The 57,396-nt window shown below is 64.0% G+C and carries 52 protein-coding genes; 27 read left to right on the plus strand and 25 right to left on the minus strand.

Annotation, left to right across the window (positions count from 1 at the left end; all coding sequences use genetic code 11):
- Positions 1-361 precede the first annotated feature (361 nt).
- A complete protein-coding gene (locus AC0L27_RS21660) occupies positions 362-787 on the plus strand; it encodes a GFA family protein (protein ID WP_354210319.1) in 426 nt (141 codons plus the stop codon).
- A 17-nt stretch (positions 788-804) separates the two neighbouring features.
- On the opposite strand, the gene AC0L27_RS21665 is transcribed toward AC0L27_RS21660, so the two are convergent.
- The gene (locus AC0L27_RS21665; protein WP_354210318.1) at positions 805-1,413 is read right to left on the minus strand and encodes a CinA family protein; all 609 of its coding nucleotides are present in this window, start codon (positions 1,411-1,413) and stop codon (positions 805-807) included.
- A gap of 3 nt (positions 1,414-1,416) precedes the next feature.
- Positions 1,417-2,598, minus strand: a complete 1,182-nt coding sequence (locus tag AC0L27_RS21670) for a bifunctional 2-C-methyl-D-erythritol 4-phosphate cytidylyltransferase/2-C-methyl-D-erythritol 2,4-cyclodiphosphate synthase (RefSeq protein ID WP_354210317.1) — start codon at positions 2,596-2,598, stop codon at positions 1,417-1,419.
- Positions 2,599-2,880: 282 nt separating this feature from the next.
- Here AC0L27_RS21670 and dusB point away from each other — a divergent pair, with 282 nt between their 5' ends.
- From dusB to ntrC, 3 genes are read left to right on the plus strand one after another with little or no spacing between them, the layout of a single operon-like run.
- Complete coding sequence (gene dusB / locus AC0L27_RS21675; RefSeq protein WP_473320287.1) at positions 2,881-3,882, plus strand: tRNA dihydrouridine synthase DusB; 1,002 nt, start codon at positions 2,881-2,883, stop codon at positions 3,880-3,882.
- Entirely contained in the window at positions 3,879-5,054 is a 1,176-nt protein-coding gene (locus AC0L27_RS21680) for a two-component system sensor histidine kinase NtrB (protein WP_354059548.1), read from the plus strand. The genes dusB and AC0L27_RS21680 overlap by 4 nt, the downstream gene beginning before the upstream one ends.
- Before the next feature lie 9 nt (positions 5,055-5,063).
- On the plus strand, positions 5,064-6,506 hold the full coding sequence (gene ntrC / locus AC0L27_RS21685) for a nitrogen regulation protein NR(I) (protein ID WP_007610301.1): 1,443 nt from the start codon (positions 5,064-5,066) through the stop codon (positions 6,504-6,506).
- Between the two features lie 169 nt (positions 6,507-6,675).
- On the opposite strand, the gene AC0L27_RS21690 is transcribed toward ntrC, so the two are convergent.
- Positions 6,676-6,831 (minus strand): hypothetical protein, encoded by a 156-nt coding sequence (locus AC0L27_RS21690; RefSeq protein ID WP_275172662.1) that lies wholly within the window; start codon positions 6,829-6,831, stop codon positions 6,676-6,678.
- A gap of 164 nt (positions 6,832-6,995) precedes the next feature.
- Between AC0L27_RS21690 and AC0L27_RS21695 the strand changes: the two genes are divergently transcribed.
- The 4 genes from AC0L27_RS21695 (at position 6,996) to hflX (ending at position 12,658) form a co-directional block, all read left to right on the plus strand.
- Positions 6,996-9,389: a sensor histidine kinase gene (locus AC0L27_RS21695; RefSeq protein WP_354210316.1), complete on the plus strand. Its 2,394-nt coding sequence runs from the start codon at positions 6,996-6,998 to the stop codon at positions 9,387-9,389.
- 17 nt (positions 9,390-9,406) lie between these two features.
- Positions 9,407-10,777 (plus strand): nitrogen assimilation response regulator NtrX, encoded by a 1,371-nt coding sequence (gene ntrX, locus AC0L27_RS21700; RefSeq protein ID WP_007591127.1) that lies wholly within the window; start codon positions 9,407-9,409, stop codon positions 10,775-10,777.
- 238 nt (positions 10,778-11,015) lie between these two features.
- On the plus strand, positions 11,016-11,264 hold the full coding sequence (gene hfq, locus AC0L27_RS21705; RefSeq protein WP_007591126.1) for an RNA chaperone Hfq: 249 nt from the start codon (positions 11,016-11,018) through the stop codon (positions 11,262-11,264).
- A gap of 11 nt (positions 11,265-11,275) precedes the next feature.
- The gene (gene hflX / locus AC0L27_RS21710; protein WP_354210315.1) at positions 11,276-12,658 is read left to right on the plus strand and encodes a GTPase HflX; all 1,383 of its coding nucleotides are present in this window, start codon (positions 11,276-11,278) and stop codon (positions 12,656-12,658) included.
- Positions 12,659-12,849: 191 nt separating this feature from the next.
- Here the strand turns inward: hflX and mazG are convergent, their stop codons facing one another.
- Complete coding sequence (gene mazG / locus AC0L27_RS21715) at positions 12,850-13,710, minus strand: nucleoside triphosphate pyrophosphohydrolase (protein WP_354210314.1); 861 nt, start codon at positions 13,708-13,710, stop codon at positions 12,850-12,852.
- A 139-nt stretch (positions 13,711-13,849) separates the two neighbouring features.
- Between mazG and queC the strand changes: the two genes are divergently transcribed.
- Positions 13,850-14,563, plus strand: coding sequence for a 7-cyano-7-deazaguanine synthase QueC (queC, locus tag AC0L27_RS21720; protein ID WP_354210313.1), 714 nt, complete (start codon positions 13,850-13,852; stop codon positions 14,561-14,563).
- A 119-nt stretch (positions 14,564-14,682) separates the two neighbouring features.
- Here the strand turns inward: queC and AC0L27_RS21725 are convergent, their stop codons facing one another.
- The 3 genes from AC0L27_RS21725 to nthA are packed head-to-tail and all read right to left on the minus strand — an operon-like array spanning position 14,683 to position 16,339.
- Positions 14,683-15,057, minus strand: coding sequence for a nitrile hydratase accessory protein (locus tag AC0L27_RS21725; protein ID WP_354210312.1), 375 nt, complete (start codon positions 15,055-15,057; stop codon positions 14,683-14,685).
- Complete coding sequence (gene nthB / locus AC0L27_RS21730) at positions 15,057-15,716, minus strand: nitrile hydratase subunit beta (protein WP_354210311.1); 660 nt, start codon at positions 15,714-15,716, stop codon at positions 15,057-15,059. Before nthB ends, AC0L27_RS21725 begins: the two co-directional genes overlap by 1 nt.
- Complete coding sequence (gene nthA / locus AC0L27_RS21735; protein ID WP_354210310.1) at positions 15,713-16,339, minus strand: nitrile hydratase subunit alpha; 627 nt, start codon at positions 16,337-16,339, stop codon at positions 15,713-15,715. Before nthA ends, nthB begins: the two co-directional genes overlap by 4 nt.
- Positions 16,340-16,401: 62 nt before the next feature.
- On the opposite strand from nthA, the gene AC0L27_RS21740 reads away from it, so the two are divergent.
- From AC0L27_RS21740 to mdoH, 10 genes are all read left to right on the plus strand, one after another.
- A complete protein-coding gene (locus tag AC0L27_RS21740) occupies positions 16,402-17,160 on the plus strand; it encodes a hypothetical protein (RefSeq protein ID WP_354210309.1) in 759 nt (252 codons plus the stop codon).
- Positions 17,161-17,192: 32 nt separating this feature from the next.
- Complete coding sequence (locus AC0L27_RS21745) at positions 17,193-17,999, plus strand: enoyl-CoA hydratase/isomerase family protein (protein ID WP_354210365.1); 807 nt, start codon at positions 17,193-17,195, stop codon at positions 17,997-17,999.
- Positions 18,000-18,112: 113 nt separating this feature from the next.
- Positions 18,113-19,585: a DASS family sodium-coupled anion symporter gene (locus tag AC0L27_RS21750; RefSeq protein WP_354210308.1), complete on the plus strand. Its 1,473-nt coding sequence runs from the start codon at positions 18,113-18,115 to the stop codon at positions 19,583-19,585.
- 232 nt (positions 19,586-19,817) lie between these two features.
- Positions 19,818-20,966 (plus strand): methionine ABC transporter ATP-binding protein, encoded by a 1,149-nt coding sequence (locus AC0L27_RS21755; RefSeq protein WP_354210307.1) that lies wholly within the window; start codon positions 19,818-19,820, stop codon positions 20,964-20,966.
- Entirely contained in the window at positions 20,956-21,621 is a 666-nt protein-coding gene (locus tag AC0L27_RS21760; RefSeq protein ID WP_354210306.1) for a methionine ABC transporter permease, read from the plus strand. Before AC0L27_RS21755 ends, AC0L27_RS21760 begins: the two co-directional genes overlap by 11 nt.
- A gap of 518 nt (positions 21,622-22,139) precedes the next feature.
- A complete protein-coding gene (locus tag AC0L27_RS21765) occupies positions 22,140-24,128 on the plus strand; it encodes a TonB-dependent siderophore receptor (RefSeq protein WP_354210364.1) in 1,989 nt (662 codons plus the stop codon).
- 110 nt (positions 24,129-24,238) lie between these two features.
- Positions 24,239-25,531 (plus strand): siderophore utilization protein FsrB, encoded by a 1,293-nt coding sequence (gene fsrB, locus AC0L27_RS21770; RefSeq protein WP_354210305.1) that lies wholly within the window; start codon positions 24,239-24,241, stop codon positions 25,529-25,531.
- Between the two features lie 83 nt (positions 25,532-25,614).
- Positions 25,615-26,442 (plus strand): hypothetical protein, encoded by an 828-nt coding sequence (locus AC0L27_RS21775; RefSeq protein WP_473320304.1) that lies wholly within the window; start codon positions 25,615-25,617, stop codon positions 26,440-26,442.
- Between the two features lie 238 nt (positions 26,443-26,680).
- Positions 26,681-28,186 (plus strand): glucan biosynthesis protein G, encoded by a 1,506-nt coding sequence (locus AC0L27_RS21780; RefSeq protein ID WP_354210363.1) that lies wholly within the window; start codon positions 26,681-26,683, stop codon positions 28,184-28,186.
- Entirely contained in the window at positions 28,174-30,318 is a 2,145-nt protein-coding gene (mdoH, locus tag AC0L27_RS21785; protein WP_354210303.1) for a glucans biosynthesis glucosyltransferase MdoH, read from the plus strand. The genes AC0L27_RS21780 and mdoH overlap by 13 nt, the downstream gene beginning before the upstream one ends.
- A gap of 91 nt (positions 30,319-30,409) precedes the next feature.
- Here mdoH and AC0L27_RS21790 read toward each other — a convergent pair whose 3' ends face one another.
- Complete coding sequence (locus AC0L27_RS21790) at positions 30,410-31,606, minus strand: M24 family metallopeptidase (protein ID WP_275172560.1); 1,197 nt, start codon at positions 31,604-31,606, stop codon at positions 30,410-30,412.
- Positions 31,607-32,062: 456 nt separating this feature from the next.
- Here AC0L27_RS21790 and AC0L27_RS21795 point away from each other — a divergent pair, with 456 nt between their 5' ends.
- From AC0L27_RS21795 to AC0L27_RS21805, 3 genes are read left to right on the plus strand one after another with little or no spacing between them, the layout of a single operon-like run.
- Positions 32,063-33,082: a TRAP transporter substrate-binding protein gene (locus AC0L27_RS21795; protein ID WP_275172559.1), complete on the plus strand. Its 1,020-nt coding sequence runs from the start codon at positions 32,063-32,065 to the stop codon at positions 33,080-33,082.
- Between the two features lie 15 nt (positions 33,083-33,097).
- Entirely contained in the window at positions 33,098-34,987 is a 1,890-nt protein-coding gene (locus AC0L27_RS21800) for a TRAP transporter large permease (RefSeq protein ID WP_354210302.1), read from the plus strand.
- Between the two features lie 23 nt (positions 34,988-35,010).
- Positions 35,011-36,660, plus strand: a complete 1,650-nt coding sequence (locus AC0L27_RS21805) for an acyl-CoA synthetase (RefSeq protein ID WP_354059515.1) — start codon at positions 35,011-35,013, stop codon at positions 36,658-36,660.
- 87 nt (positions 36,661-36,747) lie between these two features.
- Here the strand turns inward: AC0L27_RS21805 and AC0L27_RS21810 are convergent, their stop codons facing one another.
- The 9 genes from AC0L27_RS21810 to AC0L27_RS21850 form a co-directional block, all read right to left on the minus strand.
- Complete coding sequence (locus AC0L27_RS21810) at positions 36,748-37,725, minus strand: TRAP transporter substrate-binding protein (RefSeq protein WP_354210301.1); 978 nt, start codon at positions 37,723-37,725, stop codon at positions 36,748-36,750.
- Positions 37,726-37,762: 37 nt separating this feature from the next.
- Positions 37,763-39,076, minus strand: a complete 1,314-nt coding sequence (locus tag AC0L27_RS21815) for a TRAP transporter large permease (RefSeq protein WP_275172555.1) — start codon at positions 39,074-39,076, stop codon at positions 37,763-37,765.
- Positions 39,077-39,078: 2 nt separating this feature from the next.
- Entirely contained in the window at positions 39,079-39,672 is a 594-nt protein-coding gene (locus tag AC0L27_RS21820) for a TRAP transporter small permease (protein ID WP_275172554.1), read from the minus strand.
- Positions 39,673-39,837: 165 nt separating this feature from the next.
- Complete coding sequence (locus tag AC0L27_RS21825) at positions 39,838-40,635, minus strand: MBL fold metallo-hydrolase (protein WP_354210300.1); 798 nt, start codon at positions 40,633-40,635, stop codon at positions 39,838-39,840.
- A gap of 13 nt (positions 40,636-40,648) precedes the next feature.
- Positions 40,649-41,425 carry a TatD family hydrolase gene (locus AC0L27_RS21830; protein ID WP_354210299.1) on the minus strand — a complete coding sequence of 259 codons (777 nt, stop codon included), beginning with the start codon at positions 41,423-41,425 and terminating at the stop codon, positions 40,649-40,651.
- 13 nt (positions 41,426-41,438) lie between these two features.
- Positions 41,439-43,436 (minus strand): methionine--tRNA ligase, encoded by a 1,998-nt coding sequence (metG, locus tag AC0L27_RS21835; protein ID WP_354210298.1) that lies wholly within the window; start codon positions 43,434-43,436, stop codon positions 41,439-41,441.
- A 109-nt stretch (positions 43,437-43,545) separates the two neighbouring features.
- The gene (locus tag AC0L27_RS21840; RefSeq protein ID WP_473320312.1) at positions 43,546-44,592 is read right to left on the minus strand and encodes a DNA polymerase III subunit delta'; all 1,047 of its coding nucleotides are present in this window, start codon (positions 44,590-44,592) and stop codon (positions 43,546-43,548) included.
- A complete protein-coding gene (gene tmk / locus AC0L27_RS21845) occupies positions 44,589-45,275 on the minus strand; it encodes a dTMP kinase (RefSeq protein ID WP_275172549.1) in 687 nt (228 codons plus the stop codon). The genes AC0L27_RS21840 and tmk overlap by 4 nt, the downstream gene beginning before the upstream one ends.
- 2 nt (positions 45,276-45,277) lie before the next feature.
- A complete protein-coding gene (locus AC0L27_RS21850) occupies positions 45,278-46,540 on the minus strand; it encodes a D-alanyl-D-alanine carboxypeptidase family protein (protein WP_354210295.1) in 1,263 nt (420 codons plus the stop codon).
- 151 nt (positions 46,541-46,691) lie between these two features.
- On the opposite strand from AC0L27_RS21850, the gene AC0L27_RS21855 reads away from it, so the two are divergent.
- Positions 46,692-47,648, plus strand: a complete 957-nt coding sequence (locus AC0L27_RS21855; protein WP_473320315.1) for an alpha/beta fold hydrolase — start codon at positions 46,692-46,694, stop codon at positions 47,646-47,648.
- Here AC0L27_RS21855 and AC0L27_RS21860 read toward each other — a convergent pair.
- The gene (locus tag AC0L27_RS21860) at positions 47,642-48,577 is read right to left on the minus strand and encodes a septal ring lytic transglycosylase RlpA family protein (RefSeq protein WP_354210293.1); all 936 of its coding nucleotides are present in this window, start codon (positions 48,575-48,577) and stop codon (positions 47,642-47,644) included. The two genes, AC0L27_RS21855 and AC0L27_RS21860, sit on opposite strands and share 7 nt — an antisense overlap.
- A 674-nt stretch (positions 48,578-49,251) precedes the next feature.
- Positions 49,252-49,554 carry a hypothetical protein gene (locus AC0L27_RS21865; RefSeq protein WP_354210362.1) on the minus strand — a complete coding sequence of 101 codons (303 nt, stop codon included), beginning with the start codon at positions 49,552-49,554 and terminating at the stop codon, positions 49,252-49,254.
- Positions 49,555-49,704: 150 nt separating this feature from the next.
- On the opposite strand from AC0L27_RS21865, the gene AC0L27_RS21870 reads away from it, so the two are divergent.
- Positions 49,705-50,295 carry a TIGR00645 family protein gene (locus tag AC0L27_RS21870; RefSeq protein ID WP_354210291.1) on the plus strand — a complete coding sequence of 197 codons (591 nt, stop codon included), beginning with the start codon at positions 49,705-49,707 and terminating at the stop codon, positions 50,293-50,295.
- A gap of 18 nt (positions 50,296-50,313) precedes the next feature.
- Here AC0L27_RS21870 and AC0L27_RS21875 read toward each other — a convergent pair whose 3' ends face one another.
- Complete coding sequence (locus tag AC0L27_RS21875; protein ID WP_354210289.1) at positions 50,314-50,631, minus strand: DUF1476 domain-containing protein; 318 nt, start codon at positions 50,629-50,631, stop codon at positions 50,314-50,316.
- 236 nt (positions 50,632-50,867) lie between these two features.
- Between AC0L27_RS21875 and AC0L27_RS21880 the strand changes: the two genes are divergently transcribed.
- On the plus strand, positions 50,868-51,092 hold the full coding sequence (locus tag AC0L27_RS21880; protein ID WP_354210288.1) for a hypothetical protein: 225 nt from the start codon (positions 50,868-50,870) through the stop codon (positions 51,090-51,092).
- Between the two features lie 54 nt (positions 51,093-51,146).
- Here AC0L27_RS21880 and AC0L27_RS21885 read toward each other — a convergent pair whose 3' ends face one another.
- The 4 genes from AC0L27_RS21885 to AC0L27_RS21900 form a co-directional block, all read right to left on the minus strand.
- Entirely contained in the window at positions 51,147-51,338 is a 192-nt protein-coding gene (locus AC0L27_RS21885; RefSeq protein WP_354210287.1) for a hypothetical protein, read from the minus strand.
- Positions 51,339-51,469: 131 nt separating this feature from the next.
- The gene (locus tag AC0L27_RS21890; RefSeq protein ID WP_354210286.1) at positions 51,470-52,162 is read right to left on the minus strand and encodes an endonuclease/exonuclease/phosphatase family protein; all 693 of its coding nucleotides are present in this window, start codon (positions 52,160-52,162) and stop codon (positions 51,470-51,472) included.
- Positions 52,162-54,195, minus strand: coding sequence for a VTT domain-containing protein (locus AC0L27_RS21895; protein ID WP_354210284.1), 2,034 nt, complete (start codon positions 54,193-54,195; stop codon positions 52,162-52,164). The genes AC0L27_RS21890 and AC0L27_RS21895 overlap by 1 nt, the downstream gene beginning before the upstream one ends.
- A gap of 181 nt (positions 54,196-54,376) precedes the next feature.
- Complete coding sequence (locus AC0L27_RS21900; RefSeq protein ID WP_354210282.1) at positions 54,377-54,673, minus strand: hypothetical protein; 297 nt, start codon at positions 54,671-54,673, stop codon at positions 54,377-54,379.
- A gap of 319 nt (positions 54,674-54,992) precedes the next feature.
- Between AC0L27_RS21900 and AC0L27_RS21905 the strand changes: the two genes are divergently transcribed.
- Positions 54,993-55,199 (plus strand): hypothetical protein, encoded by a 207-nt coding sequence (locus tag AC0L27_RS21905; RefSeq protein ID WP_007591053.1) that lies wholly within the window; start codon positions 54,993-54,995, stop codon positions 55,197-55,199.
- A gap of 24 nt (positions 55,200-55,223) precedes the next feature.
- Here AC0L27_RS21905 and AC0L27_RS21910 read toward each other — a convergent pair whose 3' ends face one another.
- The gene (locus AC0L27_RS21910) at positions 55,224-55,979 is read right to left on the minus strand and encodes a DUF7168 domain-containing protein (RefSeq protein WP_354210281.1); all 756 of its coding nucleotides are present in this window, start codon (positions 55,977-55,979) and stop codon (positions 55,224-55,226) included.
- Between the two features lie 522 nt (positions 55,980-56,501).
- Here AC0L27_RS21910 and AC0L27_RS21915 point away from each other — a divergent pair.
- Positions 56,502-56,681, plus strand: coding sequence for a hypothetical protein (locus tag AC0L27_RS21915; RefSeq protein ID WP_354210280.1), 180 nt, complete (start codon positions 56,502-56,504; stop codon positions 56,679-56,681).
- The last annotated feature ends 715 nt before the right edge of the window (positions 56,682-57,396 follow it).

Here is a 57,396-nt window from a genome sequence, read left to right on the forward strand (position 1 = left end):
GATGCTGCCCGCGTCCACCGCAGCTCACCCCACGTTTCGTGACGATCGCGATACGCCCCTCTGACCGGGGTGAGGTGGCGACAAGATGCGAGAAATCAGAATTTCTGTAAAGGCGAATATTTTCGCGCGAGCGGATTGACCCGTCGTTTGGGTGTTTTGCTCGACAGGCGACGCAAGGTCTTGTAGCCCGGATGGAGCGAAGCGTAATCCCGGCCCCTGTCTCCGCGGAAGAATCCCGGATTGCGCTTCGCTCCATCCGGGCTACGGGACTCGCGGCGGCGTGATGAGGGCTTGGTGATCCTGCGCGGGATATCGTAGAAGCGATCCGAACAGGAGAGTCTAAACAGGAGACTTGGGCGTGATGTTGGGCGACACGAACGTTCGGGCTGGCCAGTGCCATTGCGGCACCGTGCGTTTCGAGGCCACGCTCAGCGACGGCTTCAATTCGATCCGCCGCTGCACCTGCTCCTACTGCCGCATGCGCGGCGCCGTCGTCGTCATGGCGGAGATGGGCGGCATCAAGTTCCTCCAGGGCGAGGATGTGCTCACAAGCTACCGCTTCCATACCGCATCAGCGCAGCACTTCTTCTGCTCCCGCTGCGGAATCTACACGCACCATCAGCGACGATCCGACCAATCTCTCTATGCCGTCAACGTCGCCTGCCTGGACGGGGTGAGCCCATTCGATTTCACCGAGGTGCCGGTCATGGATGGCATCAATCACACCAACGACACTGGTCAGCCGACGCGGCGGGCCGGCACGCTCCGCTTCATTCCGGCTGACTGAAGGCGGGGTTGCCTAGCTCAGCCGCGCGGCGACCGCGGAGTCCTGCGCTTGACGGCATGCCGGCGCGGCGAGCGTGTCACGCGGGGGCGCAGGCGGGTTACGGCGGCTTCACGGCGCGGCTTGGCCTGGACTGGGCCGCGGGCGAGATCCATCAGCATGCGCAGCGCCTCGACCACAGAGCGCTGACGCACGGCGGTGCGGCCGATGGCGCCAAAGCGATGCTCGCGGTGAACGATACGTCCGTCGCGCGCGGCGGCAGCGAAGTGGACGAGGCCCACCGGCTTGCCCGGCGTGGCGCCGCCGGGTCCGGCAATGCCGGTGATGGCGACCGCAAGATCAACGCCGGCACGCTCCAGCGCGCCGACCGCCATCGCGGTCGCGGTCTCCTTGCTGACGGCGCCGAAGTTGGTGAGCGTGTTTGCCTCGACCCCTAACATCGCGCGCTTGGCGTCGTTGGAATAGGTGACGAAGCCGCGATCGATGACGTCGGACGAACCGGGGATGTCGGTCAGCGCGCCGGCAACCAGGCCGCCGGTGCAGGATTCGGCGGTCGCGATCGTCAGCTTGCGCATCCGGCACAAATCGAGCAGCGAGCGGGAGAGTGCGCGTGCGTCGCTGCCGGCCATGGCCTAGACACTCCAGGGCAGGCGGATGGTGGCGCTCGCGGTGGCCGCGACGCCTTCCTCGCGGCCGGTGAACCCGAGCCGCTCGCTGGTGGTCGCCTTGACCGCTACGCGGGAGATGTCGACGCCGGAAATCTCGGCGATGCGCGCGCGCATGGTGTCGCGCAAGGGACCGATCTTTGGCCGCTCGCAGATCATGGTGACCTCGAGATTGGCGATGCGGCCGCCGCGCTGGGTGACGCGCTCGATGGCGTATTGCAAAAACTGGTCGGAGGAAGCGCCCTTCCACTTCGCGTCACTCGGCGGAAAGTGCGATCCGATGTCGCCGTCGGCGAGCGCGCCGAGGATGGCGTCGACCAGCGCATGCAGGCCGACATCGCCGTCGGAATGGGCCAGGAAGCCCTTGGTGTGCGGCACGCGCACGCCGCAGATCATGAGATGGTCGCCTTCGCCGAAGGCGTGCACGTCGTATCCCGTGCCGGTCCTGATGTCGCCGAGCAGGCTCGCCAGCCGCGCTTCCTCGCGCACAAAATCATCGGGAGTGGTGAGCTTCATATTGGCAACATCGCCTTCAAAGGTTGCAACCGTCAATCCCGCCCATTCGGCAATCGCGGCATCGTCGGTGAAATCGCTGCGCCCGTCCTTGGCGGCGCGACGATGCGCTTCGAGGATGACGTCGAAACGAAAGGATTGCGGCGTCTGTGCGATTCGCAGCCGCGCCCGATCCGGCGTGTCCTCGACATTGCCGTTCTCGCCGGTGACCTTGATGGTGTCGGTGACGGGAACAACGGGAATCGCGGCGCCGGTGCGGCTGGCCGCATCGATCGCGCGGGTGATCACGCCTTCGGAAACGAACGGGCGCGCGGCGTCGTGGATCAGGACGATGTCGGGCTTGTGCCTGGCGAGCGCTTCGAGACCCGCTAGCACCGAGGCCTGTCGGGTCGCGCCGCCACTGACCGGCGCCTCGTGGCTGAGCCCTGCGACCGCTGCCGTGAACATGGCGCTGTCGTCGGGGTTCACGACCGGCTGAACCGCGAACACGTCCGCATGACGGCTGAAGGCCTCCATGGCGCGATAGATCACCGGCACGCCGCCGATCTCGCGATATTGCTTGGGGCCACCGGCGCCTGCGCGCAGGCCGCGTCCGGCCGCAACGAGGACGACTGCGGTGCGCTGTGATTTCGCCATAGGACTCAAATACTCATTTGGTGATGAAGAGAGTCGGGGTGTGGGGTGATTGCCGCATGCCTCTAGCACGGCAGGCCCGCAAAAAAAGGGGGTTTCCCCGGATTGTGGGAAACAGCATTTTGCTGCACTGCACTTGAAAGATTGGCAGAACTGTCTAAACTGTAGGCATGACGCTTGACTGCACAAGAATTGTGCGCAAGATAGGTCATGGCAGGCGCGATGAGGCGCTGCCAACGTAACGAGACCCCTGTGACCGGCTCGGCAGTATCAGGCTTTAAGCCATTGAAGATAGGCGATATTGACGTCGCCACCCCGGTCTTCCTGGCGCCGATGTCGGGGGTGACTGACTCGCCCGTCCGCCGGCTGGCCGCGGAGTTGGGCGCCGGTCTCGTCGTCTCCGAAATGACGGCCAGCGACGAACTCGCCAGCGGCCATCGGATGTCCCGGTTGCGCTGCGAAGCCACCGGGATCGGTCCGCACGTGGTCCAGCTCGCCGGTTGCGAGGCGCATTGGATGGCGGAGGGCGCCCGGATCGCCGAAGCCGACGGCGCCGACATCATCGACATCAACATGGGCTGTCCGGCCCGTCACGTCACCGGCGGCCAGTCCGGTTCCGCCTTGATGCGCGACCTCGACCACGCCGTCAGCTTGATCGAAGCGACGATCGCGGCGGTGAAGGTGCCGGTGACGCTGAAGATGCGGCTCGGCTGGGACGATCGTACCCGCAACGCGCCGGAACTGGCGCGGCGCGCGCAGGCATCAGGCATCAAGCTCGTCACCGTGCACGGCCGCACCCGCTGCCAGTTCTACAAGGGCGAGGCCGATTGGGATGCGATCCGCGCCGTGCGCGAGGCCATCACCATTCCGCTCGTCGTCAATGGCGATATCACAACTTACGAGAAGGCGCTCGCGGCGTTAGAGGCCTCCGGTGCGGACGCGGTGATGATCGGCCGCGGCGCGCAGGGCCAGCCCTGGCTGCCCGGTGAGATCGGCCGCCGCCTCAAGGGTGGGGCGGCGGAAGCCACGCCGTCGCTCGAGACGCAGCTGCATTATGTTCGCACGCTTTATGAAGGCGTCTGCGCGCTCTACGGCCTGCGCGTCGGACTGCGGCACGCGCGAAAACATCTGGGCTGGGCCCTCGACGTCGCCGCCGATGTGAGCCGTGCGCCGGCCGAGAAGCTGAAATCCTGGCGCCAGAAAATCCTCACCTCGGAGGATCCGCGCCTTGTCCACCGGTCACTGCAAGATGCCTTCGACGACTTCGCATGGAGCGCCGCTGCATGAGCTCAGTTGCTGAACATCGTCGGCCGTTTCCGTCCGACAGCGATGCCATCCTGGACGCACTGCCCAATCCCATGCTCATGATCGGGCCGGACGGCAAGATCGTCGCCGCCAACATCGCAACCGAGGCCTTCTTCGATATCTCGACGCAGTTTTTGAAGCGGCAGTCGCTGAAAGAGCTGGTGCCGTTCGGCAGCCCGTTGCTGGCGCTGATCGACCAGGTGCGTTCGTCGAACGCGCCGGTCAACGAGTACAAGGTCGATCTGGGCACGCCACGCATGGGCGGAGACCGCCAGGTCGATCTGCACGTTGCCCCCGTCACGGAACGGCCCGGCCATATCGTGGTGATGCTGCAAGAGCGCTCCATCGCCGACAAGATGGACCGCCAGCTCACCCATCGCAGCGCCGCGCGCTCCGTGATCGCGCTCGCCGCGATGCTGGCGCATGAGATCAAGAACCCGCTCTCCGGCATCCGCGGCGCGGCGCAGCTCCTGGAGCAGCAGGCCTCCTCGGAAGACCGCATGCTGACGCGGCTGATCTGCGACGAGGCCGACCGCATCGTGACGCTGGTCGACCGCATGGAGGTGTTCGGCGACGAGCGCCCCGTGGTGCGCGGCCCCGTCAACATCCATTCGGTGCTCGATCACGTCAAACGGCTGGCGCAGTCCGGCTTTGCCCGCAACATCCGCTTCGTCGAGGACTACGATCCCTCGCTGCCGCCGGTGCTGGCGAACCAGGACCAGCTCATCCAGGTGTTCCTCAATCTCGTGAAGAACGCCGCCGAAGCGCTGATCGACGTTCCCGACGGCGAAATCCAGCTCACCACCGCGTTCCGCCCCGGCGTGCGCCTGTCAGTCCCCGGTCAAAAATCCCGTGTATCCCTGCCGCTCGAATTCTGCGTGAAGGACAACGGACCAGGCGTGCCGGACGATCTTCTACCCAACCTGTTCGATCCCTTCGTCACCACCAAGCAGACCGGCTCGGGTCTGGGCCTCGCGTTGGTCGCAAAGATCATCGGGGATCACGGGGGCATCATCGAATGCGAATCTCAGCCGCGGAAGACCACCTTCCGCGTGCTGATGCCGATGTATTCCACATCGGTGAAACATGCCGATCAAAGCAGTCGCGACGGCTCTGCCGGGAAGTCGTCGTCTGCGTCACAGGGGGCAAAATGAGGATTAACGATGCCCGCAGGTAGCATTCTCGTTGCTGATGACGACACCGCCATCCGCACGGTTCTGAACCAGGCACTATCCCGCGCCGGCTACGAAGTGCGGCTGACCGGCAATGCCGCGACGCTGTGGCGCTGGGTCAGCCAGGGGGAGGGCGATCTCGTCATCACCGACGTGGTGATGCCCGACGAGAACGCGTTCGACCTGTTGCCGCGGATCAAGAAGATGCGGCCGAATTTGCCCGTCATCGTCATGAGCGCGCAAAACACCTTCATGACGGCGATCCGCGCCTCCGAGCGCGGCGCCTATGAATATCTGCCGAAGCCCTTCGACCTGAAGGAGCTGATCGCCATCGTCGGCCGCGCGTTGGCCGAGCCGAAGGAGCGGGTCTCGACGCCGAACGAGGACGCCGAGATGGAGGCGATCCCGCTGGTCGGCCGCTCGCCGGCGATGCAGGAAATCTATCGCGTGCTGGCGCGGTTGATGCAGACCGACCTCACCGTGATGATCACGGGCGAGTCCGGTACAGGCAAGGAGCTGGTGGCGCGCGCGTTGCACGACTACGGCAAGCGCCGCAACGGCCCGTTCGTCGCGGTCAACATGGCGGCGATCCCGCGCGACCTGATCGAGTCGGAACTGTTCGGCCATGAGCGCGGCGCCTTTACCGGCGCCAACACCCGCGCCTCCGGCCGGTTCGAGCAGGCCGAGGGCGGCACGCTGTTCCTGGACGAGATCGGCGACATGCCGATGGAGGCCCAGACCCGCCTGCTGCGCGTGCTTCAGCAGGGCGAATACACCACGGTCGGCGGCCGCACCCCGATCAAGACCGACGTGCGCATCGTCGCGGCCTCCAACAAGGATCTGCGCGTCCTGATCCAGCAGGGCCTGTTCCGCGAAGATCTGTTCTTCCGCCTCAACGTGGTGCCGCTGCGGCTGCCGCCCTTGCGCGAGCGCATCGAGGATCTGCCCGATCTGATCCGTCATTTCTTCGCGCTCGCCGAGAAGGACGGACTGCCGCCGAAAAAGCTCGACACGCTGGCGCTGGAGCGGATGAAGCAGCACCGCTGGCCGGGCAACGTGCGCGAGCTCGAGAACCTCGCCCGCCGCCTCGCGGCGCTCTATCCGCAGGACGTGATCACCGGCTCCGTCATCGACGGCGAGCTGGCGCCACCCACGGTCAGCCCGGGTGCCGCAGTCCAGCATGGCGTCGACAATCTCGGCGGCGCCGTGGAAGCGTATCTCTCCTCGCACTTCCAGGGCTTCCCGAACGGCGTGCCGCCGCCGGGCCTCTATCACCGCATCCTGAAGGAGATCGAGGTGCCGCTGCTCACGGCCGCGCTTGCCGCCACCCGCGGCAACCAGATCCGCGCGGCCGATCTGCTCGGCCTCAACCGCAACACGCTGCGGAAGAAGATCCGGGATCTCGATATCCAGGTGTATCGGAGCGGGGGCTAGCCTTCGCCGCAACGGACGGTGGCTCAGCTCCCCCTACCAAGCGGAGCTGAGCCTGTCCGGATCGCGCTGGCCGTTGTGGCTGACGCGGTGAGCAGAAGTCCCGATCGGACCGAAATGTTCCGCCGGAACATTCAAATGGTGATTTCAGCCGCGGGACGCGGCCTCACACCTATCTGACAAATCGGCCTGCTACCTGTATCGCGCTGGCGACGTTCGCATTGGGCTCGTGCACCCCGAGACCATTGACCAGCAGATCCGCCGCCACGATCAGCAGCAGCACGGCCGACACCATCATTGCGAGAAAGAATTTGTGCATGGTGGTCAAGCCGCCGGGGCCGAAATCCGTTCCCGTCCTCCGGCATATCGCTGTGGATGCGCGGGTCGGTCGCGGCGGAGGCGCCGCGGAATTGTCGCAATTCGGCAACAATGTGGTACGAATACATCAGTATCCGCCCGCCGCGGACCCCGTTTTCAGCACCCATTGCCGGAATGACCAGCGCAGACACCTCGGCCGCATCCTTTGACACGGCCCCAGCAGAAGAGCCCCGGCGTTGGTCGGCGCGACGCTGGCTGGCGCCGTTCGCCGTGGCCCTGGCCCTGCTGTCGGCCTTGCTCACCTTCCTGGTCCTGACCGGCCTCACCAGCATCGAACTGACGCCGCAAGTTGTCCGTTCGTTCTATCTGAGCAACGCAGCCACCATCCTGCTGCTGGTCGGCATCATCATCCGCGAGCTCTGGCAGTTGATCCTGGCGCGCCGGCGGGGCAGGGCGGCGGCGCGCCTCCATGTCCAGATCGTCAGCCTGTTCTCGATCGTGGCGGTGCTGCCGGCGGTGCTGGTCGCCGTCGTCGCCAACGTCACCATCGAGCGCGGCCTCGACCGCCTGTTCTCCGGCCCGACCAAGGAGGTGATCCAGAATTCGCTGACGATTGCGCGGGCCTACATGCAGGACCACGCGCAGCTGATCCGGGGCGACATTCTCGGCATGGCCAACGACATCGCCCACGCGCGGCCGCTCTACGACCAGGATCGCCGCTCTTTTCGCGAATTGCTGACGTCCAGCGCCGCCTCCCGCAACCTGCCGGGCGCGATGATCATCGACAAGAACACCAACATTCTCGAATCCGCCGACACCGGCATGCGGCTGGCCTATTCGCCGCCGGCGCCGGACTTCCTCAGCAACGTCAACGAAGCCGAGCCCGAGATCGCGGTGCTGCCCGATGCGAGCTTCGTCGCCGCGGTGGTCCGCTTGCGCGCCTTCAGCGACACCTTCCTGTATGTCGCGCGGCCGCTCGATCCCAACGTGGTCCAGCAGCTCAAGCAGACCGAGGTCAGCGTCGCCGAATATGCCCAGATCGAGTCGCGCCGGCTCGGCATCCAGGTCGCGTTCGCGCTAATGTTCGCGGTGATCGCGCTGACCATCCTGATGGCGTCGGTACTGATCGGCCTCAACTTCGCCAACTCGCTGGTCTCGCCGATCCGGCGGCTAATGAATGCGGCCCAGACGGTCTCGACCGGCGATCTCCATGTGAAAGTGCCGGTGCACCAGTCGGAAGGCGACCTCGCCCAGCTGGGTGAAACCTTCAACAAGATGACGGAGGAGTTGCGCAGCCAGCGTGACGAGCTCGTCAACGCCAGCGACCTCATCGACAGCCGCCGCCGCTTCATCGAGGCGGTGCTGTCGTCCGCGAGCGCCGGCATCATCGGCGTGGATAATTCAGGCAGCGTCGGCATTCTCAACCGTTCCGCCGAAAAGCTGATCGGGCACTCCGAAGCCGAGACGCTCGGCCATCCGCTCTCCGATGTGCTGCCCGAGCTCGAAGAGATGATGAAGACAGCGCGGGAAGGGACCCAGCGCCTGGTGCAGGGGCAGATCACGATCACGCGTGATGGGCAGGAACGCAATCTGTCGGTCCGCGTCAGCGCCGAGAAGACCAGCCAGCCGCACGACAGCTACATCATCACGCTCGACGACATCACCGAACTGGTCTCGGCGCAACGCACCTCGGCCTGGGGCGACGTCGCGCGCCGCATCGCGCATGAGATCAAGAACCCGCTGACCCCGATCCAGCTCTCCGCCGAGCGTATTCGCCGCAAATTCGGCAAGGACATTACCGAGGGCAAGGACAAGCAGATCTTCGAACAGTGCACCGACACCATCGTCCGCCAGGTCGACGATATCCGCCGCATGGTCGACGAGTTCTCCCGCTTTGCGCGGATGCCGAAGCCGGTGATGGAAGGTGAGGACGTCGCCGACACAGTGCGGCAGGCGGTGTTCCTGATGAAGGTCGCTCACCCCGAGATCGATATCGAGGCCGAGTTTAGGGAAGACCCGCTGCGCGCCCAGTTCGACCGGCGGCTGATCTCGCAGGCCGTCACCAACATCGTCAAGAACGCCACCGAGGCGATCGAGCAGGTCCCCCTCGAGGAGCTCGGCAAGGGCCGGATCGACGTCGTGGTCTCGCGCGAGGGCGAGGACGTGCTGATCGACGTCGTCGACAACGGCATCGGCCTGCCCAAGGTGGCGCGCTCGCGCCTTCTCGAGCCCTATGTGACGACACGCGCCAAGGGCACCGGCCTTGGGCTCGCGATCGTCGGTCGCGTGCTGGAAGACCATGGCGGGCGCATCGAACTGAAGGATGCCTCGGACTTCCGCGAGGGCCAGCGTGGCGCCTGGATGCGGATGCGTTTTGCGATCTCCGGGGCTCCCGCGAAAAGCGAGGGGGCCGAACCGTCGGCCGCGGCAACGGCCAGGCCGGAAATCGGCGAAACGGCCACACAATCCGTCAAGGATCCGGAAACAAAGCAGGCGGCCGCCGAAACCAAAGAGCCGGCTGAAAAGACCAATGATTCAACGAAGATCGAAGCCTCAACAGGCAGCTGAGAAAACAGGCGCGACCCATGGCAAGTGAAATTCTGATTGTCGATGATGAGGCCGATATTCGGGATCTCGTTGCGGGCATCCTCGAAGACGAGGGCTTCGTGACCCGGACCGCGCGCGACAGCGATACGGCGCTCGCTGAGATCGCCAACCGCAGGCCGCATCTGGTGTTCCTGGACATCTGGCTGCAGGGCTCCAAGCTCGACGGCTTGCAGCTCTTGGAGCAGGTCAAGAAGGACAACCCAGATCTGCCGGTCGTGATGATCTCCGGCCACGGCAACATCGAGACCGCGGTCGCCGCGATCAAGCGTGGCGCCTACGACTTCATTGAGAAGCCGTTCAAGACCGACCGGCTGATCCTGGTCGCGAACCGTGCATTGGAGAACTCGCGGCTCAAGCGCGAGGTCAAGGAGCTGAAGCAGCTCGCGCCGAGCGCAAGCTCGCTGGTCGGCCGCTCGCCCAGCATGAACCAGCTGCGCCAGACCATCGAGCGTGCGGCCAAGGCCAACAGCCGCATCCTGATCGTCGGCCCCGCAGGCGCCGGCAAGGAACTGACCGCCCGCACGTTGCACACAGCCTCGGGCCGCGCCGACGGCCCCTTCGTCGTCATCAACGCCGCTGCGATCACGCCCGAGCGGATGGAGCACGAGCTGTTCGGCATCGAGCAATCCAACGGCGAGCACGCGCGCAAGCCCGGCGCGCTCGAAGAGGCCCATGGCGGCACGTTGTTCATCGACGAGATCGCGGACATGCCGCGCGAGACCCAGAACAAGATCTTGCGCGTGCTGGTCGAGCAGTCGTTCCAGCGCGTCGGCGGCAACGGCAAGGTGCAGGTCGACGTGCGCATCATCTCCTCCACCGCGCGCAACCTGGAAGAGGAGATCGCGGCCGGCCATTTCCGCGAGGACCTCTATCACCGGCTCTCGGTGGTGCCGATCCGTGTACCCGCGCTGTCGGAGCGGCGTGAGGACATTCCGGAATTGATCGACTACTTCATGGAGCAGATCTCGGCGGGCAGCGGCCTGCCCAAGCGGCAGATCGGGCAGGACGCGATGGCGGTGCTGCAGTCGCATGTCTGGCCGGGCAATGTGCGCCAGCTCCGTAACAACGTTGAGAGAGTCATGATTCTGGCCGCGGGCGGGCCGGAGGTCATCATCACTGCCGACATGTTGCCGCAGGACGTTGGCTCCATGGTGCCGGCGATGCCGACCAGCAACAATGGCGAGCACATCATGGGCCTGCCGCTGCGCGAAGCGCGCGAAGTGTTCGAGCGCGACTATTTGATTGCACAGATCAGCCGCTTTTCAGGAAATATTTCTCGCACGGCCGAGTTTGTTGGCATGGAACGGTCGGCGTTGCATCGGAAATTGAAGGCGCTGGGCGTCGGCTAAGGCCGCGACGTCGCGGGGATAGGTGAGGAAAATCATCGATTTCCGTAGTTTTTCGGGGCAATACGGCATGGCCTGCCGCGTGAAGCGGCTTGCCTAATAAGCCCACCTGTCCTCTAATTGAACCGCTGTCCCTCCGAGGGGGATCTCATGAGGGACGGCAACCGGACGAGGACCCCGAATTTTCAAAAGAGGGCCGCAACCGGCGCAATAAAAAGAAACTCAAAGCGAGAAAAAAACAATGGCGGCAGACCGCGCACAAAACCTGCAGGACACCTTCCTAAATCACGTTCGCAAAACCAAAACGCCACTGACGATCTTTCTGGTCAACGGAGTGAAGCTCCAGGGCATCGTGACCTGGTTCGACAATTTCTGTTTGCTGCTTCGGCGCGACGGTCACTCGCAGCTCGTCTACAAGCATGCGATCTCGACCATCATGCCGGGCGCTCCGATCCAGCTGTTCGAAGGCGGCGAGGATCAGCCGGCTTGAGAGTGATCTGATTGGAACCCCGGAATTTCGACGGGGATGCCGACCGTCCGCGGTCGGCAAGGGATAAGCAGACGGGGCGGGTGCTTGTCATCGGTCCCTATTTGCGGGTGCGCGCAGGCGGTGCCGACGCGCAATCGGAAACTCATGTCCTGCGTGACGCGGAGGCCCGGCTCGACGAAGCCGCCGGCCTCGCGCGCGCGATCGATCTCGTCGTTGCCGACGCCATCATCACGCCGATCAGCCAGATCCGTCCCGCGACCTATATCGGCAAGGGTAAGGTCGAAGAGATCGCCGCGCTCGCCAAGAGCCTCGACGTCGAGCTCGTGGTGATGGATTGCGCGCTTGCGCCGATCCAGCAGCGCAATCTCGAGAAGGAGTTGCAGGCCAAGGTGCTCGACCGCACCGGGCTCATCCTGGAAATCTTCGGACGTCGCGCCAAGACCAAGGAAGGCTCGCTCCAGGTCGAGCTCGCGCATCTCAATTATCAACGTTCGCGCCTGGTGCGCTCATGGACCCATCTCGAACGCCAGCGCGGCGGCTTTGGATTCATGGGCGGCCCCGGCGAGACGCAGATCGAAGCCGACCGCCGCCTGATCCAGGAGCGCATCTCCAAGCTCGAGGGCGAACTGAAGAAAGTGCAGGCCACACGCCGCCTGCATCGCGCAGGCCGCCAGCGCGTGCCGTATCGCGTCGTAGCGCTGGTCGGCTACACCAATGCCGGCAAGTCGACGCTGTTCAACCGCCTGACCCGCGCCGACGTGCAGGCCGCCGACATGCTGTTCGCCACGCTGGATCCGACCCTGCGCGCGCTCACTCTGCCGCATGGCGGCAAGGCGATGCTGTCGGACACCGTCGGCTTCATCTCCAACCTGCCGACACAGCTCGTCGCCGCCTTCCGCGCCACGCTGGAGGAGGTGCTGGAAGCCGACGTCATTCTCCATGTGCGCGACATCTCGCACGACGACGCCGAAGCGCAGCAGAGCGACGTCGACGCCGTGCTGCGCCAGCTCGGCATCAATCCCGATGACTCAGGCCGCATCATCGAAGTCTGGAACAAGATCGACCGTTATGGTCCCGAACAGCGCGAAGAACTTTTGAACATCGCCGCGCGCCGCCCCGAAGATCATCCCGCGATGCTTGTCTCGGCCGTGTCGGGCGAGGGGGTCGACGCACTGCTCGCCGCGATCGAGGAGCGCTTGGCCGCCAAGCGCATCACGCTCGACCTCTCCATCGATGCCTCCGACGGCGCCGGCATCAGCTGGCTGCACCGGAATGCCGAAGTGCTGGCGAAAGAGCTGCACGACGGCCGCTTCGCCATGACAGTACGGGTGGATGAGACCAAGCGGGATATCGTGGTGTCCAGGTTCGATGCCGTGCCGCGACTGTCCGCGTAGACGCCGTCGCCCAGCCAGTGAGTTGAGCCAATTGCTGCCTCAAGCAACGCTGTCGTCCCGGACAAGCGTAAGCGCAGATCCGGGACCCATAACCACAAGCGGTTGGAATTGGCACGCTGGTAGCTCCAGCCGGCTCCTGCAATGTCCATTCGGGGTAATGGGTCCTGGCTTTCGCCAGGACGACGCTTGAGCTAGGAGCGGGCTTGGTTGCTTCTCTCCGCCGCTGGAGCCTTTTGCTCCTCACCCTTCGCCTCGTTCCACAACGCGTCCATCTCCGCGAGCGACGCCTGCTCCAGCGTGCGGCCCTGTGCTTCCAGCGCCCGCTCGATGAACCCAAACCGCCGCTCGAACTTTGCGTTGGTCGCACGCAGCGCGGCTTCCGGATCGGCATCGACATGACGGGCGAGGTTGACCAGCGCGAACATCAGGTCGCCGGTCTCTTCCGCCAGGCCCTCGCCGTCGTTGCGATCAAGTGCGGCCTCGATCTCGTCGGCTTCCTCGCGGATTTTTGCCAGCACCGCGCGCGGATCGTTCCAGTCGAAGCCGACGGTGGAGGCCTTGCGCTGCAGCTCCATGGCGCGCGTCAGGGCGGGCTGGCCAGCCTTCACCTCTGACAGCAGCGATTTGTGGGACGGCGCTTCCTGGGGCGGCCGGCGCGCGGCGCGCTCGGCTTTCTCCTCGGCCTTGATGCGATCCCAGACGTCCTTGACGTGGGAGGAGGCGAGCTTGCCGTCCTTGTCGGCGAAAACGTGAGGATGGCGCCGGATCATCTTGCGGGTGATGGCCTCGACGACATCTCCAAACGCGAACGCGTTCTGCTCCGAGGCCATCTGGGCGTGGAAGACGACCTGGAGCAGCAGGTCGCCGAGCTCCTCGCAGAGGTCGTCGAGATCGCCGCGGCTGATGGCCTCGACCACCTCATAGGCTTCCTCGATCGTATAGGGCGCGATGGTCGCAAAATTCTGCTCGAGGTCCCAGGGGCAGCCGGTCACCGGCGTGCGCAGCGCCGCCATGATCTCGATCAGGCGGGAAATGTCGCGGGAAGGGGTCATTGCGGGGCAGTCTCCTGGCTCCCAAGCCTTATGCCAAAAGCGGGCCCCCGTTCCCAGCGCAGCGCGGCGGAACAAGGTGATTTCCACCGGTTGGCGGGCCAGATTGGCGAGCCGTGTGCGCAGTGCTAAAGCGCAAGCCATGAATGACGCATCTTCATCCGAAACCGCGCTGGTGCTGTTTTCCGGCGGCCAGGATTCCACCACCTGCCTCGCCTGGGCGCTGAACCGCTTTGCACGCGTGGAGACGCTGGGATTCGATTACGGCCAGCGCCACGCCATCGAGCTGGCCTGCCGCGACCGGCTGTTCGACGGCATCAAGGGCCTGCGCGTGGATTGGGCTTCCAGGCTTGGCGAGAGCCACACGCTGTCAATCCCGACGCTGGCGGCGGTGTCCGAGACGGCGCTGACGCGCGACGTTGCGATTGCGATGGGCGCTGACGGCCTGCCGAACACGTTCGTGCCCGGCCGCAACCTGGTGTTCTTGACATTCGCCGCGGCGCTGGCCTACCGGCGCGGCATCAGTCACATCGTCGGCGGCATGTGCGAAACCGACTATTCCGGCTACCCCGATTGCCGCGACGAGACCGTCCGCGCCATGCAGGCCGCGTTGTCGCTCGGCATGGCCCGCAAATTCGAGCTGCATACGCCGCTGATGTGGATCGACAAGGCGGCGACGTGGAAGCTCGCCCATGACCTCGGCGGCGACGGGCTGGTCGATCTCATTCGCGAGCAGTCCCACACCTGCTATCTCGGCGAACGCGGCGCGCAGCATGATTGGGGATATGGCTGCGGCGAGTGCCCGGCGTGCAGCCTGCGGGCGAGAGGGTGGCGGGAGTACGTGGCGGGACGGTGACACGCCTCACTCCGCCGTCATTGCGAGGAGCTCTTGCGACGAAGCAATCCAGACTGTCTCTGCGGAGGGATTCTGGATTGCTTCGCTACGCTCGCAATGACGGAATATGTCGAGGCAGCTTAGCGAAAATCCTCCGCCTTCAGCTCGATCGGCTTGCCGTGCGGGGTGCGATCCGCCGCGTGGTCCCAGGCGTCGCGGTAGCGGTGCAACGTCTCCGCAGACGCAACGCCCTTGCCTGCGACGAGGCCCTCCAGCGTGGCGAGCCAATGGAGATAGTAGGTCTCGCCCGTGTCAGGATCGCCGGCCGCCTGCGCGCGCTTGATCTCGGAGGCCAGGGCTGCCGCCCATTCGGGCCAGGTGAACACGCCGCGTTCGTGCAGGGTCAGCGCCATCGCGAAGGCGTGCGCCTCCCAGGGTGCGCGAAACACCGGACCGTCATCGTCGCGCGGAATGCTCGGGATCGCCGCCGTCGCGGCAGCAGCCGTGCTGCTCATCAGGCCGCGTCCAGATAGGGCTCGAACGCATCGATCGAGACTTTCGAGGTCGGATCGCCGTCCGCGCCCCAGAGATCGCGGCCCTCGAACACGACAGTGTAGAGCCATTGCGGATTCTCGCCGAGCTCCATCGCCGCCGAATCCGGAAACACGTGGCAGCCATGGTTCAGTTCGACCACGCCGACATGACCGCGCACGTAGCGCGGCAGGCGGGTGTGGGTCGCGGGATGAATGTTCTTCGCACGCACGCGGTCGCCGATCTTGAATTTGGCCGGCGCCGGGGCAGGACGGGCGAACTTGCCGCGCACCATGATGCGTTCGACCTGGCCGAGATCGAACTTGCCGTGCTTGAGCGCCTTGGCCGGCTGCATCGCGTGGCCGGCGGCGACTTCCTCCCGGGTGAGATACCCTTTCTCGATCAGCATCTCCTCGAGCCCAAGAAACCATTTCTTGTAGTAGGAGCTTGAGAGATAGACGTGCGGCGGGATCGTCTCGCGATAGAAGCGCGAGGTGTCGATGTTGAAAGCGCCGGCCGCGCCCATCGCGCGCACCATGGCGAGAACACGCGACTCCCATTCCTCGTGGAACACCGGCTCGTTCGGTTCGGGCTCGACCTTGCCGAACCCGTCCATGCCGCCCATGTCGTGCACGCCGTTCATGATGGCGCTCCGGGCGTCTTGGGGAAACCGGTGCCAATCATGGAATCGCGCGTGACGAGTTCTGCGAGCTGCTCCTCGCTCCAGCCTTTAGTCCCCGCGGGGCGCATCGGCAGCACCAAAAAGCGTGTCTCGGCGGTCGAATCCCACACCCGGATTTCAACGTCCTTGGGCACCTGCACGTCGAAATCGGCGAGCACGCCGCGCGGGTCCTTCACCGCGCGGGAGCGATAGGGCGCGGCCTTGTACCAGACCGGTGGCAGCCCCAGCATTTCCCAGGGATAGCAGGAGCACAGCGTGCACACGACCATGTTGTGACGCTGCGGCGTGTTCTCGACCACGACGAGGTGGTCGCCGACGCGGCTGACATGGCCGAGCGTGCCGATCGCCTTGGAGCCGTCCTCCAGCAGTGCCTGCTTGAACGCCGGATCGGTCCAGGCCTTGGCGACCACGCGGGCGCCGTTATGTGGGCCGATCTTGGTCTCGTAGGCCTGAATGATGGCGTCGAGCGCGGCGGGCTCGACATAACCTTTTTCCGTCAGAATCGTCTCGAGCGCACGCACGCGCAGCTCGGTCTCCGACAGCTCGGAATGGTCGTGATCGTGGTGATGATGATGGTCGCTCATGGGGCGAAGATAGTCCCAGAATCCGGGCGTTGTCGAGGCGAAGACTCTGCTAACATCCCACCATGGGCTGGGCTGCAAGAACCGGAATAACCGCCGCAATCGCGGCCCTTGGCGCATTCGCGGGGCAGGATGCGCGCGCCGCGAATGGCGCCTATGCGGTCGATGCCGCCGACATTTCCGACGTCGGCTCCTGCAAGGTGGAAAGCTGGCTGTCGACGGCTTCCAACACGGATTTTTCGGCGGTCGCCAATCCCTCCTGTGTCGTCGATCCCTTCAGGCCGATCGAGCTGAGCCTGCAGACCATCCGGGCCCGGAGCGATGGCGACTGGAGCACGACGCTCGCTCCAAAAGCCAAGACGAATTTCGTCCCGACCGGAATAGGCCGATGGGGATTGTCGGCCTATGGCGGCGGATCATTCGACGCGTCGACCGGCGATGCCCTGTCCGCCTTTGTCGTCATCCCCGCGACCTTCCGCCTGTCGGAGACCACACGCATCAACGTCAACGGCGGCTGGCTCTGGGATCGCACGGTGGATCGCCATTACCTGACCTACGGCGTCGGCTTCGATTGGAAATTCACCGACACCCTGCAATGGACGATCGAGGCGTACGGCCAGGCCGGCGCCTCCGCGGTCACAAGCGTCGTGCAGCCGCGTTTCCAGACCGGTGTCCGCTACCGTCCGAACGAGATATTCTCCCTCGATGTGATCTACGGCCGCAACATCACCGGCGAAAATGCCAACTGGATCACCATCGGGACCACGGTCGGGTTTCCGGTCCATGGAAGCGAACCCGAACATCGACGTACCGGGCATCTGTGAGCACCAAGAAGACCAAGACCAGGGAGATTGCGTTGCCTGACTATGTGAAGATCGAGAAGGGCCTCGGGCCGGAGGGGCGGATTGCGGTGGTGCGGTTCGACCGCGGCGACGGCATCAACGCGCTGTCGCCGGAGGCGCTGCGCCAGCTCACCGCGGCCGCGCGCAGTTTCGAGGATGACGCCGCAACCTCTGTCGTGGTGCTGACAGGCAGCGCGGAGGCGTTCAGTGCCGGCTTCGACCTCAAGGATGCCGAAGGCCGCTCGCGCAAGGACATGGACCTCGGCACGCTGCGGCGGCATCTCAAGCTCGGGCCGCGCCTGACCCACGCCTGGCAGGAGATGGAGCAGATCACGATCGCCGCCATCGAGGGCTTTTGCGTCGGCGGCGGCGTGGCGCTGGCTGTCGCCCTCGACTTCCGTGTCATGGGACGCGATGGCCATCTACGCGTGCCCGAGATCGGGCTCGGCATGAACATGAGCTGGCAGAGCATTCCCCGCATGCTGCACCTGATCGGCCCGGCTCGCACCAAGCAGGCGGTGATCCTGGCCGATCAGCGCATCAGCGCGGATGAGGCCTTCGAGTGGGGCCTGGTCGAGCAGGTGGTCGATCCCGGCCATGCGTTCGATGCCGCGATGGACCTCGCGCGCAAGGTGGCAGCGCAGCCGCCGCTCTCCGTCGCCATGACGAAACTCACGGTCAATCGGCTGGCGCATGCGCTGGATAATCTCGCCAGCCATATGGACGTCGACCAGTTCGCCCTGGCAAGCCTTAGCGACGACCACAAGGAGGGCGTCGAGGCGTTCCTGACGCGACGCAAACCGAAGTTCAGAGGGCGGTAGAAGCCGGCGCAGTCCATTGATTGCGCCGCAGACAAAACGTATACGCCGCGCTGGGACAAAAGCGGTTCGGTCACGGGCCGGTAGAACATGACGGCAATCGAGGGGGAGGGCCCATGACCACTAGCTCGCAGGCGCCTGAGGCGAAAGGGTTTCGCTGGAAGCTGATCGCGCCGCTCGCGGTATGGCTGGTGATCTATCTGTGGCCGGTGCCGGCAGGGCTCAACGCCAATCAGTGGCACTATTTTGCCGTCTTCGCGGCCGTCATCACCGGGCTCATCCTGGAATCCATGCCGGTCGGCGCGGTCGGCCTGATCGGGCTGACGGTTGCCGGTGTCGGCGGTTATATCGATCCCGACCCGACCAAGTCGCTGCGCTGGATGCTGGCGGGCTTTGCCGAGAGCACGGTGTGGCTGATCGTCGGCGCCTTCGTGTTCTCGATCGGCTATCGCAAGAGCCAGCTGGGCCGCCGCATCGCGCTCGTGCTGGTGCAAAAGCTCGGCCGCAACACGCTCGGCCTCGGCTATGCGGTGGCGATGTCGGACTTCTTGCTGGCGCCGGCGACACCGTCCAACACCGCGCGCAGCGGCGGCATCGTCTATCCCATCATCAGCAACATCCCGCGCATCTACGGCTCCGAGCCTGGACCGACCGCCGGCAGGATCGGCACCTACGTGATGTGGACCGCATTCGCCTCGACCGCCGTCACCAGCTCATTGTTTTTCACCGCGCTCGCGCCCAATGCGGCGGCGCTGGCCATCGCCAAGAAGACTGCCGGAATCGACGTCAGCTGGGCACAGTGGTTCTTGGGCTTTGCGCCGCTCGGCCTCCTCCTGATGGTGCTGGTCCCACTGCTCAGCTACGCAGTCTGCCGCCCCGAGGTGAAGAGCAGCCCGGAAATTTCCGAATGGGCATCGAAGGAGCTCGCGGAGATGGGCTCGATGTCGCGCAACGAGTGGATCATGCTGGCGCTGATCCTGCTCGCGATGTTCCTGTGGATCGCAGGCTCGAGCCCGGACATCCGCGTGCCGCTTCTGGGCTCGAATTTCGTCAACGCCACCACCGTCGTGTTCATCGTGATCTCGCTGATGCTGGTGACGGGCGTGATCGAGTTTGCCGACATCGTAGCCGAGAAGGGCGCCTGGGAGGTGTTCTTCTATTTCACCTCGCTGCTGACGCTGGCCTCGGGCCTCAACGAGATCGGCTTCATCAAATGGTTCGCCACCGAATATGCAAAGCCGCTCGCCGGGCTGTCGCCGTCGACCGCGATGCTTCTGCTGGTCGCGCTGTTCTTCTGGATCCATTATTTCTTCTCGAGCATCACCTCGCATGCGGCCGCCGTGCTGCCCGTGGTGCTCGCGGTCGGATCCGGTATCCCCGACCTGCCGGTCACGACGCTGGCCATGCTCTGCATGTATTCGCTCGGCCTGATGGGGGTGATCTCGCCTTACGCGACGGGGCCCGCGCCGATGTATTTCGGAAGCGGCTATATCGGCAAGGGTCAGTTCTGGGGTTTTGGGCTGATGTTCGGGGTGCTCTATTTCGCGGGGCTCCTGCTGATCGTATGGCCCTGGTTGCGGGTCACCTGAGCCGGGCGCGAGGCCCATACGGCGGCAGATGAATTTTCTTCAGCGGGGAGAAATTTGGAAAACTTCGTCCAACTCCCCGCAGATATCTGACATTGCCAGAGAGAGCTGAAAGGGCGATGGTGCCTGCTGCGGTGCAGCGCGCTCCAGCCGAGTCCTCATCGCGGTTTCACTCTCCGTCGCTTGATGCGACCGGTTCCCGGATGCCCCAAGGGGGCAAGCGGAACTATTGTGCATGAAGGCCGCCTCCATGAACGTCCACCCGTCGCTTGCGATCGGACCGCCGATCGGAAAGCTTGACGCGATCTCACCCGCGACTGCGCCCGACGCGATGGTCCGCTTCGAAGGCATCGCGAAAACCTATCCGGCCTATCGCGGCAAGCCCGGCGTCAATGCCCTGCAAAACATCGACTTCGCGATCCCGCGGGGTTCGATCACCGGCGTCATCGGCCGTTCCGGCGCCGGCAAATCGAGCCTGGTCCGGCTCATCAACGGGCTGGAGAGGCCGACCACGGGCCGCGTCGTCGTCGATGGCCGTGACATCTCAGCGCTCTCAGGTCGCGAACTGCGGCTCGCGCAGCGCTCGATCGGCATGATCTTCCAGCACTTCAACCTGCTGTCCTCGCGTACCGCAGCCGCCAACATCGCGCTGCCGTTGGAGATCGCCGGCTGGGCCAAGGCCGATATCCGCGCGCGCGTTGCGGAGCTGCTTACGCTTGTCGGGATCGCCGACAAGCACGACCGCTACCCGTCCGAACTCTCCGGCGGCCAGAAGCAGCGCGTCGGCATTGCCCGCGCGCTCGCGACGCGGCCGAGCGTGCTGCTGTCGGACGAGGCGACCTCGGCACTCGATCCGCAGACCACGCGGGCGATCCTCGATCTGCTCGCGAATATCAACCGCGAGCTGGGCGTGACCATCGTGCTGATCACCCACGAAATGTCCGTGGTGCGGCAGCTCGCGGGGGATGTCGTGGTACTCGATGCCGGCCACGTCGTCGAGAGCGGCCATGTCGCCGACATCTTCACCCACCCGAAGCATCCGATCACGCAATCCTTCCTGGCCGAGGCGATCGGAGACAGCCTGCCCGTGTCGCTGGCGAGCCGGATCGTTTCGGAGCCGCCTGCGGGCGGACAGGCCGTGATCCGCGTCCAGGTGCGCGGGGCAGGGGCCGGCGACACGATGGTGGCGCGGCTCGCGCGCGAGCTCGGCCTCGACGTGTCGCTGCTGTCGGCCCGCATCGACGAGATCGGCGGCCAGCATGTGGGGTCGCTGACGCTTGGTATCCCTCTCGGCGTGGCTGGCGGCGAGGACGCGACGACGCGCACGCTGGCCTGGCTTTCACAATATCAATTCCCCGCGGAGCGCCTCGGCTATGTCGCCTGAACTCATCAACCTGATCGTCCAGGCGACCGGCGAGAGCCTGTACATGGTCGGGCTCGCAGCGCTGATCGGCACCGCGTTTGGCCTGCCGCTCGGCGTCTTTCTCGCGACCAGCCGGAAAGGCGAGCTGTTCGCGGCGCCTCTCGTCAATCGCGTGCTCGGCATCGTCGTCAACGCGACGCGGTCTACGCCCTTCATCATCCTGGTCGTCGCCATCATCCCGTTCACGCGGCTGGTGGCCGGCACCTCGATTGGATCGACGGCCGCGATCGTGCCGTTGACGATCGCATCGGCGCCGTTCATCGCGCGCCTGGTTGAGGCCGCGATCCGCGAGGTCGACGGCGGCCTGATCGAGACCGCATCCTCGTTCGGGGCCTCGCCGATGCAGATCGTGCTCAAGGTGCTGATCCCCGAAGCGCTGCCGGGTCTTCTGCTGGCGCTGACGCTCGCGGTGGTCAGCCTGCTCGGCTATTCCGCCATGGTCGGCGCCGTCGGAGGCGGGGGCCTGGGCGATCTCGGCATCCGCTACGGTTATCAGCGCTTCATGCCGGAGATGATGCTCGCCGTCGTCGTCGTGTTGATCGCGCTGGTGCAGCTGGTCCAGAGCGCCGGCGATTACCTCGCGCGCCGGGTCAATCGCCGGCTGCGACATCGCTGACGCCGTTTCAGACATTTCGAACAAGCAGGTTCTTGTCGGTCTGGAAACATTCCAAACTTCCAGACGCGACTGAGCGCATTCGTCGCACGCGTTGCGCACGCGTCTGGAGAAATTCTAACGCAGTTCCTATCGCACTCCGAAATCGCCTGCGTTAGGGCGAGGCATCAAAAACGATACCGGCGAAGCCGGCAGTGCGTGGGGCCTCGACAGACGTGACCGACTTCCAACTTGCTTCGCGTTTTGACACGCGGCGTCGACAGATGCAGGTGCTTTTCCTCGGAGCGGCCAGCACATTTGCTCTCGTCGTTCCCATCGGTGCCGTGGAGGCGCAGACGCAGATTCCCGCCGTCACCGTCGAAGCCCCGGCTCAGCGCGCCCGGCCTGCGGCGGTCGCATCAACGCGACGCTCAGGGGCGACACGCACCGCACGCGCCAATCGTCGCTCTCCGGCGCAGCAAGCCGCGCCAACCCAATCGGCATCCTCGAACGGTGCCACCGGTGAACGCGCCAATGGTCCGGTGCGCGGTTTCGTTGCGACGCGCAGCGGCACCGCGACCAAGACGGATACGCCGCTGATCGAAACCCCGCAGTCCGTCTCCGTCGTCACCACCGACCAGGTCAGGAATCAGGGCGCGGTCTCGATTGGCGAGGCGCTGCGCTACACCGCCGGCGTCAGCGGCGACGTCAATGGTGGTTCGGACACCCGCTTCGGCGCCCTCCAGATCCGCGGCTTCGACACCACCATGTCGGGCCTCTACGTCGACGGCTTGCGGATTCCCTCAAGCAATTACGTGCACTTCAACGGCCTCGATCCCTACGGCGCCGAGCGTATCGAGGTCCTCAAGGGTCCGTCCTCGGCGATGTATGGCGGCAGCGGCACCGGCGGCATCCTCAACTACGTCACCAAGCTGCCGACGGCCCAGCAATTCGGCGAGGTCTCGATCTCCGGCGGCAGCTTCAACCGCTATCAAGGCCAGTTCGACATGGGCGGTCCCGCCAACAAGGACGGCACTGTGCTGTGGCGCCTGACCGGCGTCGTCCGTGACGGCGAGACCCAGGTCGACTTCACCAAGGACAACCGCGTCTTCATCGCGCCGGCCGTCACGTTCAAGCCGAACGAGGACACCACCATCACGATCCTCGCCAACTACCAGCGCGACCGGGCAGGGTGGGGCCTCCAGTTCCTGCCGGCCTCGGGCACCGTGTGGCCGAACAACGGCCGCGCCATCCCCGTCTCGTTCTTCGCGGGCGTGCCGAGCTTCAACGCGTTCAACACCGAAATCGCGACCGCCGGCTACCAGCTCTCGCACAATTTCACCGACAACATCACGTTCCGGCAGAATTTGCGCTACGCCTATCAGCACAACGAGGAGAAGGTGTTTTTCGGCGGAGGCTATAGCGACGAGGCCGCGGGACAGCTCGCGCGTTTCGGCAGCTACAGCAACTCCTACATCAACTCTTTCGCGGTGGACAATCAGCTCCAGGGCAAGTTCACCACCGGCTTCCTCAGCCACACCACGCTGGTGGGGATAGACTATCGCAACACCAGATTCCGCGACACCGCCTTTGGCGTCACGACGTCCGCGCCCGAGATCAACGTCTTCAACCCGGTCTACAGCTACGACTGGACCATGGGCGCCATGAGCGACGACACCGGCGTCAAGCAGTCGCAGGTCGGCCTCTACGCGCAGGACCAGATCAAGCTCGGCCGGCTCTCGTTCCAGCTCAGTGGGCGTCAGGATTTCGTGACGACGCAGGTGGACAGCGGCATCTTCAATACGTCCGTCTCGAAGGATGCGTCGGCCTTCACCGGCCGCGCCGCATTGATGTACAATTTCGACAACGGCATCGCGCCCTATTTCAGCTATTCGGAATCCTTCCTGCCGGTGCTCGCCACCGGCCCGAGCGGACAGCTGCTCAATCCCGAGACCGGCGTGCAGTACGAGGTGGGCGTCAAGTACCAGCCGCTCGGCTGGAACGCGCTGTTCACCTTCGCCGCCTTCGACCTGACGCGCGACAACGTCGTTACCTTTGCGCCTCCGCTCAACATCGCCGAACAGACCGGTCAGGTAAAATCGCGCGGCCTCGAGCTCGAAGGCACGATGTCGCTCGCCGACGGCTGGAACCTGCGCGCGGCCTATGCCTATGTCGATGCAACGGTCTCCCAGGATCCGGTCAATGTCGGCAAGGCGCCGGTCACGGTGCCGCTCAACCGCGCCTCGCTGTGGAACGATTACACGCTTCAGACCGGGCCGCTCGCGGGCCTGCAGTTCGGCGGCGGCGTCCGCTATGTCGGCGCGACCTGGGGCGATGACGCCAACACGTTCAAGGTCGGATCCTCGACCGTGCTGGACGCGCTGCTCGCCTACAGCAGGGACAATTGGCGCCTGTCGCTGAACGTCACCAACCTCGCCGACACCCGCTATGTCGCCGCCTGCTACAGCCTGTCGGGCTGCTTCTATGCAGAAGGACGCAAGGCCATCGGCAAGCTGACTTATCGGTGGTGAGTTGAAATGAGGACGATGAGGCTCCACGAGAGGTCGTCATGGCCGGGCATGACGTTGCGGAAGCTTCGGCACTCACACACTTTGCTTGTGTACTTGGCGAGATCTGAACGATGAGAGCGATATTCGGCAAGTTGCATCGCTGGGCGGGCCTGCTCACGGCCGGATTCCTGTTCTTCTCCGGCATCACCGGGGCGATCATCTCCTGGGATCATGAGATCGACGAGGTCCTGAACAGCCATCTGTTCGACGTCGGCAGCAAGGGCCCGGCCATTCCCTCGATCGATCTCGCGAAGATGATCGAGCAGCGCGATCCCCGTGCGCGCGTCGTCTACCTGTTCATGACGCCGGAGGAGGGCCACTCGCTGTGGTTCTTCGTCATGCCCCGGATTGATCCCGCGACCGGCAAGCGCTACGCGCTAGACTACAATCAGATCTTCCTCGACCCCAACACCGGCGCGGAGCTCGGCCGGCGCTATTGGGGCGCGGTATGGCCGGTGACGCGCGAAAACTTCGTCTCGTTTCTCTACAAGCTGCACTACACCATGCACATCCCGGAATTCTGGGGCAGCGACCGCTGGGGCATGCGCCTGCTCGGAATTATCGCCATCATCTGGACCATCGACTGCTTCGTCGGCCTCTACCTGACGCTGCCCTCGCGGCGGCGTGCCAGCGCGGCCCGGGCGCCCCAGGTCACGCGCCAGCTCGAACGCGGCTTCTGGGCGCGTTGGGCGCCGGCGTGGACCATCAAGACGTCAGGCAGTGCCTACCGGATCAATTTCGACATCCATCGCGCTTTCAGCCTGTGGACCTGGGGCGTGCTGTTCATCATCGCCTTCACGGCATTCTCGCTGAACCTCTATTTCGAGGTGTTCTCGCCGCTGATGAAGATGATGTCGAACTACACGCCGACGCCCTATGAGCAGCGGCCGTATCGCGATCTCGACGATCCCATCGAGCCCAAGGTCAGCTTCGCCGACATCGCCGCGCGCGCGGCGGCCGACGGCAAGGGGCGAGGGTGGACCGTCCCGGTCGGCTCGGTCAATTACGGCCCGGCCCATGGTGTCTATGCCGCGGCCTTCTTCCATCCAGGCGACGATCACGGCGCCGGCGGCGTCGGCCCGGCGCAGCTCTATTACGACAGCGAGGACGGCCGTCCGATCGGCGAACGGCTGCCCTGGGTCGGCACCGCCGCCGACATCTTCGTGCAGGCGCAATTTCCGTTGCATTCGGGCCGCATCGTGGGGCTGTTCGGCCGCATCCTGATCTCGATCATGGGGCTGGTCGTGGCGGCGCTCTCAGTCACCGGAATCGTGATCTGGTGGCGCAAGCGCCGCGCGCGTGTCCGCGTACGGGACATGGCAGCGATGCGCCTGAGCCGGCAGCAACTGACGCCGGCGGAGTAGAGCGGTTGTCCGGCGCGGGTGAACCTCCCCGCCTGGCACCGGCACAAAGACTGGAGATCACACCCCGTTTTGCCGGAAATCGCATGAGATCGCTCGCCTTGCTCTGCCTGCTCGTTCTGGCCGCGCCTGCCCATGCGGCTGGCCCCGAGCAGCGCTATTTCGACCTGCGCGATCGCTACATCGCAAAGTTCTCGAAAGCCAACGAGAACGACGAGACCTATAAGCAGCACGATGCGGCGCTCCAGGAGTTGACGGGCGTCCTGCGCGGCCTGGTGGGCCCCGTCGCGATCAACGGATTGCCGGCCGATGGCAAGACGAACGCGGACACGCTCTTCAAGGGCGACTCCGGCTTCGGCCATCTCGACGGGCTCGGCTTCGCCTCCGAAGGCGACAAGATGCAGGCCGTCGTGACCACTACCGCCCTGCTCAAGCACTGGCTGCGCGAGCACCGCGAGGACGGCATGCCGCAGGAGATCGGCGCGGCATTCAAGTCGGACCGCTTTTACTATCAAGCCATCCAGGACTCCGCCTTCGCCAAATATGCCGAGTTGCCGATCACGAAGCCCGCGGGGACGAGCGCCGCGGTCGCCGTGCTAGGCGTGCGCGGCAATGGCGACCTGAAGGGACCTCCGCAAGAAATCGACGTCGTCGCGATTCAAGGCGACAAGGTCTACTTCCTCGCTGCAAGCGATGCGGTGAAGACAGCCGAGATCCCGACCTGCGAGAAAGTCTGGAAGCAGATGATGGCCAAACCCATCGACAAGAAGGACCCGCGCGGCGACATCACACGCGAAGACAATGCGATGACCGCGTACACGGCGTGCTTCGCCAAGGAAGCGCCAAGCCAGGGCTGGTTCGCCGCAGCCGTCAAGAAGGCGCAGAGCCAGTTGGAGCTGCTGCCGCTGCGCTAGAGCGATCATCCAATTACCTTCGAGCGCTACAGCGTTGCGCGCGGCGCCATCGCTCGAGAATGCGCAATCGGAAATTGCAGCTCGTCCCGCAGATGCAACCGAGGCCCAGCAGCGCGAAACCACCCCGAGCCGCATCGACGAGGTCGTCGGCAACACCGTGGTCGGATTCGACGACGACCCTGGAACTCGTTCGCGACGAGGGGGTTGCACTGCGGTTGGAACCGAACGGGTAGCACACTTGAATCGTCGACAATTCCTGGAAGCCTCGGCATTGCCATTGGCAACGCTGCTACCTGGCGCAGTCTCTGCGGCATCGGCGGCGGAGTTGCCGTTTGGCCCCTCTTATGTCCGCGAGCTTGCCCGCAATTTGGCGAGTAAGCCCTTTGCGCCACCAGAGGAAAAGGTCCCGGACGCGCTTAGGGATCTCACCTACGATCAGTACCGATCAATTCGCTTTCTGCCAGAGCGCGCGGCTTGGCGCAGCGAGAAGCTGCCCTTCGAGGTCCAGTTTTTCCACCGCGGCTTTTTCTATAAGAACAAGGTCGACATTTACGAGGTCTCCGGCGGACGAGCGGTACCGATCAGGTACCGACGCGACGATTTCGCATTCGGTGACAATATCGGTCAGGTACCGGACGCCGATCTCGGATTTGCCGGCTTTCGCATTCACGCCCCGATCAATCGGCCCGACTACTACGACGAGGTTTGCGCGTTTCTCGGCGCCAGCTACTTCCGTGCCGTTGCCAAAGGCGAGACCTATGGCCTGTCCGCGCGCGGTCTGTCGATCGATACCGGCGAGAGCAAGGGAGAGGAATTTCCTCTCTTCAAGGCCTTCTGGCTGGAGAAGCCCGCGCCGGGTGCCACATCCGTCGTGGTACATGCGCTGCTCGACAGCAAGAGCGCTACGGCAAGCTATCGCTTCACGATCAGGCCAGGCGCTCCGACGGTCTTCGACGTAGAGATGTCGCTCTATCCGCGGATCGAGCTGCAACATGCCGGCCTGGCGCCCATGACGAGCATGTTCTTTTTCGGCCCGAACGACCGACACGATGTCGACGATTTCCGTCCTGCCGTACATGACTCCGATGGGCTCGCCGTGTTCAACGGAAAGGGCGAGCAACTCTGGCGTCCGCTCAACAATCCACGCGATCTGCAGGCCAGCACATTCAATGACCTCAATCCGCGCGGCTTCGGTCTGATGCAGCGGGAGAGAAATTTCTTTGCCTACGAGGACATCGAATCGCGCTTTGAGCGTCGCCCGAGCCTCTGGGTCGAACCGATTGGAGATTGGGGAGAGGGCAGTGTGGTCCTCTTTGAGATCCCGACCAAGGAGGAAGTTCACGACAACATCGCCGCCTTCTGGCGCCCGAAGACTGCCCTCCCGGCCAAGAGCGAAAACAACTACACCTACCGCCTGCACTGGGGTCCGGACGCGCCGAAGCCCAATTCGCTGGCCCGGTTCACCCGCACAGGCGTTGGCGCGCGGGGCGACGACAGCAAATTGTTCGTGCTCGAACTCGTTGGTGACGGACTGAAGGCGGTCGATCCCAACAAGGTAAGGGGTGCAGTCAGCGCCGACAAATCCGAGATCAAGAACGTCGTCACACAACCAAACCCGGAAACGGGTGGGTGGCGCCTTAGTTTTCAGTGCGCCGTGAAGGACGCGCCGATCGAGTTGAGGGCGATCTTGATGCAGGGCGACCAACCGATCTCTGAAGTCTGGGTTTACCGATGGGCGCCCTGACGACGTCGCCTGCGCTTTGCCCTGACCTTGGCGTTCGCTATCTTCCCGATGAAACGCCGCTCCCGATGCAGCCTTGCCGATTGGACGCGACCAATCGTGCCGATCCGGGGCGACTGCGGACCGCCCCTGCCGTTACAGCGCGGCGCCTGTTCATTCTTGGCGGAACGGTCGCGATCACCGCTGCGGGCGCTGTTGAGATGTACGATGTTCTCAAGGTTGGTGGCGTCACGGTCCTCGAAGGCATGGTGTTCGGGCTGTTCCTCGTGCTGCTCGCCTGGATCGCGTTTTCGTTCGTGTCTTCAGTAGCCGGCTTTTTTGTGCTCCTGCGGGGCCGGCCAGATGTGCTGCCAATTAACAGCCACGGTCCGCTGCCCGCGATCACCGGCCGAACGGCTATGCTGTTGCCGACCTATAACGAGGATCAGCACCATCTCATGGCGCGCCTCCGCGCTATGTACGAGTCGGTCGGCGAAACCGGACAGGCCCCGTTGTTCGATTGGTTTCTGCTCAGCGACACGACAGATCCGGACATCTGGATTGCCGAGGAGCTTGCGTTTCTGGAGCTGCAGCGAAACTGCGGTTCGGGCCATCTCTACTATCGTCACCGATCCGACAACACCGCTCGAAAGTCCGGCAACATTGCCGAATGGGTGAGGCGGTTCGGTGGCGCCTACGACTACATGATCATTCTGGACGCGGACAGTCTGATGAGCGGAGAGACCATCGTTCGGCTGGCCGGCGCGATGGAAGCGAACCCGCAAGCTGCGCTGATTCAGACGCTTCCGATCGTCGTCAATGCGCGAACCCTGATTAGCCGGCTTCAGCAGTTTTCGGGCCGTTTGTACGGTCCGCTGATCGCCGCCGGAAACGCCTGGTGGCACGCCTCAGAGGGCAACTACTGGGGACACAATGCCATCATCCGGGTGCAGGCTTTTGCGCAAGAGGCGGGCTTGCCCGAATTGCGCGGGAGGAAACCTTTCGGCGGGCACATCCTCAGCCACGATTTTGTCGAAGCCGCACTGATGCGGCGGGCGGGGTGGGGGATTTTCATGGCTCCAGGTCTCGGTGGGAGTTTCGAGGAGGTGCCACCGTCGCTACTGGATTTCGCGGCGCGGGACCGTCGCTGGTGTCAGGGCAATCTCCAGCATCTTGCCGTTTTGCCGGCTAGAGGCCTGCACTGGGTCTCCAGGCTTCACCTGTTGACCGGGATCGGCTCCTATCTCACCGCGCCCCTGTGGCTGCTGTTTCTATTGCTCGGAATCCTGATCTCCTTGCAGGCCTATTTCGTCAAGCCGGAGTATTTTCCCAAGGGCTTCTCGTTGTTTCCAACGTGGCCCGCACAGGACCCCGTGCTCGCCGCCTGGGTCTTTGCCGCGACGATGGGGCTGCTTATCGTGCCCAAATTGCTGGCCTACCTCGTTTTGCTCACCAGGCGTGCGGAACGGCAGGCATTCGGCGGCGGATTTCGCGTGCTGCTGGCGGTGGTCGCCGAGAGCCTGCTTGCCGCCTTGATCGCCCCATCCATGATGATCTTTCAATCCACCGCCGTGGCGGAGATCCTGCTGGGCCGTGATGCGGGCTGGCAAGTGCAACGGCGAAGCGATGGCAGGATCACGCGCGACGAAGTCTATCGCAAATTCACGGTGCCGACCCTATGCGGTCTGGCCATGGCGGCAAGCGCCTACGCTGTGTCGCTTCCGCTGCTGCTCTGGATGTCACCGGTGATCATCGGCCTCGTTTGCGCCATTCCGATCGGTCTCGTCACGTCGACGGCGCCGCCAATCGCGCATCTGTTTGCGACCCCGGAGGACAATCGCGTGCCGGCACTGCTGCAGAGGGCGAGAGAGCTTGCCGGCCTGGATCGGATCCGGGCACGCGCGGCTCTGATCGAACTTAGACAGAACCCCGCGTTGCTGGGACCGCACATGCAGTCACTCCAAACGCCGCCTCGCAAATCGGGCCAGATCGACATAGATCTCGCGATCGGCCGGGCCAAGATCGAGCAGAGCGACAATTTCGAGGAAGTCGTCAGCAGCCTCAGCGCACGCGAGACCCTTGCCGTGCTGAAGCACCGACACCCCCTCGAGCAAGTCATGCGAATGCCGCGAGCTACCGCTTCCGCGGATGTCTAGGTCATCGCGTTGTAGGTGAGGGCGTTGACGACCCGGTGGTGCTCGGGCAGAGGGCGAGATGTCTGCTGTGAGCGCGGTGGGTGGTGCCAGCCTACAGCGCGCTGCCGCCGAGATTCCACCCACGACCACCTTCGCCAAAGATCTCATACCCCGTCGCCGTCACCGCGACCGTGTCCTCGAGCTTGATGAACCCGCGCTTCGGATGCTTCATCGTGGTCTCGATCGACACCACCATGCCCGTTTCGAGCGGCAGCCGGGCGTCGGTGTCGTCGTAGGGGATCGGGCCCTTGGCGGTCAGGCGAGGGGCCTCGTGGCTGACGAGGCCCATGCCGTGGGCCAAAAACTCCGTGCAGTCGCGCTGGCTGATCTTCGCGAGCTGCCGCTCGGCCGCGACGTAGATGTCACCGCCCATGGCGCCGGGCCGGACCGCCGCGAAGGCGGCGCGCTGGACGGCTTCGATCTCGGCCAGACAGTCCTTCAACTCAGCATCCGGGTTGCCGAGCACGGCCATGCGCGCGAGATCGCCGATATAGCCGTGATAATTGCCGCCGGAATCCAGCGACAGCACGTCACCTTGCTCCCAACGCTGCGCCGACGGCGCCCGGTTGTGGCTGCTGCCGCAGGCGAGCAGACAGTATTCGAAGGTCAGCCCGCGATTGGCTTCGGCGATCTGCAAAGCGTCCGACAATTGCTGCTTGGTCGTGCCCGGCCCGTGCCCGGCGATCACCGCCAGCATCGAGGCGATCACCAGTTCGGACGCCGTCTTGAGTTTGGCGAGCTCGTCCGCCGACTTCACCGCGCGCAGCCGCTCCAGCACCAGCAGTGCGTCCTTGAGCTCGGCGCCGGGCAGGGCGTCACTGAGCGCCCGGCCCGCATCCATCGGCAGGAACGCCATCTCGACCCCGACCCGTTTCAGGGCCACGCCGGCGTCGCGGATCAGGCTGACGGCCCGCGTGATGGCATCGACCGAGCCGTTGGACTCGGTCCGAACCTGCGGAACCCAAGGCGGCGCCACGGCACGCTGGTGGGTCTCCAGCCGGTGCCCGACATACACCGCGTGCTCCGGTGCGCCCTTGGGATAGACCAGAACCGGCAGATAGCGGCTGACGCCAAGCGCATCCATGTAGTCGAAGAAGATCGCGCGCTCGGCACCCAGCAGGTACTGCACATTGTGCTTGGAGGTCGCGACCAGGACGTCGAGGCCGGCGGCCTCCATCAGACGGTCGAGTTTGGCGGCATCGAATGGAATGGCCCGCGAGCGGTCTGCGCGGGCGACGTTCTCCTGCATGACGAACCTCCAAATGCTGCCGTGGCCTCAACCGCTGCGTCGGTTTGCCCGGGGATTGTTGATGGCAAGTGTGAGCCGAGAGAGGGGTTCTGGGTAGGTGTGGATTTATCTGGCCTGATCTGCACAGCCATATCCATGATTCGCATAAGGTATATTATGGAATATCTTTATATACAATCAGATCAGTTGTTTAGCTTGAATTCCTCTCGCTGCACCTTCGTTCCACGTCCTCTTCCGGCCCAGCCGTCGCACGTCGTCGCGGCTTTCGACGGCTACTGTGCATGGGGTTGTTTTCGCGTTTTTGAATCGGGTCCATGCCTCCGAAAGCCGATATTGCCGTGACGATGTCCGGCTGCAATAAGCGAGGCTTCGCGAGATCGCAGATGACCTTCTGACCTTCCGTCCGTATAGGTTTGCATCTCAGAACAACAACAAACTTTCCGAGGAAGCAGACCCATGAGCTTTTCCCGCCGCACGCTTCTCAAGGCCTCCGCCGCGACCGCGGTCCTGGGCGGCCTCAGTGCGCCCCATGTGGCCCGCGCCCAGAGCGCCGAGTTTACCTATAAATACGCCAACAACCTGCCAGACACCCATCCGCTGAACGTGCGCGCCAAGGAGATGGCTGCGGCGATCAAGGCCGAGACCAACGGCAAGTTCGACCTCCAGATCTTCCCGAACAACCAGCTCGGGTCCGACACCGACATGCTGAGCCAGATCCGGTCCGGCGGCGTCGAGTTCTTCACGCTGTCGGGACTGATCCTGTCGACCCTGGTGCCGGCGGCCTCAATCAACGGCATCGGCTTCGCGTTCCCGGACTACGGCACGGTCTGGAAGGCCATGGACGGCGATCTCGGCGCCTTCGTCCGCGGCGAGATCAAGAAGGCCGGGCTCGAGGTTATGGACAAGATCTGGGACAACGGCTTCCGCCAGACCACGTCGTCGAGCAAGCCGATCACCGGTCCGGACGATCTCAAGGGCTTCAAGATCCGCGTGCCAGTGTCGCCGCTGTGGACCTCGATGTTCAAGGCGTTCGATGCCGCGCCCGCCTCGATCAATTTCGCCGAGGTCTATTCCGCGCTGCAGACCAGGATCGTGGAGGGCCAGGAGAACCCGCTGGCGATCATCTCGACCGCCAAGCTCTACGAAGTGCAGAAATACTGCTCGCTGACCAACCACATGTGGGACGGCTTCTGGTTCCTGGCCAACCGCAAGGCGTGGAGCAGCCTGCCCGAGGATGTGCGCACCATCGTCGCCAAGAACATCAATGCCGCAGCGCTCAGGGAGCGTGAGGACACCGCCAAGCTCAATGCCAATCTCCAGCAGGAGCTCGCGACCAAGGGCCTGACCTTCAACCAACCCGCGGTGGCGCCATTCCGCGACAAGCTGCGGTCCGCCGGCTTCTATGCCGAGTGGAAGGGCAAATATGGCGACCAGGCCTGGGATCTGCTCGAAAAGGCCGTCGGCAAGCTGTCTTAACGCGTTGGAGCCGTCATGGCTCATATCGAGGTCCAGGTGAGCGGAGTGGCGGGCGAGGCGACTGTTCAGTCCCCTCGCCGACCTTCCTTGCTGGCCTCGACGGAGCGCGCACTCGGCCTCCTCGTCGAAATCCCGGCGGCCATTTTGGTGGTCGCCGAGATCGCGATCCTGTTTGCCGGCGTGGTCGCGCGCTACGGCCTGCACCGGCCGCTGATCTGGTCGGACGAGCTCGCCTCGATCCTGTTCCTGTGGCTTGCCATGCTCGGCGCGGCGGTCGCGTTCCGCCGTTCCGAGCACATGCGCATGACCGCGGTCGTCGCCAGCACCAAGCCGGCCACGCGGGCCTGGCTCGATCTCGTGGCGACCTGCGCGGCGCTGGCCTTCCTCGCGCTGATCGTCTGGCCGTCCTGGGACTACGCCTACGAGGAAAGCTTCATCACCACGCCGGCGCTGCAGATCTCCAATATGTGGCGCGCCGCGGCGCTTCCGGCCGGCATCTGCCTGATGGCGGTGTTCGCGCTGTTGCGGCTGCTTCGCGCAGCCGATTACCGCATGGTGCTGACGGCCGCGGTGTCCGTGGCTGTCGTCGTCGGCTTGTTCTGGCTGGCGCAGCCTTATCTCCGACCGCTCGGCAACCTCAACCTCGTCATCTTCTTCGTCGGCGTCGCCGGCTTCTGCGTTTTTGCCGGCGTTCCCATCGCGTTTGGCTTCGGGCTCGCCATCTTCGGCTATCTGGCACTGACCACGCGCACGCCCGTCATGGTGCTGGTCGGGCGGATGGACGAGGGCATGAGCCACCTCATTTTGCTCTCGGTGCCGCTCTTCGTATTTTTAGGGCTCCTGATTGAAATGACCGGCATGGCACGGGCCATGGTCGCGTTCCTGGCGAGCCTGCTCGGCCATGTCCGCGGCGGGCTGCATTACGTCCTCGTCGGCGCGATGTACCTGGTCTCCGGTATCTCCGGCGCCAAGGCGGCCGACATGGCGGCGGTCGCGCCCGTGCTGTTCCCGGAGATGAAGCAGCGCGGCGCCAAGCCCGGCGATCTTGTCGCGCTTCTTGCGGCCACCGGCGCACAGACCGAAACCATTCCGCCGAGCCTCGTGCTGATCACGATCGGATCGGTCACCGGCGTCTCGATCGCCGCGCTGTTCACCGGCGGCCTCCTGCCCGGCGTCGTGCTCGCCATCACGCTGTGCATGCTGGTGTGGTGGCGCTACCGCCACGAGGACATGAGCCATGTCCGCCGCGCCACGGGCGGCGAGATCGGCAAGACCTTCGTCATCGCCCTGCCCGCGCTCGCGCTGCCCTTCGTGATCCGCTACGCCGTGGTCGAAGGCATCGCGACCGCCACCGAAGTCTCCACCATCGGCATCGTCTATGGCGCCCTGGTCGGCCTCCTCGTCTACCGCCGGTTCGAGTGGCGGCGGCTGTTCCCGATGCTGGTCGAGACCGCCGCGTTGTCGGGCGCGATCCTGCTGATCATCGGCACGGCGACCGGCATGGCCTGGGGCCTGACCCAGTCAGGCTTCTCGCGCTCGCTGGCGTCCGCCATGACCGGATTACCGGGCGGCGCAGCGACCTTCATCGCCGTCTCGATCCTGGCCTTCACCATCCTCGGCAGCGTGCTGGAGGGCATCCCGGCGATCGTGCTGTTCGGGCCGCTGTTGTTTCCGATTGCGCGTGCGGTCGGCGTGCACGAGGTGCACTATGCCATGGTGATCATTCTCGCCATGGGTATCGGGCTATTCGCCCCGCCCTTCGGCGTCGGCTATTATGCCGCCTGCGCCATCGGCCGCGTCGATCCGGCCGAAGGCATCAGGCCGATCTGGGGCTATCTGCTGGCGCTGCTGGTAGGATTGATCGTCGTCGCCGTCTTTCCGTGGATCTCGATCGGATTCCTGTAAGCCGGCGCGTGAGGGAGGTGTCGATGAGCGAGCGGCAGAACCAGTACAATATCGGCCTCGACAAGACGCCCGCCAACTACGTGCCGCTGAGCCCGTTGAGCTTCCTCGCACGCAGCGCCGCGGTCTATCCCGATCATTTCAGCACGGTCTACGAGGGCCGCAGCTTCACCTGGCGCGAGACGCATGAGCGCTGCAAGCGCTTTGCTTCCTATCTTGCCGGCAAGGGCATCGGCGTCGGCGACACCGTCGCGGCGATGCTGCCGAACATTCCGGCGATGAACGAGGTACATTTCGCCGTCCCCATGACGGGTGCCGTGCTCAACGCGCTGAACATCCGGCTCGATGCCCCTTCGATCGCATTTCAGCTCGACCATGGTGGCGCAAAGATCATTCTGGTCGATCCGGAATTCTCGGGCGTGATCACCGATGCGCTCGCGCAGATGAGTGGCCCAAAACCGTTCGTGATCGACGTCGACGACGCCGCGTTCAAGGGCGGCAGGCGCGTCGGCGAGATCGAGTACGAGACCGCCGTCGCGCAAGGCGATCCCGATTTCACCGCCATCCCGCCGAAGGACGAATGGGACGCGATCGCGCTGAGCTACACGTCGGGCACCACGGGCAATCCCAAGGGCGTCGTGACCCATCATCGCGGCGCCTATCTGAATGCCGTCAGCAACATCCTCGCGGGCCAACTTGGCCAGCATCCGGTCTATCTCTGGACGCTACCGATGTTCCACTGCAACGGCTGGTGCTTCCCCTGGACCATTGCGGCGGCCGCCGGCATCAATGTCTGCCTGCGCAAGGTCGAGCCGACGAAGATCTTCGAGCTGATCAAGCAGCACGGCGTCACCCACATGTGCGGTGCACCGATCGTCTATAACACGCTGATCAACGCGCCTGATGCACCGAAGGGCGGCGCCGCCCGCCGCGTCGTCGGCCTGATCGCCGGTGCCGCGCCGCCTGTCGCGGTGCTCGAAGGCGCCGAAAGCATCGGCATCAAGCTGACGCACGTCTACGGACTGACCGAGGTCTACGGCCCCGCCTCGGTCTGCGCCGAGCAGCCCGGCTGGGATGATCTGCCCGCAGCCGAGCGCGCCAGCCTGAAGCGGCGGCAGGGCGTGCCCTACCCGCTCGAGGAAGCCGTCACCGTCATCGATCCCCAGACCATGAGGCAGGTGCCGCGCGACGGCGAGACCATCGGCGAGGTCATGTTCCGCGGCAACATCGTGATGAAGGGCTACCTCAAGAACGACAAGGCGACGAAGGAAGCCTTCGAGGGCGGCTGGTTTCACACCGGCGACCTCGGCGTGCTCGACGCGCACGGTTATGTCATCATCAAGGATCGCTCGAAGGACATCATCATCTCCGGCGGCGAGAACATTTCCTCCGTCGAGGTCGAGGACATCCTCTACAAGCACCCGGCCGTGCTGTTCGCCGCCGTGGTCGCAAAGCCCGATCCGAAATGGGGCGAAGTGCCCTGCGCCTTCGTCGAGCTGAAGGACGGCGCAAGCGCGAGCGAAGCCGACATCATCGCCTTCTGCCGCTCGCATATGAGCGGCTTCAAGACGCCGAAGGCCGTGGTGTTCGGGCCGATCCCGAAAACGTCGACGGGAAAGATCCAGAAATTCCTGCTGCGCAACGCAGCAGGATCGGCGAAGGCGATCTCGGCCTGAGCTTGTCTCGACCTCCGCGGCGTTTGCATGTCGCCGCGAAGTCGTTGCGCAATTTCAACCACGTCGGGTTTGTCAAGCCCCCCGTCCTCACATCTTCTTGTAGGCTTCAACCAGCGCCTGGCCGTCGGCTCCCGCCTTCTTGAGCCAGTCGGCGGTAAGCTGTTCGCCGATCTTCTGGAAGCCGGCCTTCAGGGCCGGGCTCGGCGGCTCGACCGTCATGCCCTTGGTCTTGAGCTGGTCGATGTACCAGGTGCTCTTGTCCTGCCAGGCCTTCCAGCCGCGGGTTTCCGCGGTCGCGGCGGCCTTGAGGATGGCCTCCTGGGTCGGCTTGTCGAGTGCCTCGAACGCAGCCTTGTTGACGAAGGTGTAGTCCTTCGGGATCCAGGCTTGCACGTCATAGAAGTACTTCAGCGACTCCCATGCCTTCGCATCGTAGCCCGTGCCGCCTGATGACATGAAGGAGTTCACGACGCCGGTCGCAAGCGCCTGCGGCAGCTCGGCGGCCTGGATGGTGACCGACTGCGCGCCCACCAGTTCGCCAATGCGCGCGGTCCCGACATTGTAGGCCCGCCATTTCAGGCCCTTCATGTCCTCAATGGTCGCGAGCGGCTTGTTGACATAGACCCCCTGCGGTGCCCACGGCACGACGAACAGCAGCTTGAGGCCCTGGGCATCGAGCTTCTTGGCAATCAACGGCTTCGACGCCTGATACAGCTTCATGGCGTCCGGGAAGCTGGTCGCCAGAAACGGCACGACGTCGACCCCGAACACCGGATCCTCGTTCTCGTGGATCGACAGCAAGACTTCGCCCATCTGCGCCTGCCCGGTCATCACCGCGCGCTTGATGTCGGGCGCCTTGAACAGCGAGGCGCCGGGATGAACCGTGATCTGGAGCTTGCCGGATGTCGCGGCTTCGACGTCCTTGGCGAACGCGACGAGGTTCTCGGAGTGCGGATTGTCGGCTGGATACGCTGCCGGCAGATTCCATTTGGTTTGAGCCAATGCGGGCGTCGCGGCCAGCACGGCGCCGGCGATCAGGGATGCGCGGAATAAACGAGAGATCATGGGGCTTCTCCTCACAGTCAATTTCAAAACGGTACGCTCAGTCTGGGAAAGCGAGCTTGGGCAAGAACATCACGATCTGCGGATATTCCGTGATGATGAACACGGCCGCGAGCAGCAGGATGAAGAAAGGGAATGCTGCCCGGGCGACGGTCAAGGTATCGCGCCCGCTCATATTCTGGAGCACGAAAAGGTTGAAACCGACCGGTGGCGTGATCTGCGCCATCTCGACGTGAATGATGAGATAGACGCCGAACCAGACCAGGTCGAGGCCGGCCTGCTTGACCATCGGCAGCACGATCACGGCGGTCAGGACGATCATCGAGATGCCGTCGATCAAGCATCCCAGGATGATGTACATGATGCTCAGATACAGCGCGAGCATGCCCGGCGTGAGGTGCTGGCCCTGGACCCAGGTGGCGAGCGCTGCCGGAATTCCCGTATAGGCCATCGCTGCGGTCGTGTAGGCCGCGCCTGCCAGGATCAGCATGATCATGCAGGTCAGGCGCGTCGCGCTCATGATGCTTTCGAGGAAGTTCTTGCGTGTGAGCGTGCGGCTCCACCACGCCAGCAGCAGCGCGCCGGAAACGCCCCAGGCGGCACACTCGGTCGCGGTCGCAAACCCCAACACGAGCGACAGGAAGACGGCCAGGATCAGAAGCAGGCATGGGGCGAGCTTGGCGGATTCTTGCAGCTTCCGGCGAAACGACATCGGCGGGTCGCGCGGCGGGACCTTTTTTGGATTGAGCAGCGACCAGATGATGATGTAGCCGGAATAGAGCACCATCACGAGCACGCCCGGCAGGAAGCCGCCGAGGAAGACCTGAAGCACGGAGACATTCGCCGTGACCGCATAGACCACCATCGGAATCGACGGCGGGATCAGCAGGCCGAGCGTTCCGGAGCCAGCGAGCGACCCGAGACTTAAGCCCTTGTCGTAGCCGCGCTTGTCGAGCTCGGGCAGCGCGATCTTGCCGATGGTCGCGCAGGTCGCGGCCGACGAGCCCGACACCGCCGCGAAGATGCCGCAGCCGATCACGTTCACATGAGTGAGGCGCCCGGGCAGCCACTGAACCCAGGGCGACAGGCCTCGAAACATTTCCTCGGATAATTTGGTGCGGAAGAGGATCTCCCCCATCCAGATGAACAACGGTAGCGCGGCCAGTGTCCATGACGAGCTTGCGCTCCACGTCGTCGTCGCAAGCACCGAGCCGAGCGGCAGGCTCGTGGTCAGCGCCATCGCTACGAAGCCGACGAGCCCGAGCGAAACCGCGATCCAGATGCCGCTTCCCAGCAGCACGATCATGACGCCGAGCAGAATAAACGACAGTTCGATCATGCCGAGATTGGCCATCGTCAACCTCCGCCGCCCTGTGAGATCCGCTCGATGAATTCGTCCGGGGTCTCGTCCGGCGAGCCCTTCTCGTAGCTCGGCCGGTTGCCGCCGATGACACTGATCATTTCATCAATGAGCGCGATCGAGAGGATCACGAGTCCGCCGGAAAACCCGAGCTGTGGAATCCAGAGCGGAAGCGGGACGACGCCCTGCGCCACGTCGTTGAAGCGCCAGGAATCGTAGGTCATCTGCACGGCATGCCGGGTGAAATAGAGGATGAAAGCGGCGGCAATACCGAGGGCCACGACCTCCGCAACCTGTTTGGAGCGCCCATGAAGACGCTCCAGCAGCAGGCCGACGCGGATCATCTCTCCGCGCTTGAAGGTGTGAGCGAGACCAAGGAATGCCATCGCGGCCATGCACCAGGAGGCGAAATCATCGCCGGCGGGAATGTTGACCGCAAACTGGCGCCCGATCGACATGATCATCATGATTGCAAAGATCGCAACCATGAAGGCCCCGGCGGCGTAGCCCGCACCGAGATAAAGGAGATCCAGCGCGCGTCGCACTGGTCCCCGGCTCGTGACATCGTCCCCTGCCAACGCGATCCCCATCCTCACACGAGGCGATTCAGACGGTCCCGGCGATCGCACGTCGCGCGCCGGTTCTGCATGAATATCGCCCCTGCCCAGCGCCTGTCTTTCAGACGTTAGATCAACATGATGGGGCTAGCGCAAGCAAGGAGTATGCCGGCTCTCGCCGGAATTACCACCGCAGGTTCAGCGCGTCTCCAGCCGCAGCCCGTCATACGCGGGCACCACTCCCGCCGGCAGCGATTGCCGGATCACCTCATAATCGACGTCGGCCGTCATGTTGGTGATGACGGCGCGCTTCGGCTTGAAACGCTCGATCCAGGACAACGCGTCGTTGATGCTGAAATGGCTGACGTGGCTGGTGTAGCGGAGGCCGTCGACGATCCAGAGATCCAGATTTTCCAGGGCGCCCCAGCTCTCGCGCGGGATGTCGTTGAGGTCGGGTGTATAGGCGGCATCGCCGATGCGATAGCCCAGCGCGGGAATGTTGCCGTGCTGCACCAGGAAGGCGGTCATCGTCACCGCGCCCCCCTTCCCCAGGATGGCCTGGCTTTCACCGGCCTCGATCGACTGCGCCGTCAGGATCGGCGGGTAGTCGCTGCCCGCCGGCGAGACGAAGCAATAGGAGAACCGCGACATGATGTCGTTCGCAGTCGTCTGATTGAGATAGGTCGGAATCCGCCGGCGCATATGCATCACGACCGAACGCAGATCGTCCATGCCATGGGTCTGATCGGCATGCTCGTGGGTCAGGAACACTGCATCGATATGGTCGACATTGGTCGAGAGCAATTGTTCGCGCAGGTCCGGCGAGGTGTCGATCACGATACGCGTGGTGCCCTCGCCCGAGGTCTGCTCGACCAGCAGCGAACAGCGGCGACGGCGGTTCTTGGGATTGTTGGGATCGCAGGCACCCCAGCCGAGTGCCGGGCGCGGCACGCCGGCGGAGGAGCCGCAGCCCAGGATCGTCAGCGTCAGCGTCATGCGGCTCCCAGTTCTAAGCTTTCACCCTGGAGAACAGGCGAAAGAAGTTGTCGCTTGTCTGGCGCGAGATCTCGTCAAACGACACGCCACATGTTTCGGCAAGCACTTTTGCGACCTCGACCACATAGGCCGGTTCGTTGCGCTTGCCCCGGAACTTGCCCGGTGCAAGGTAGGGCGAGTCCGTCTCAACCAGAATACGGTCGGACGGCAGTTCGGCCGCAAGCGCGCGCAAGGCCTCGGACTTTTTGAAGGTCAGGATGCCCGTGAAACCGATATAGAGCCCGAGCGACACCGCCTTTAGCGCCAGCTCGCGTCCGCCAGTGTAACAATGCAACACGGCGCGAAACGATCCCTTCGCAGCTTCCTCTTCAAGGATGCGGCCGCAATCCTCGTCCGCCTCGCGGGTGTGGATCACCAGCGGCAGGCCGGTGACGCGGGCGGCGGCGATGTGGGCACGAAAGCCCCTCGCCTGCGCCTCCGGCGAGCCGTTGTCGTAGAAATAGTCGAGCCCGGCTTCGCCGAGCGCGACGACCTTGGGATGCTCCGCCAGCGCGATCAGTTCGTCCGGCGCGATGCCGTCTTCCTCATCGGCGTTATGCGGATGGGTGCCGACCGAGCAATAGACGTCATCGTAGCGCTCGGCGATGGCCAAGAGCTGGTTCAGCTTTTTCACCCGCGTCGAGATCGTGACCATGCGGCCGATGCCGGCCGCTCGTGCCCGCGACACGATCCCGTCGAGATCCTCCGCAAAGTCCGGAAAATCCAAATGGCAGTGGCTGTCGACCAGCATGGTGCGAACGCCCCTAGGCTGCCGGCTCGATGTAGCGCGGGAAGGCCGGCGTCGGCGCGGGCAGCGTCGTACCGGGCGCGATGCGGGTTGCGCCACCAAGCGCGGCGAAGTTGCGCTCCGCTTTGGGGATACCGAGGCTGTCCAGCAGCAATCCCGAGGCCGTCGGCATCGCCGGCTGGGCCAGGATCGCGATCTGGCGCACGACTTCGGCTGTGACATAGAGCACCGTCCTCTGCCTGACAGGATCGGTCTTGGCGAGCGCCCACGGCGCTTCGCCCGCGAAATAGCGGTTGGCTTCCGCCACCACGGCCCACACGGCATTGAGCCAGTGATGGATTTGCTGCGTCGCCATCGCTTCGCGGGACGCCGCGAGCATGCCGTCTGCTTGTGACAGGATCGCCTTGTCGTTGTCGCTGAATTCGCCGGGCTCCGGGAGCACGCCGCCGAGCTGCTTGGCGATCATCGACAGCGAGCGCTGCGCGAGGTTGCCGAGATCGTTGGCGAGATCGGCATTGATGCGCGCGACGATGGCCTCGTGATTGTAGTTGCCGTCCTGGCCGAACGGCACCTCACGCAGAAAGAAATAGCGCATCTGGTCGACGCCGTACTGGTCGGCGAGGTTGAAGGGATCGACCACGTTGCCGACCGACTTCGACATCTTCTCGCCCCTGCTGAACAGGAAGCCATGCGCATAGACCCGCTTCGGTAGCGGGATCCCGGCCGACAGCAGGAAAGCCGGCCAGTACACCGCATGGAAGCGGATGATGTCCTTGCCGATGATGTGCACGTCGGCAGGCCAATAACGCCAGTTCTTGTCGCCCTCGTCGGGGAAGCCGACGCCGGTGATGTAGTTGGTGAGCGCGTCGACCCAGACATACATCACGTGCTCTTCGTCGCCGGGCACCTTGACGCCCCAGTCGAACGTCGTGCGCGAGATCGAGAGATCGCGCAGGCCGCCCTTGACGAAGCTCACCACCTCGTTCTTCCGGGAATCCGGCCCGATGAAATCCGGATGATCCGCGTAGAGCTTGAGCAGCCTGTCCTGATAGGTCGACAGACGGAAGAAGTAGCTCTTCTCCTCGACCCATTCGACCGGCGTGCCCTGCGGCCCGAGCCGCACGCCGTCGTCGTTCAGGCGCGTCTCGTCCTCCGCGTAATAGGCTTCGTCGCGCACGGAATACCAGCCGGCATAGATGTCGGCATAGATGTCCCCGTTCGCTTCCATGCGCCGCCAGATTTCCTGGCTGGAGCGATGATGCTGCTCCTCGGTGGTGCGGATGAAGCGGTCGAACGAGACGTTCAGGCGCTCGTCCATCTGCTTAAAACCGCCGGCATTGCGGGCCGCGAGCTCCGAGACGGACATTTTTTCGCTGGCCGCGGTCTGGACCATCTTCTGGCCGTGCTCGTCGGTGCCGGTCAGGAAGAACACGTCCTTGCCGTCGAGTCGCGCGAACCGCGCCAACGTATCGGTCGCGATTGCCTCATAGGCGTGGCCGATATGCGGGCTGCCATTGGGATAGGCGATCGCTGTCGTGATGTAGAAGACGTTGTCGCGTGCGGGGGCGACCGCGGGCGTGGTGGTCTGCGGCGCTGCGATGGACTTCGGTGCGCGCGGGGCTTTGGGCTTGGCAATTTTCGACGGCGTGGCGACAGGAGCCGGTGCTGCGGTCACGTGCGGTGCAGCCACCCTTGCGTTCTTGACCGCTTTCTTCGCCGGAGCCTTGTTTTTCGCCGAAGTCTTGGCTGGCTTTTTGGTCGCTGTCCTCACCGCCTTCTTTGCAACGACCTGCTTCTTCGCAGCCTTCTTGCCGGCCTTCTTTGCCGTCGTCGCAGCGCTCTTCTTCATGGCTTTCTTCACCGCTTTCTTGGCGGTCGTCTTTTTGGTCTTTGCGGTTTTCTCGACCTTCTTGGCAACCTTGCGCGCCCGCGCTTTCACGGCCTTCGCGGCTTTCTTCGCAGCCTTCTTCTTGCCGCTCTGGCCTTTGTTGATTTTCTTAGCTCGCGTTGCCACGACGAATTCCTTTACCGGCTTCTCGAAATTTGGAAACGAACCTGCGTTAGTTTATTGTCTTGAGCATGATCCCATCGGAAAACCGCTGCACACTTTTCCGGATCATGCTCTAGCGCGTTGCGTCCGCCAGCCAGCCGAACACCGAGAAAACCAAGGGCTTTCGCTCCAGATTGTAGGTTTCGGTGTCGCGCGCGGCGCGGACGATCTTTTCCCATACCTCAGCTAGGCGCGCAAGGCGCGGCAGATTCTGGTTGGCATTGGCCTCGTCGGCATGCAGGCGTTCCGCGATCCAGCGATCGATGCCGTCGATGAAGGCGGCAAGCGCAACGCGGTCGCTGGTGCCGAGCGATTCGCCGAGCGTGTGCAATTCGCGCGGATCGACCTGCGGCAGTCGCGCCAGCAGCGCGGCCGTGCGTTGCTGGAGCTTCAGGGCGTCACCGCCGAGCAGCGTCAGCGCCCGCGCGACGCTGCCTTCGGACGCCTCTGCCGCCTCGCGCAACGCCGGATCATTCGGGTCGAGATCGGCAGCGGTTGCGGCTGCACCAATCACATCGTCGGTTGCGAGTGCACGCAGGCGTAGCTTGCGGCAGCGCGACTGAATCGTGGCGAGGACGCGAGCCGGCGCGTGGCTCACCAGCAGGAACAGCGATTGCTGCGGCGGTTCCTCGAGAACTTTCAATAGCGCGTTGGCGGCATTCGGATTGAGCTCGTCGACGGTGTCGACGATGCAGACGCGCCAACCTTCGGCCGCTGCTGTCGAGCCGAAGAAGCCAATCGTCTCGCGCGTCTCGTCCACTGTGATCACGGTGCGCATCACGCCGCGGTGGTTGGCGGTGCGCTCCAGCGTCAGCAAGCCACCATGCGAACCCGCTGCAACCTGCCGCGCCACGGCGTTATCAGGATCGATGGCGAGGTCTTCGGCGCGCTGCACGGAAGGCGCCAGCGGCTGGCTGTGAGCGAGCACGAAGCGCGCCATCCGATAGGCCAGCGTCGCCTTGCCGATGCCTTGCGGCCCGCCGATCAGCCAGGCATGCGGGATGCGCCCACTGCGATAGGCGGCGAGCAGCGCGGTCTCGGCCTCGCGATGGCCGAACAGAACGCTCGTGTCGCGCGGATGAGACATGGCAGCTTCGCGCTCGGTCTGACGCGGGCTCATATGGACACCACCGATGCAGGCGTCGGAAGCAGGCGATCACGCAGCGCGGTCCAGATGCGTCCGGCAACCGTCTCGGGATCGGAATTGGCGTCGATCAGCACGCAGCGCGCGGGCTCGTCCGCCGCGATCTTGCGATAGGCCTCGCGCAGGCCCTGATGGAAACCGAGCTTCTCGGCCTCGAACCTGTCTGGCGTGCCGCTGCCGCGGCGCGCGGCCGCGCGCTGCAAGCCGATCTCGACCGGCAGGTCCAGAATGATGGTGAGGTCCGGCTTGAGATCGCCGATCGTGACCCGCTGCATCGCGTTGATCAGCGCCGCCGGCACCTGGCCGAGGCTGCCCTGATAGGCCCGCGTCGAGTCGGCGAAGCGGTCGCACAGCACCCAAGTGCCCTGGTTGAGCGCGGGCTGGATCACGGTGCGAACATGGTCGTCGCGGGCGGCCGCGAACAGCAGCGTCTCGGCCTCGGGTCCGAGCAGCTTGCCCATGCCTGACAGCACCAGATGCCGCATGATCTCGGCGCCCGGCGAGCCGCCCGGCTCGCGCGTGACGAGGATGCGCATCCTGGCTGCCTTGAGACGATCGGCAAGCTTCTTGATCTGGGTCGACTTGCCCGTCCCCTCGCCGCCTTCAAAGGTGACGAAACGCCCGCGTCCGGACGGCCACTTTACCGCGCTTTCACTCATGATCAGAGCTTCTCGGCGCCCGCGCGGAACATGCCGATCACGAGCTCGCTGGCGCCGTCGATCGCGCGACGCACGGTCGAGCCGGTGCCGATCGCGTCAGCGGCGTAGACCGGCGTCTCCACCGCGATGTTGCCGCTGCGCCAGACCCTGACCAGCCCGACCTTCTGGCCGGCCTCGATCGGCGCGCGCACCGGACCGCTATAGACGACGCGCGCGATCAGCTTGTCGCTTCCGTTCTTGTGCACCATCACTTTCACGGGCGTCTTCGCCACCAGTTTCACCGAGCGGCTCTCGCCGCCGAACACCTTGGCGTAGCCGACGGGCTGATCGGCCGCAATCAGCGTGCGGGTCTCGAAATTGCGAAAACCCCATTCCAGCATCTTCTTGGCTTCGGTGGCGCGATCGTCGGGGTCATCCAGCCCGTTGATGACGACGATCAGCCGCGTGCCATTCTGCACAGCCGAGCCGACCATGCCGTAGCCGCCTTCCTTGGTGTAGCCAGTCTTCAGACCGTCGGCGCCTTCCATGGAATTGAGCAACGGATTGCGGTTGGGCTGGCGGATCTTGTTCCAGGTGTATTCCTTCTCGCCGAACAGTTTGTAGAATTCGGGGAAGTCGAGAATGATGTGCCGGGCAAGGATGCCGAGCTCGCGCACCGTCATCTTGTTGGCGGGGTCGGGCAAGCCGTTGGAATTGCCGAAGGTCGACTTCGTCAAGCCAAGTTCACGGGCGCGCTTGGTCATGAAGTCGGCGGCGAAAATCCGCTCGTTGCCCGCCATGGCTTCGGCCAGCGCAATGCAGGCATCGTTGCCGCTCTGGATGATCGCCCCGTGCAGGAGATCGTCGACCGTGACCTTGCTGTTGATCGCGGCGAACATGGTCGAGCCGCCGGAGGGCGCGCCGCCCCTGCGCCAGGCATTCTCGCTGATCCGGTATTCGTCGGTCAGCTTGATGTCGCCCTTCTTGATCGCGTTGAAGACGACCTCCGCGGTCATCAGCTTCATCATGCTGGAGGGTGCACGCAGCTCGTCGGCGTTCTTCTCGAACAGCACGCTGCCGCTGGAGGCCTCGATCAGGATCGCAGTCGGGGCGTCACCGTCGAAGCCGGAATCATCCGTTTTCTTGGCGCCCTGGACGCTCTGGTTGGCGGCGTAGAGTGCCCCGCTCCAGCCAATGGCGGCCACCAGGGCCGTCGCGATCAACCCACGCGCCAGCGCTCCGGGGGTGAACCGGCTGCGCCCAAACGAGGAAAGGTGAAATTCCATGGCCAAGCCCTGAGAGCGGCGTTCTAACAGTTGGGACCGGTGCGAACAACACGGGGTGGCCGCTTGTCCCGAGATTGCACGATTCTCGTCCCGCCCCTATCGTGGCACCTCAGATTTTCTGACCAAACCCCTGAAACAAGGCGGAAAAGCGATGTCCTCCACCCGCGTGATCAAGGCCAACGGGATCGACCTGTTCATCCGCGAAGCCGGTCAGGGGCCGCTGGTGATGCTGTGCCACGGCTGGCCGGAACTCTCCTACTCCTGGCGCCACCAGATCCCGGCGCTGGCGCAGGCCGGGTTTCGCGTCGTCGCTCCCGACATGCGCGGCTATGGCCAGAGCTCAGCGCCGCCCGAGGCGACGGCCTATTCGATCTTCGACACCGTCGGCGATATCGTCGGCCTCGTGCAGGCGCTTGGTGAAACCAAGGCCATGGTGGTCGGCCACGACTGGGGTGCGCCAGTGGCCTGGCACGCGGCGCTGTTCCGGCCCGACATCTTCACGGCGGTCGCCGGCCTGAGCGTGCCGCCGCCGTTCCGCGGCCGCGGCAAGCCGCTCGACCTTCTGCGCCAGGGGGGCATCACCAATTTCTATTGGCAGTATTTCCAGGCGCCCGGCGTTGCCGAAGCCGAGTTCGAGCATGACGTCGCGCGCACCATGCGCATCGTGCTCGGCGGGCGCGGCCTTGCCGATCCCTCCGCGGCCATGTTCGTGCTGGAGGGCAAGGGATTCCTCGGCCACGGCAATCCGGAGGAGCCTCTGCCGGCCTGGCTCAGCGAGACTGACCTTGCCTATTTCACCGAAACCTTCCGCAAATCCGGTTTTCGTGGCGGCCTGAACTGGTATCGCAACCTCGACCGCAATTGGGAGCTGACGGCGCCCTGGCAAGATGCGCAAATCCACCAGCCCTCGCTCTTCATTGCCGGTTCAAAAGACGCCGTCATCACCGGCCTGATCGGAGCCAAGCGCGTCAACGAGCTCGAGCGCGTGCTGCCCAATCTGAAGCGAAAGCTGATCATCGAGGGCGCCGGCCATTGGGTCCAGCAGGAGCGGCCCGACGAGGTGAATGCGGCGCTGGTGAGTTTCTTGAAGGAAAGCGCGGCTCAGTAGAGGCCGCGACCGCTCAGGATGCCGCGGGCCTCGGCAGCGCCGTCCGAGGCGTAGGCGCCGGACGGTGCGCTCTCGGTCGCATAGCGGCCGTCCCCGTCATAGGACACGGCGCGCGAGTTCTGGAGCGCCCGGCCCCGGTTGCGGCTCGAGGCCGACATTTCCGAGGTCGCACTGAGCGAAGCCATGTCGGCGGAGGTGTTGCCGAGATTGTAGGGCCGTCCCTCCGGCGTCGGAACTTCGCCGCGCATGGCGCCGCGGCTCGATGATGGCAGCTCCGGCACGAAGGGCCTCGCCGAGGCGACACGGACCATCGAGGGTGACGGCGCCGGGGTCCCGGTGCGCAAGGTGGCCATCAGCTGGCGGTCGTCGGAGCCTTCCAGCGGCGCCCGGCCGACATATTCGACACGGACCTTGGCGATGCCATTGCCTTTGAATTCAAGCAGTTCGGCGGCCTTGTTCGAGACGTCGATGAGCCGGTTGCCGTGATAGGGCCCGCGGTCATTGACGCGGACGATCAGCGATTTGCCGTTCGATACGTTGGTGACCCGCGCATAGGACGGCATCGGCAGGGTCGGATGCGCCGCGGTCAGCGAACCCATGTCGAACACTTCGCCATTGGCGGTCAGACGGCCGTGGAAATCGTCGCCGTACCACGACGCCATGCCCTCGGCACGGTAGTTGACGTCCTCTTCGGGCACATAGGTCCGGCCACCCACCACATAGGGCTTGCCGACGCGGTAGGCGCCGCCGCCCTTCGGGACCGGATCACCCAAAGCCACGACCCGGGGGCTCGAGGACACGCCGTATTTCGGATCGACCCGGCTGGCGAATTTGTTGGAGGACGCACAATTGGCGAGCGCAAGGCAGGTCGCGACCGCCGCAACACCGCGCGCGGCCTGCAAAACCGAATCTGACCGTCGGATCCCCATTCGCCCCAAATACCACTTTGCCGGGAGGCGTACCTAACCCGCTTTGTCTACGGGGCAGCGCTGTCCGGTCCTTTGCTCCGAGGCGGCCCACCACCGCGTCGGAGTGGTAACGATAACGCAACCCGAACACGGCGGAAATGGGGAGCCCACAGCGATCACGCCGGGATGGTAAACGGGGCGTATGCGTTCGCCCCGTTGAAATACGGAGCGCGGGCACCCTGCTCTGTGCCATGGCCGGACATTCTGTTGCGCCAAATCCTCACTCCACCCCCATTGTCGCGCCGCTCACTGGAATTCTTTTGACTGTGCAAGGCCGCCCGCGTTTTCTCGCGTGCAGGGCGGAATGGAATGAGACGATGATCGAGACGGTTTCGGCACTGATGGGTTTGGTAAGCGCGGGGATCTTCCTGGCCCATGCGTTTGAAGGTTACCGCACGAGGGCCTGAGGCACTCGCGCGGACGGCAAGCATCACCCTTTCAAGACGGCGCGTTCGGCCATTTTTAATCGATCCGATCGAGCATCCAAGACGAGAGCGGCAGGTGTCCCATGCGCAACCATGACCTCGTATCCGATGGCTTCCTGGCATTGACCGCCAGTGGTTTGGTCCTGCTGTGCTCCAGCCTCGTGGCATTGGCCTTCGCCTGAGCACCCCAGCACTTCCCGACAAATACCCTTACCGCAGTCCAAGCAGCGAACGTCGATAGAGGCTGTCACGGGCTTCGCTCAGGCAGACGAAGCTGCCGTCGAAACCCTGGGCGTACCGCTTCTGGCCTTTGCCGTAGTAGACGCCTTTGCTGAAATCGAGCCAGACGACCCGGTCGTGGGGGCAATGACGCTGCGCCTGCGCCTCGTAGCGAAATGGCGTCAGCGGCGTGGCCGATACCTCGGCACCGCTGCAGCCGAGCAGGATCGCAGCCGCGAGCGTAATCGCGCCGGGCCATTTGCCGAAGCTGCTCCAAGATACCCCGCAAGACACCACCCGCCTCCCGATCCCGGCCGTCGCACGATAGCCGCTCGGCACGGTAGCACGAAACGGTACGGTCATCGGAGGGCCTCGCGTCTTCCACCCGCCACCTTGTCGGGCTACATGCAAGCGAGATGACCCCGATGCGAGGATGCTGCCTGAATGTCGGTTGAGCCTGGACCCAAATCCGAACTCCGCACCGAACCGCGCCTGCCGTTGCCGCGCCTGGGCTTGATCCCGATGGTCATCTTCGGCTCGCGCTGGCTGCAACTGCCGCTCTATTTCGGTCTGATCGTGTCGCAGTGCGTTTACATCGCGCTGTTCCTCAAGGAGCTCTGGCATCTCTCCTGGCACGCCCTCGACCTCACCGAGCAGCAGATCATGATGAGCGTTCTGGCGCTGATCGACGTGGTGATGATCTCCAACCTGCTCGTGATGGTGATCGTCGGCGGCTACGAGACGTTCGTCTCGCGGCTCGAGCTCCAGGGCCACCCCGACGAGCCGGAATGGCTCGGTCACGTCAACGCCAGCGTCCTAAAGATCAAGCTCGCCATGGCCATCATCGGCATCTCCTCGATCGCGTTGCTGCGCACCTTCATCGAGGCCGGCAATCTCGGCTCGGACCGCGCCGGCTTTACCGAGATCGGTGTGATGTGGCAGGTGCTGATCCACCTCACCTTCGTCGTCTCGGCGATCGGCATTGCCTACGTCGATCGACTGAGTGACTCCGGGGCGCGCAAGCATGCGGAGTGAGGCCCGAGGGCCGGCTTGCTACTTGTCCGCTTCGAGTTGCTGCAACGCCTGGTGCAGGCATTCCTGAAGCTTGGCTGCGACCTGCTCGCGCGCGACGCCCTTGGCGGCAAGATCGCCTGACACCTTGTCGAGGATCTCGTCCATCGTCTGGTTCTCCAGATGGTCCGTCACCAACGCCGTCGCGTAGCCGGCCGCGGCATCGCCACTGAGGCCGAGCTGGCTTGCGGCCCAGAGCCCGAGCAGCTTGTTGGACCGGGCCGTGGCCTTGAACATGAGCTCCTCGTCGTGGACGAATTTGGCCTCAAAGCCCTGCTCGCGTTTATCGAACGTGGTCATGGTCAGCTCCATTGTCGTTTTCGCTGATCGGGATCGGACTGGCTGGGAGCGAACGTCTCCGTGGTTCACGTCAGGATTATGTGAAGCTTCCGGCGGAAGCCAAACGCCGTCAAGCCTGCTGGGCGCGTCCAAGGCACCCCCCAGCTCTACGACAGCCAGCTCGGCTAGGCTGAGATGTTTACTATTCGTTAAGCAGACTCAGTGCCGCATGGCGCGGGGACATCGAGAGCTGACGCATGAACAAAGAGCTGCGGGAGTTTCGACGACTTGAACGGGTCTGCCTGGAGCAGGCAGACCTCTCCACCATGGACCTCGCGCGAAGCGGGTTGCTCAAGGTTGCAGAGGATTGTCGCATCGCAGCCGAAGCGATCGAGGCGCAATCGCCGCGCAGACCGTTCGCAAGTGCCGTTCAGGCGCTGAAGCAGGCGTTGAGTGTGACGCGCGTCCCTCACCGGCACTGAGGCCGGCGCTCGCGGACAAGGCCATCTTTGATTTGACGGGGCGACCGCGTGCGGTCAGCCCTTCGCTTCCATCTGTTCACGTGCCAACCGTTCGGCCCTCAGCCGTTCCTTGTTGGCATAAAACGCCTTCTGCGCCGCTTCATGATCGCGCATGGCTTTTTCGGCTTCGATACGGCGTGTCGCATCACGCGCCTGCCGCTGTTCGGGGGTCAAGGGCTTGCGCCGGTAGGAAATGTCTTCCGTCATGGCCAGATAACGCGGCGGTGAGGAAAGAGTTCCCTTGGTCCCGCTGGGCAGCACTGTGGGCCGACTGCATAAATGGGCGAAAACAACCCCATGCACAGTAGCCAAGTGCTTCTGCAGAAAGCACTTTTTTATCACGCTGACGATGCATTTGGCTCCGCGGAGATCTCGATGTCCGCAATAACGGGCAAATGGTCTGAATAGGCCCTCGCCCCTTCATCGGTCCAGACTTTCCCGATCGGGCTGTCGGATGTTGCGTAGATGCGGTCAAGCCGCAGAAGGGGTAAATGCGACGGGAAAGTTCGCAGCCGCGTACGGTTTGGACAGGCCTGCGCGAGCACGCGCCGCACCGATTTGATCCAGAACCAGTCGTTGAAATCCCCGAGGACGACGGTCCTTCCAGGTCTCACCAGGCTCACCAGTGCCTGAGCCTGCGCATGGCGCTCGTGGATACTCAAGCCGAGATGCGTGGCGACCACGCGGACATCGCCGACCGGCGTCAGTAGTCCCGCGGCGATCGCTCTGCGCGGCTCCCGCTCACGATACGACACGTCGACGATCTCGGGCGGGCCGGAGAATGGAAAGCGGCTCAGGAGCGTCTGGCCGTATTCGCCATCCGCCGTGACGATCGACTTGGCGTGAACACGGTGATCGCCGACGACGCTCGCCAGCTTGGCAAACGGATCGTCTGATCGCGATCGCGAATCCACCTCCTGAAGCGCGACGACATCGGGAGCCCATTTGCGAATGATGGAGCAGATACCCTCCAGATCGAACTTCGGATTGAGATTGAAGGTGCCGTGCACATTCCACGTCATGAAGCGCATCAGCGCCTCCCGGCGAGCCACGTCGCGACGAATTGCGCGCCTGCGCAGATCGCGAGCCAGCCCAGGAACGCCAGTGCGAGCAGCAATATGTTGACCCAGGACGCATTCCTGGCGAGATCTGCGATCTGAGCCCCCAAAACTGCCATGGCGAGAATGCCGGGCGTCATGCCAAGCAGCGTTCCGACCAGGAAGTCACGCAGAGGCAGCGTGCTGGCGCCAGCCACGACATTCACCACCGAGAACGGCGCGATCGGAATCATCCGGATGACGACGACGGCCAGGATGCCCTTGCCGACAACACGTTCCTGGATGCGCGCGGTACGTCGTCCAAGCAATCGCTGCAGGCGTTCGCGGCCGAGTGCCCGTCCGATCGCAAACAGGACAAAGGCGCTGAGCACGACGCCCGTCATGGCGGTGACGAAGCCTAACCACGGTCCTAGCGCGGCAGCAGTTGCCGCAATGAGCACGAGAACCGGAAAAACCACCAGCCCGCCGACGACGAAAGCTGCAATCGCGAATGGCGGCCCCCAGATGGACTGCGCGTAGCCAGACAGCAATTTCGACATCCGGCCTGCGTCGGCGAAATCGCTCAATGACGTGTACGACCAGGCCATCGCCAGGCCAAAAAGCGCCACGGCAATCGATACCACCCCGATGATCGTCTTCGTGTTCCACATGCGAGATGCCGCCCGCTCCAGATGAAGAGGCCGCTCCGGGTCCGCCACCGGCTGAACCATTGTGGCCAGAGTGCTGGTCAGCACTGAGGATTCCACGTCTCGCAGCGCCTTCGTCCCACCGGCTCTCGAGACGTCGTCCAGGAGCGCAAAAAGACGATCGTCGTTTTCCGCGACGGCCTGTTCATCGAGACCGCAGAAATGCGCGATCAGGCGACGGCGGACCGAGGCGATGAACTCCCGGTGCTCGCTTGAGGCGGCTTCAAAGATCAGGTCACATTCGCTGTCGGCACCCATCGATCGATTGTTTAGATTGGCCGAACCGATCCGCAAGATCCGATCGTCGACGATCATGAGCTTGCTGTGCACCATCACGGCCGCTTCCGTATCCCCATTCCCCGACACCGGATAGACGAAGCGAATGCGATCGGCGATGCCGGCCGAACTGAAGCAGTCGATGAAGTCACCCCGGCCGTTCTGCATGGCCTGGGATTCCAGCCACGAGGAATGCAGTTTTGGCGTGACGACCAGAACCCGAAGCGAAGGCACGCGCAGCATCTGCTCCGCCAGTTCGCGCGCGATCTTGGTCGCGCTGGTGAACTGGTTCTCGATGTACACGAAGCTCGTCGCGGACCGGATCGCTGCGATCAACGAGCGTTCGACCTCCCGGAGCGTCGAACCTGCCGGACAGACCACCTCGGTCCTGGCGAGACCGACCGGCATATGCTCCGCCTCGACCGGCACATTCGCCGGCCAACGCAAGCTCTTCAGCGGGCGCCGATCGTCAATCTGTTGGCCTGCCGCGCGCCAGCGTTGCTCCACGAGTTCGCACAGCCACGCCGCCGCGTCCCCGTCGACCATGCATTGAACATCATGAAACGGAAGGTATGGCTTGCCCTGGGGATCACAGCGCGATGCGTGATCAGCGCGATGATCACTCGTGTCCCAGCGCCTGATCGTCAGATCGAGCCCACCGACGAACGCCAGTGAACCGTCGACACAGACGATCTTCTGGTGTTGGGCCGAACCAAATGGAAGCGTGGAATCCAGGTGAAAACGGACCCGGCCATCGGTTTCGGCGGTAAATTTGGCCGCGGAATTCCATTCCCTCTCGGACGCGTAGAACGAGACGAAGTCCCAGACCAGAATGTTGATCCGCAAGGTGGGACGCCGTTGGACAAGCGCGCGCAGAAATGGGCCGAGCTGTTCCGGCAAGCCATCCTCCGCTCGCCCGGACTCTCCGACCAGCCTGGTCTCACTATGGATATCCCAGCCGACGATATAAATGAGGTCCCGCGCCTGCAGCAGGGTCTGCCGCAGGGCCGCGAAATAAGCGGCCGCATCGTTCAGAACCGCCACGCGCCGCGCCTCGCACCGCCGCCAGACGGTGTCGCCGGGGATCAGGGTCGATGAGCTCTGAAGCAGGTCAACCTCGCCATTCGCATTCGCGTCTAAACGCGCTGAACGCTGAACGGGTTCCTTGTCTTCACGACCGGGGCTCGCGTGCGCTGCGCCCGTATGCTGGAGCGCACGATTGCCGCTACTTGGTTCGGACAGACTTTGCACCGGCGCCTTTCAAGGCGTCTGCAATCTTCTCGGGCGCATCGCCGTGAAAATCCACGGAGACCTCGATCCGGCCTTCCAGCTTCTGGTGCCCCTCCGGCGCAGGCGCGGCCTTGGCGTCAGGACCGGCCGGGCGTGTCCCCGACGTGTTCGCGCCACCGACGGCCTGGACGAAGACATCGGTTCGCGGCACGCCGCATTCCTGCACGACATGCTCAACCGCGAGCTCGGCGCCGCGGCGCGTGTCGAATTCTCCGATGATCGTACTTTCCAAGGGCGCCCTCCGTGGCTGGACCAGAGTGCGAACAACAGGCCAGCGAGGGCCAGGTTCCTGAACGCGCGGGCGTTTAGAACCGAATGATTCCAAACATGAACAGCAGCGCGAGAGTGATCAACCCGGAGACCAGCAGCGAGCCGAGGCATCCCAGCCGATTCGAGAAAAAGAAGAACATACTTCGCCCATCCCATAGCTTCGTGCCGGGCTAAGTTCTCCCATTCGACAGCGTTCCTCGAGGCGTTTTGGGACGCGCGAACAAGAACCAATCCAAGGACCAATCCAAGAACCAATCATCGAGCGGGACGTTAAGTCCGCGATGTCAGACGCTTTTGATTATTTCCGAGCGCATGCGGTCCGAGCCCTTTGCAAAGCCCGGGCGATGCCGCGCGGACGCATGAAACATCTGCAAACCGTCGTGGCCCGCATCTATCACCTGCTGACCAAGGAGGCTGCGTACGGGCCGAACCTGCAGCACATGGACGACTTCCGGGCAGCCCAGAAGCTCGAGAAGTCCATCGACTGAACTGCAATGACGGTGACGCGGCGTTCAGCTCCCTTCGGGAGTGGTCCTTGACTGCGCAGCGCCGAGGGACTTGCCAAGCCCCGGATTGATGGCCAGCGACGCTCCGGCGGCGCCGCCGGCTTCATAGGCCGTCATCGACACCATCCGGCTGGTGCTGCGCTGGGTCCGCATCTTCAGATCGAGCTTGTCGAACTCCGCATCGACCACCGAAGTCTTGAGAACCACCAGCCCGCGGCCGGTGCTTTCGTTGACCTGATCGCGACTGGCCTTGATCGCCAGCAGCCTGTCCGCGATTGAGGCCACCATGCCGAGCGCAAAGGAGGCATTGGCCAGATGCCGCTCCTGGTGCCGGAACCTGCTGTAATCGACCGAGGTCTTGAAGCGGCCGAGTTCAGCGCGCACGGCGCCGTCGATCAATTCGGCCAGATAATGCGCGACCTCGACATCCGCGCCGAGACCGAAGAACACATAGCGGTTCTCGCCGGCCGCGCTCTTCTCGCGCCAGACCCGACAATCGCAGAAACGAGCGATCGCGCCGATGCAGTCGTCCAGCGGAATTCGCTTCTTGCGAAAAGTCTCGTAGACCTTCCGTTCGCACGGCGACGCCCGCAGCTCGACGTCGGAGAGCGACAGATCGTGGCGATCCAGCAGCTCGGCGACCTTGGCGGCCGCCGACAGCGCCTCGTCCTCGGTGCAGCCATTTGCGATCGTCTTGGCGCGCAACGCCTGAATGCGGAGCTTCAGCTTGTCGAGCGCGGCCGGATTAGAGGTCTGATGCACTGATTACCTGTCCGGGAAAGCCCGACGGATAGAACCCGGTCGGATAGACTGGCGGAAGGGGTGTCTTGTCAACTGTATTGATCTTCGACTTTTTTCGAACGGACCTCACTCCTTCTACGTGCGGTGCACGACTCGCCGCACTGACCATAAAATGCAGAGACGAGGCTTCACTACAATCGACGTTCTCGTCTATTTCCACCGCAGCTGACAAATCACTGTCGGGAGCAGACCACCACAAGCCGAACGAGGTTGCGTTGGCGCCTTGGCATTGGCGGCTGCGTCTTGTTCACAGTATTTCGAGCTTGCGGTCAGCCGGCTTTGATCCCTGCGCTTGCTGAGTAGTCGGCAGCAGCCTGGTGGATTGAAAGACGCACTGATCAAGGCCGTCGATCGGTTTTGTGCCGCGACACATTCCTGAAGGGACTGGACCCACTGTTAAGGTTTAGCGGTCAGGTTAACCCCAGCGAACGTTTTGCTGGGAGCGTCGAATTCGATATGACCTCGAAATAGAGGAATATTCGAATGTCCAATAGAACCGCATTTCAAACTGCAGACGCAGACGAGCCCCACAACTTTTTTGATCCCGTCATTCCCCTCACCTTCAGCGCTGTAGCCCTCCTGGCCACAGCTGTTTCGCTGGAGGCGATTGGGTTCATCGCTTGGCAGCCAGCCACCTTTTTGGTTGCCTATATCTTTGGCTGACGCGCGATTGGCTGGCATGAGCGAATTCGAAGGCCTATCTGACCAGTTCATTCTGCGGATGCACGAGTTCATCCGCCAAGAGGTGCAAGCAGATAGGCTAGCCGGCACGCGTTTTGTCGGATTGCCAGCGAGGCTGCGCGCGGAAGCTCTTGCAGGGAAATCGAGCGACGCGGCTTGTTCTGCACGGCAATTGAATGGCCTCAGCATCTTGAGCCTGGAGCGGACAAATACGCACCGACCATTGGACACCGGAAGACGATCTAAAAGGCTCCCGCGTAGCGGCCTCGGTCTATCCAGTCCCCGGCCCCTCCGACCCGGGGCCGCCTCTCCATGAGCCTACCGCCTGGTTGGCGCCTCGCGCAGCTAACTCCCGGTCCAGATCTTTCAGTCGCCCGAGCAGGTGCTCGACGATCTCCATGCAATCGGAATGTCCCAACGACTGCACGCCATTTGAATGCTCACGAATTCTCCGCCGACTTCGCCCCAGAGACGGTACGGCTCAAATTAGAAATGGGTTTCGCTAAAGCGAAAGGCCGCAGGGTGGTTCCAGCCCCCACTGCGGCCATCCCGGTCAAATTACAAACTGGTACTTAAATCTCGCCGGTGTTCTCACAGTAGAACACCGTGTTCCGAAAAAGGATTCCGTAAGACTACCGGAATTCAAGGTGGCCCGCATTGTCACTCGGGCGCAAAACTGGCACCGATTCCTCACCAG

It is taken from the genome of Bradyrhizobium sp. Ken51 (assembly GCF_055807435.1).

What these genes read in the sequence shown, in the direction of transcription:
- AC0L27_RS21755 (WP_354210307.1), top strand. Translation starts at nt 19,818, where the DNA reads ATGAAGGCCGCCTCCATGAACGTCCACCCGTCGCTTGCGATCGGACCG.
- AC0L27_RS21790 (WP_275172560.1), bottom strand. Translation starts at nt 31,606, where the DNA reads ATGCAGGAGAACGTCGCCCGCGCAGACCGCTCGCGGGCCATTCCATTC.
- AC0L27_RS21665 (WP_354210318.1), bottom strand. Translation starts at nt 1,413, where the DNA reads ATGGCCGGCAGCGACGCACGCGCACTCTCCCGCTCGCTGCTCGATTTG.
- AC0L27_RS21905 (WP_007591053.1), top strand. Translation starts at nt 54,993, where the DNA reads ATGTCAGACGCTTTTGATTATTTCCGAGCGCATGCGGTCCGAGCCCTT.
- AC0L27_RS21880 (WP_354210288.1), top strand. Translation starts at nt 50,868, where the DNA reads ATGAACAAAGAGCTGCGGGAGTTTCGACGACTTGAACGGGTCTGCCTG.
- AC0L27_RS21795 (WP_275172559.1), top strand. Translation starts at nt 32,063, where the DNA reads ATGAGCTTTTCCCGCCGCACGCTTCTCAAGGCCTCCGCCGCGACCGCG.
- mdoH (WP_354210303.1), top strand. Translation starts at nt 28,174, where the DNA reads ATGGGCGCCCTGACGACGTCGCCTGCGCTTTGCCCTGACCTTGGCGTT.
- AC0L27_RS21855 (WP_473320315.1), top strand. Translation starts at nt 46,692, where the DNA reads ATGTCCTCCACCCGCGTGATCAAGGCCAACGGGATCGACCTGTTCATC.
- ntrX (WP_007591127.1), top strand. Translation starts at nt 9,407, where the DNA reads ATGGCAAGTGAAATTCTGATTGTCGATGATGAGGCCGATATTCGGGAT.
- AC0L27_RS21860 (WP_354210293.1), bottom strand. Translation starts at nt 48,577, where the DNA reads ATGGGGATCCGACGGTCAGATTCGGTTTTGCAGGCCGCGCGCGGTGTT.
- ntrC (WP_007610301.1), top strand. Translation starts at nt 5,064, where the DNA reads ATGCCCGCAGGTAGCATTCTCGTTGCTGATGACGACACCGCCATCCGC.
- AC0L27_RS21725 (WP_354210312.1), bottom strand. Translation starts at nt 15,057, where the DNA reads ATGAGCAGCACGGCTGCTGCCGCGACGGCGGCGATCCCGAGCATTCCG.
- AC0L27_RS21800 (WP_354210302.1), top strand. Translation starts at nt 33,098, where the DNA reads ATGGCTCATATCGAGGTCCAGGTGAGCGGAGTGGCGGGCGAGGCGACT.
- AC0L27_RS21680 (WP_354059548.1), top strand. Translation starts at nt 3,879, where the DNA reads ATGAGCTCAGTTGCTGAACATCGTCGGCCGTTTCCGTCCGACAGCGAT.
- AC0L27_RS21760 (WP_354210306.1), top strand. Translation starts at nt 20,956, where the DNA reads ATGTCGCCTGAACTCATCAACCTGATCGTCCAGGCGACCGGCGAGAGC.
- AC0L27_RS21660 (WP_354210319.1), top strand. Translation starts at nt 362, where the DNA reads ATGTTGGGCGACACGAACGTTCGGGCTGGCCAGTGCCATTGCGGCACC.
- mazG (WP_354210314.1), bottom strand. Translation starts at nt 13,710, where the DNA reads ATGACCCCTTCCCGCGACATTTCCCGCCTGATCGAGATCATGGCGGCG.
- queC (WP_354210313.1), top strand. Translation starts at nt 13,850, where the DNA reads ATGAATGACGCATCTTCATCCGAAACCGCGCTGGTGCTGTTTTCCGGC.
- AC0L27_RS21810 (WP_354210301.1), bottom strand. Translation starts at nt 37,725, where the DNA reads ATGATCTCTCGTTTATTCCGCGCATCCCTGATCGCCGGCGCCGTGCTG.
- tmk (WP_275172549.1), bottom strand. Translation starts at nt 45,275, where the DNA reads ATGAGTGAAAGCGCGGTAAAGTGGCCGTCCGGACGCGGGCGTTTCGTC.
- AC0L27_RS21915 (WP_354210280.1), top strand. Translation starts at nt 56,502, where the DNA reads ATGTCCAATAGAACCGCATTTCAAACTGCAGACGCAGACGAGCCCCAC.
- AC0L27_RS21840 (WP_473320312.1), bottom strand. Translation starts at nt 44,592, where the DNA reads ATGAGCCCGCGTCAGACCGAGCGCGAAGCTGCCATGTCTCATCCGCGC.
- AC0L27_RS21825 (WP_354210300.1), bottom strand. Translation starts at nt 40,635, where the DNA reads ATGACGCTGACGCTGACGATCCTGGGCTGCGGCTCCTCCGCCGGCGTG.
- nthB (WP_354210311.1), bottom strand. Translation starts at nt 15,716, where the DNA reads ATGAACGGCGTGCACGACATGGGCGGCATGGACGGGTTCGGCAAGGTC.
- AC0L27_RS21805 (WP_354059515.1), top strand. Translation starts at nt 35,011, where the DNA reads ATGAGCGAGCGGCAGAACCAGTACAATATCGGCCTCGACAAGACGCCC.
- hfq (WP_007591126.1), top strand. Translation starts at nt 11,016, where the DNA reads ATGGCGGCAGACCGCGCACAAAACCTGCAGGACACCTTCCTAAATCAC.
- AC0L27_RS21775 (WP_473320304.1), top strand. Translation starts at nt 25,615, where the DNA reads ATGAGATCGCTCGCCTTGCTCTGCCTGCTCGTTCTGGCCGCGCCTGCC.
- AC0L27_RS21890 (WP_354210286.1), bottom strand. Translation starts at nt 52,162, where the DNA reads ATGCGCTTCATGACGTGGAATGTGCACGGCACCTTCAATCTCAATCCG.
- fsrB (WP_354210305.1), top strand. Translation starts at nt 24,239, where the DNA reads ATGAGAGCGATATTCGGCAAGTTGCATCGCTGGGCGGGCCTGCTCACG.
- AC0L27_RS21820 (WP_275172554.1), bottom strand. Translation starts at nt 39,672, where the DNA reads ATGGGGATCGCGTTGGCAGGGGACGATGTCACGAGCCGGGGACCAGTG.
- AC0L27_RS21695 (WP_354210316.1), top strand. Translation starts at nt 6,996, where the DNA reads ATGACCAGCGCAGACACCTCGGCCGCATCCTTTGACACGGCCCCAGCA.
- AC0L27_RS21885 (WP_354210287.1), bottom strand. Translation starts at nt 51,338, where the DNA reads ATGACGGAAGACATTTCCTACCGGCGCAAGCCCTTGACCCCCGAACAG.
- nthA (WP_354210310.1), bottom strand. Translation starts at nt 16,339, where the DNA reads ATGAGCGACCATCATCATCACCACGATCACGACCATTCCGAGCTGTCG.
- AC0L27_RS21815 (WP_275172555.1), bottom strand. Translation starts at nt 39,076, where the DNA reads ATGGCCAATCTCGGCATGATCGAACTGTCGTTTATTCTGCTCGGCGTC.
- AC0L27_RS21740 (WP_354210309.1), top strand. Translation starts at nt 16,402, where the DNA reads ATGGGCTGGGCTGCAAGAACCGGAATAACCGCCGCAATCGCGGCCCTT.
- AC0L27_RS21750 (WP_354210308.1), top strand. Translation starts at nt 18,113, where the DNA reads ATGACCACTAGCTCGCAGGCGCCTGAGGCGAAAGGGTTTCGCTGGAAG.
- AC0L27_RS21870 (WP_354210291.1), top strand. Translation starts at nt 49,705, where the DNA reads ATGTCGGTTGAGCCTGGACCCAAATCCGAACTCCGCACCGAACCGCGC.
- AC0L27_RS21850 (WP_354210295.1), bottom strand. Translation starts at nt 46,540, where the DNA reads ATGGAATTTCACCTTTCCTCGTTTGGGCGCAGCCGGTTCACCCCCGGA.
- AC0L27_RS21830 (WP_354210299.1), bottom strand. Translation starts at nt 41,425, where the DNA reads ATGCTGGTCGACAGCCACTGCCATTTGGATTTTCCGGACTTTGCGGAG.
- AC0L27_RS21670 (WP_354210317.1), bottom strand. Translation starts at nt 2,598, where the DNA reads ATGGCGAAATCACAGCGCACCGCAGTCGTCCTCGTTGCGGCCGGACGC.
- AC0L27_RS21875 (WP_354210289.1), bottom strand. Translation starts at nt 50,631, where the DNA reads ATGACCACGTTCGATAAACGCGAGCAGGGCTTTGAGGCCAAATTCGTC.